The sequence below is a fragment of the Nocardia niigatensis NBRC 100131 genome, assembly GCF_000308655.1.
Taxonomy (GTDB): domain Bacteria; phylum Actinomycetota; class Actinomycetes; order Mycobacteriales; family Mycobacteriaceae; genus Nocardia; species Nocardia niigatensis.
Window position 1 is genome coordinate 1 of sequence record NZ_BAGC01000068.1, and the last position, 51,873, is coordinate 51,873.

Consider the following 51,873-nt stretch of genomic DNA (forward strand, 5'->3'; position numbering starts at 1 on the left):
ATGCCGGGCCAGCCGATCGGCGGGCCGCGCATCGCGCCGCCGCAGCGGGTCGGGGCGGGCGCCCCGCCGCAGGGTCCGCGCGGACCGCAGGGGCCGGGTGCGCAGGGACCCGGTGCACCCCAGGGACCGAACGCACCCCAGGGACCGAATGCGCCGCAGGGCGTGCAGCAGGGCCCGATGCCCGGTGGGCCGGGGCAGGCCGGGCCGCAGGACATCCAGGGGGATGGACCGCGGATCCTGGCGCAGCCCCAGCGGGTTCCGGCCGCCGGCGAGGCGGCCGACGGGACCGCGGCGGCGCCGGGCGGGTCGAAGAAGAAGCTGTGGATCATCGTGGCGGCGGCCGCGATCGCGGTGATCGCGATCGTCGGTGTGGTGGTCGGGGTGACCGCGCACAACAGCGACAACTCGCCGGAAGCCAAGGTGCAGAAGACGATCACCGTCTACACCGACGCGCTGAAGTCCGGGAACCTGGACGCGCTGCGCGCGGTGACCTGCGGTGCGCAGCACGACTTCTACCAGAAGATCTCGGCCGACCAGTTCGCCAGCGTGTACAAGACGTCGCAGGATCAGAAGAGCATCCCGCAGGTGAAGAGCGTCGACGCGATTCAGATCACCGGCGATGCCGCGCTCGCCCAGGCGACCGTGTACACCGCCGCGGACCCGGCGAAGACGTCCGCCCGCACCTTCGATCTGCGCAACGAGGGTGGTTCCTGGAAGGTGTGCGACCCGCAGAACGGCCACTGATCGGCTTCCCGAAACCCCGCCGCAGCCCTTGCGACCGGAGTCACTGAAGCATTCCCGGCTCCGGTCGCGATGAACATCACAAAGACCTGGTCAACAGTCCGACACGTGGGTAGTGTGTGCCGGATTGTTCGGGCCGGCCGTATCGGCATACCGGCACTTCAGCGGTTGTACACCGTCCAGGAACACTGTCCGGCATACGTCCACGACAGTGTCCGCAGAAGTGGTGCGGGCCCACCGGGTTTCGATTTGCAGGGAGCTGAACACCATGCCGGAAACGGCAGAGGCTACTGAAGCCACCGCGGCCGAGCTGGTCGGACGGCACTTCCGTGTCCGTGATCACTACGACGTCGGCCGCGAGAAGATCCGCGAGTTCGCGCGGTCGGTGCGCAACGATCACCCCGGACACCACACCGAGGCCGCCGCCGCGAGGCTCGGCTACGGTGGCCTGCTCGCCTCGCCGACCTTCGCGTCGGTGATCGGCGCGGCCACCACCCGTTCGCTGATCGGGTCCGTGCTCACCGAGTACGACGTCTCGCAGATCCTGCAGACCGATCAGGTCTTCGAGTACTACCGCCCGATCCTGGCCGAGGACCGCCTCGGGGTGGACGTCGTCGTCGAGAACATCCGCAGCTTCGGCGACAACGACTTCATCACCGTCAAGGTCACCCTCACCGATGCCGACGCACTGCCGGTCCTGGTCGCCACCACCACCATCGTGGCCCGCAAGGGCGTCGAGATCGACCCCGCCACGGTCGAGACGGTCTCGGGCGTGGTCATGCACGGCCACGTGGTCGAGCCCGGCGAATTCGATGGCGACCCGACCGGTCTGATTCTGCTGGCCCCCGACGAGGTCGCCGAGCTGGCCGCCCCCGCCCCGCCGCAGCCGGTCCACACCATCCCCACCGCCGCCACCCTGACCGCCGGCGCCGAGCTGCCCGCCGCCAAGGTGCCGGTCACCCGCGGCGACCTGGTCAACTACGCGGGCGTCTCCGGCGACCCGAACCCCATCCACTTCAGCGACACCGCCGCCACCCTGGTCGGCCTGCCCACCGTGGTGGCGCACGGCATGCTCACCATGGGCCTGACCGCCGGCTACCTGGTGGACTGGCTGGGCGACCCGTCGGCGCTGACCAAGTTCAGCGTCCGCTTCTCCGGCTTCGTGCCGGTCGAGCCGACCGCCCCGACCATCGTCGAGTTCACCGGCAAGGTGAAGTCGGTGGACGCCGCCCGGGGCGCGGCCACCGTCGTGCTCGGCGCGACCTCCGAGGGCAAGAAACTGTTCGGCCGGGCGGTCGCCGAGATCCGGCTGTCCCACCTCCCCGGGACCTCAGCGCACAGCTGAGGGCAGCAGACCGCCCCACACGCGTGCCGCGGTCAGGTGCCGAACCGATCTTGGTCGTACCCCTGGAGTTACCCCAACCGCAGCGAAATCAATTGTTGCGGTTGGGGAACGAGCCGGGGGTGCTTTTCGGCTGTCAGTCGGCCGTCAGTTGATCGTGGCGTGCATCAGGTAGACGTTGTAGTCGCTCCAGGTCGACATGGTGAAGTACATGTCGTTGCCGGTCGACCAGGGGTGGATGAAGCCGCCGTAGAGTTCCGGGAACTGGAGGGCGCTCACGGTGACCGTGCTGTCGGACCACGCGCCCTGCGGCGAATCCGACTCCCGCACCACCAGTGCCGCCTTGGCGGTGTCCAGGTAGCTCATCTGCCACACCTTGCGGCTCTCGTCGTAGCGCACCGACAGTTCACCGGCGGGCGCGTCGACAATCGGTGTGGCCGTGACCGATCCGTTCGTCTCGGGGAGCCAGGAGCCGCTGTTCCAGTACTGGTAGGCGGTCGGGTTGAGCACCTGGTCCTTCGGCACCCGGGCCAGCCCCACCCCGCCGAGGCGCGAGTTGGGAATGCCGAACATGTACACCCAGTCGCCCTGCGGCACCATCGACGTCACCTGGAAGTTGGAGAGGCCGAAGATGTTCTGCCACTTGGCGTACGGATCCTTGGTCCAGTGTTCGCCGTGGTCGTCGGAGTAGGCGAGGCCGCCGTAGTTGGTGTACCAGGTGCCGGGCACGCTGTTCCAGGTGCGGATCGACATGTAGCTCAGGTACTGCCGGTCCCCGACGGCGAAACCCGAGGTCGGAATGGTGGTGATCTCGATATTGTCCATCTTGCGACTGCTCAGCAGCTCGGTGGCGTGGCAGCGGTCGTCGGTGACCATGCGATCGAACACGACCCCGTTCTCCAGATCCCGATTCTTGCTGAAGGCCAGCAGGTTCGAGCGCCAGTCCTCGCCCATGCCGCCCGGCGGATGGAAGTCGCGGCCGACGGTGTCGCCGAACGCGATGGCGATCTCGTCGGGTGCGCTCTGCCACATGATGCCCAGGTCGGTGCCCTGCACCTGCCAGCGCTTGTCGGTGCGGTTGACCGAGTCGGCGCCGGTCAGCTTGGACACCTCACGCACGTCGGAGACCTGCGGCGCGGGCCGGACGGGTGCCTGCGCGGCGGCCTCGACCGGCGGGTGCGCCGGGGCGGGGCCGGGCGGCAGCTCCGGCGGATTCGGGTTGGGGAGCGCGAAATTGAACGGCTGCGGCCGCACGATCAGCTTGGGGAGACCGAGCTGCTCCGCGAGTCCCGGTGGCGGAGCCGGAGTGTCGGTGAGGTCCGGGCACGGGTTCACGCACGGATCCGACGGCAACTCCACCGGCACGCGCTTGGTGTTCTCCGGCGGCGGCCCGGGATCGACCGTGATCACCGGATAGGACACCGGCACCTCGACGGTCTTGGGGATCAGCGGCTCGTGTGTGGGCTTGGCGTCGGTACTGCAGGGCCCGATGCCCGGAACGGCAGGTGCCGCACCAGGATCCGGATCCGCCGCGACCGGACCGCCCATGCCGACGAGTACGCCCGCCCCGACGATCGCCGCCCCCGCAGCCGCCACGAGCCGCTTGGCCATGCACTCAACCCTTCCGGTATTCGGGCTCTCCGAACACATTCCGGGCAGAGACCCTACCCCCGGAACCGAGCAAACCGCCGGAGGTTCAGTGCAGGGCCTGGAAGGTGAGCACGGTGGTGCCGATCCGGATGGCGTCCCCGTCGGCCAGCACGGCGGCCGATTCGATGGACTCCTCGTTGATGTAGATGCCGTTGGCGGAGTGCAGATCCTTGATGAGCAGACCGGCCCGGCTCGGGGTGATCTGCGCGTGGTACCGGCTGGCCTTGGGATCGTCGAGCACCAGATCGTTGTCGGTCATGCGGCCGATCTTCACGCCGTTCGGGCCGATCGGCACCACCCGGCCGTCGGCGAGCCGCAGCTGCCCGGCGCGCACCGCGCGCGGCATCTCGGTGACGGTCTCGGTCATGGCCTTGGCCATGCGCTCGACCTCGTGAATCTGCCCGGTGCTCAACGGTTCCTGGCGCAGCACCTTCTGCTCCAGCGCGATGAGCGCGGGACCCGGATCGATGCCGAGTTCGTCGGCGAGCACGGTGCGCACCCGGCGGCAGGCGTCGAGCGCGTCGGCCTGGCGGCCGGACAGGTACAGGGCGGTGATGAGCTGCGCCCACAGCGGTTCCCGCAGCGGATGCGCGCTGGTCATCGACACCAGCTCGCCGACCACGGAAGAGGCTCGGCCCAAAGTGATTTCGGAATCGATGCGGGCGGAGGCGACCAGCAGCCGCTCCTCGTCCATGGCGGTCGCGAAGCTCTCCGCGAAACCCAGGCCGGACAGGTCGTCCAGGGCGCGGCCGCTCCATTCCGCCAGCGCCTGACCGAAGAGCCGGGACGCGGCGGTGGGGTCGCCGATCGAGGCGGCCTCGGAACCCTCGCGGCGCAGCGTCTCGAAGCGCCCGAGATCGCACTCGTCGTCCTCGATTTCCAGCCGGTAGCCGGCGGATTCGGTGCGCAGCAGCGCCACCGGGTCGACCCCGGCGGTGCGCAGGGTCTTGCGAATGTTGGAGACGAACACCTGCAGGCTCGCCTGGTAGGAGTCCGGCGGATCGTCGTTCCAGACGATGTCGGCCAGCGCCTGGGAGGACACCGCGCGCCGCCGGTTCACGGTCAGAGCCGCCAGCAGTGCTCGCGGCTTGGGGCCGCCGACCGGCACGGACCGACCGGCGACCAACAGCTGCACGGGGCCCAGAACCCGCACATCGACAGTCATGCCACCTGCCTCGATAGAGACCGCGGCGCGCCCGCCGCTCGAAAATTGCCCGGGATTCCGCTTGTTTCAGCGGAATCCCGACCGTTGAGCTTACTTGGCGCTGATCGAGCGTCCCGCCGAGTTCAGGTCGTTGCAGGCCTCGACCACGCGGGCGGCCATCGAGGTCTCGGCCTTCTTGAGGTAGCTGCGCGGGTCGTAGACCTTCTTGTTGCCGACCTCACCGTCGATCTTCAGGACGCCGTCGTAGTTGCCGAACATGTGGCCGGCGACCGGGCGGGTGAAGGCGTACTGGGTGTCGGTGTCGACGTTCATCTTCACCACGCCGTAGCGCAGCGAGTCCTCGATCTCCGACTTCAGCGAGCCCGAACCACCGTGGAAGACGAAGTCGAAGGGCTGTGCGTCGGCGGCCAGACCCAGCTTGGCGGCGGCCACCCGCTGGCCCTCGGCCAGCACCTCGGGCTTGAGCACCACGTTGCCCGGCTTGTACACACCGTGCACATTGCCGAAGGTGGCGGCCAGCAGGTACTGGCCGTTCTCGCCGGCGCCCAGCGCGTCGATGGTCTTCTCGAAGTCCTCGGGCGAGGTGTAGAGCTTCTCGTTGATCTCGGCCTCGACGCCGTCCTCTTCGCCGCCGACGACACCGATCTCGACCTCGAGGATGATGTTCGCCGCGTGCGCCTGCTTCAGCAGTTCCTTGGCGATCTCCAGGTTCTCGTCGATCGGGATCGCGGAACCGTCCCACATGTGCGACTGGAACAGCGGGTTCAGGCCGTTCTTCACGCGCTCGGCCGAGATGGCCAGCAGCGGGCGCACGAAGGTGTCCAGTTTGTCCTTCGGGCAGTGGTCGGTGTGCAGCGCGATGGTGACGTCGTACTTGGCCGCGACCACGTTCGCGAACTCGGCCAGCGCGACCGCACCGGTCACCATGTCCTTCACGCCCAGGCCGGAGCCGAATTCGGCGCCGCCGGTGGAGAACTGGATGATGCCGTCGGAACCCGCGTCCGCGAAGCCCTTGATGGCCGCGTTGATGGTCTCCGAGGACGTGCAGTTGATGGCGGGAAACGCGAAGGAGTTCTGCTTGGCCCGAGCAATCATCTCGGCGTAGATCTCCGGAGTCGCGATGGGCACAGTGACCTCCGTGTTGTGTGTGGCGTGTACGACAAATTCTGTCAGCTGACACGATAGGACAGCCCTGTTTCTCCGGGGCAATGGCCTCACATACCCCACAAGTTTGTGAGGTTGCTTCGACGTTCGGTGTGATGTCTGCGGTACCGGTACTGTGGTGGCCGTGACCTTGCTGGCCGTATCCGATGCCGTGACGACCAACGCCGCCTTGCCCGCGATCTTGGACCCCATGCACCTCCTGACGGAGACGTGGCTTTCCCACGCGGTGCTCCCGGCGATCTTGGCCATCGTCTTCATCGAGACCGGCCTGCTCTTCCCGATCCTCCCCGGCGACTCGCTGCTGTTCACCGGCGGTCTGCTGGCCGCCCAGGCGCACCCGCCGGCGGGCATGAACATCTGGTGGCTGGTGCCCGCGACCGCCTTCGTGGCCTGGCTGGGCGACCAGAGCGGCTACTGGATCGGCCGGACCATCGGCCCGGCGCTGTTCAAGAAGGAAGACACCCGCTTCTTCAAGCAGCACTACATCACCGAGACGCACGCCTTCTTCGAGAAGCACGGACCCAAGACCATCGTCCTGGCCCGCTTCGTGCCCATCGTGCGCACCTTCATGCCGGTGCTGGCCGGCGTCTCGAAGATGGACTACCGCAAGTTCGCCCTGGTCGACATCATCGGCGCAGTGGCATGGGGTGGCGGTGTCACCGTGCTCGGATACTTCCTGGGCAATGTCGAATTCATCCGTAAGAACGTCGAGGCGATCTTCCTGCTGATCGTGTTCGTGTCCATCCTGCCGGGCATCATCACAGTCGCGAAGAATCTGCTGCACCGCGGTCAGGCCCCGGCAGAGGCCGAGTACGCCACCTCGACGAACGAGCCGACCCGCTGAGCCCTTCGGTGTCGACCAGCCCGCTAACAACTTTCGCCGCCGGCGGCCCCGTGTTCTCCTCCGCCTCGGGCGGATTCGGTCCGCTCGAAACCGCCGGACCCGTACTCGTCTGGACGATCGTCCTCACCTTCGTCTTCCTGGAGTGCGCGCTCATCATCGGGCTGTTCCTGCCCGGTGACTCCATGCTCATCACCGCGGGCGTGGTGCTGGCCTCGCAGGTCGGCGAGAGTCAGGTGTGGGCGCTGTCGATCGGCACCATGATCGCGGCCATCGCCGGCAACCAGGTCGGGTACGTCTTCGGCCAGCGCGCCGGACATCATCTGGTGGCGCGCAAGAACGGGAAATACGTCAATACCCGCAATCTGGCGCGGGTTTCGGACATGCTGCACAAGCACGGATTCCTGGCGGTGCTGGTGGCCCGCTGGATTCCGTGGGTGCGCACCCTGTGCCCGCTGGTCGCGGGCGCTGCGGGCATGGATCACCGCAAGTACACCATCGCCTCGACCGTCGGCGCGGTCATCTGGGCGCCGGTCATCCTGCTGGCCGGCTACTACGCGGGCAGCTTCCTGGAGAACATGTCCTGGCTCATGCCTGCGGTCATCGGGACCCTGGTGGTCGGGCTGATTCTCGGCACGTTCCTGGGCGTGCGGCAGTACCGGGTCGAGATGGCGCGCCCCGCCGAGGATTTCGACGTCGACCTGGAAGAGGCCGCGACGGTGCCGCTGCCCCGGGTGCCCCGCGCCTGACCGGTCACAACCCGGCGGCCGTCACCGTGTGCGCGGCCTCCATCAGCGTCCAGCCCGAAAGCTGCACCGACAGATCGCGTTCCGGGCTGCGTGAGGCGGTCACCGAACCGCCCTCGAAACCGCCTGCGCCCGCGATGCCCGGCAGTCGTGCGGGCTGCCGCCAATCCGAGCCGAACAGCGGCTCGCCCTCCACATCCAGCCGGTGCTCCCAGGCCGCGGTCGCGGACGACCGCACGATGGCGGCGGTCTTGCGGCGCGCGGCGACCGCGGCGGGTTCGTCGCCGGGCAGCATGAGGGCGGCCAGCGCCAGGTAGCGGATGAGAATGCCGTTGAACAGACCGCCGTCCCCGCCGCTGTCGCCGACCACCACGCCGTCCGCGGTCATGTGCTCCTCGACCGCGTCGATCAGCCGGATGGCGCGCTCGGCGTGCCGCGGTTCGCCGGTGTGCACCGCGAGTTCGGTCTCCAGGCCGAGCGCCACGCCCTGGCAGTAGCTGTAGACCGGCTTCTCGACCTCGCCCGAGGGTAAGTGAATGCCGTCGAAGATGAGGCCGGTCTCCTTGTCGCGCAGGTTGGCGTCGAGGAAGTCGGCCAGTTCCGCGGCCAGGTGGTAGCGGCCCAGCCGCGCCATGGCGATGCCCACCGGACCGTTGGCCGGGGCGTTGAAGAAGTCCGAGCCCTTGCGCCACGGGACCGCTCCGAACTCCGGCTCGAACCCGTTGACCAGCGTCTTCTCCAGGATCAGCAGCGCACCCCGCACCTCGGCGACACTCTGGGCGCGTTGGGCCCGCTCCAAAGAGATTGTCAGCCAGGCCATGTCGTCGTAGTAGTCGTTGGTCCAGCCTCTGATATTGCGCAGGCGCATGGCGTGGGCGATGGACCAGAGGCGACGTTGGCGGGCGGGGGTGGGCGCGCGATTGGCGGCGTCGACCGCGCAGTCGATCAGATGGGCCTGCCACCAGTAGTGCCAGAAGGCGAAGGCCCGCTCACCTTTCGTGGCGGGCCAGCCCACGACACCGAGCTGGGTGCCGGGCATGCCCCACAGCGCCCGCAGGTGACGCGAGAGAATCGCGGATTCCGCCAGGTCGGCGCGCTCCGACCAGAGGGCGGCGGTCGGCTCCATATTGCGTCCGGTCCGCCAAGTCATAGGACTTATCGTGCCAGCCGGGCAGTGCGCTCGTGGCTGATTTGTTACCGAGAGTCGTCCAGCTCACCAGGCGGTGGCGAGGTCGGCGTGCTGACGGATCCAGGCGTGCATGGCGATGCCGGCGGCGACACCGGCATTGATGCTGCGGGTCGAGCCGAACTGCGCGATCGAAACGGTCAGCAGGGCGCCGTTCTTCGCGGCCTCGGTGACGCCGGGGCCCTCCTGCCCGAAGAGCAGCAGGCAATCCCGTGGCAGCGTGGCGGTCTCCAGCGGCACCGCGCCGGGGACATTGTCCACGGCCACCACCGTCAGCCCCTCCGCCGCGGCGAACCGCAGGAGTTCATCGGTATCCGCGTGATGATGAATGTGCTGGTAGCGGTCGGTGACCATGGCGCCGCGGCGATTCCAGCGTTTGCGCCCGACAATGTGCACGGCCGCCGCCGCGAAGGCATTGGCCGTTCGCACCACCGTGCCGATATTGGCGTCGTGGCCGAAATTCTCGATGGCCACATGAAACGGGTGCCGGCGGCTGTCGATGTCGGCGACGATGGCCTCGCGCCGCCAGTACCGATAGGCATCGACCACATTGCGCCGGTCGCCGTGTTCGAGCAGGTCCGGGTCCAGGCGCGGATCGTCGGGCGGCTCGGTGCCGAACTCCTCGCGCCACGGTCCGACCCCGTGCGGATGCTCACCCCATTCGGTCGGTCCGGGGGTCAGCGGTTCGTCGGCGGTCGGGGCGGCACTCACCTGGGCGATGGTAGTTCCCTAGTGCGAGGAGCCGACCGCGCCCACGATGATGGCGAACACGACGAACAGCGCGACCAGGATCATCAGCGCGGTGGAGACGATGCCGCAGATCCAGCCGGCCGTCACCATCCCGCCACCGCCGATCATGCCGCCCGACTCGTTGATCTCCCGGCGGGCCTTGCCGCCCATGATCCACGCCACCGGCCCGAGCAGCTGGCAGAACACCAGGCTCATGATGCCGAGGACCAGCACCACCACGGCCTGCGGATGATCCTGGACCGGTGCGCCGTAGTAGCCGGGCGGGTAGTAGCCGGGGGCCTGCGGCGGATAGCCCGGGTTGTAGCCGGGCTGCTGGTAGTAGCCCGGCTGCTTGTCGTAGCCCTGGGACTGCGGATCCCAGCCCGGCGGGGGCGCGTCGTAGGTCATGGGCTGAATGCTAGGTGGTCGTGCTGGCTACACCGAATACTTTCTGGGCTGCTCCCTCGCCACCGCACCGCGCCGCCCGCGACGATGAATCCATGAGCGATACGGCCGCCCTACCCAGCATCGTGCTCGATCCGCCAGCGCCGCAATCGGATCCGGGCCCCGGTCCCACCCCCGCGTCCGTGCTGCGGGCCTTCCTGGTCACACCGTTCCGGGCGCGCACCTGGAAGGAATTCGCCTACCTGATCATCGTTTCCGGGCTGGGCTGCGCCGCCGCTGTCTATCTGTTCCTGGGTATCGGCGGCAGCCTGTACCTCTCGGTGTTCGTGGTGGGCATCCCGATGCTCGCGGCCATGCTGCTGGGCGGGCGGGTGTGGGGCCGCATTCACCGGGTACTGGGCGCGGTGCTGCTGGACGCGGCTCTGCCCGAGCCGCCGCCGTTCACCTTCCGGCCCGGGCCGATCGGCTGGCTGCGCAGCGCCTTCACCGATCGGACCTCCTATCGGGCCCTGCTGTTCCTGATCCTCGACGGGCTGCTGGGGGTGGTGATCGGCTACGGCGTCCTGACCGCGGTGGCGGTGACGGGTTTCGTTGCGCTGTCGCCGATTCCGTGGGCGCTCATGGACCCGGTCAATGTGGACGAACGCGGTGTGCCGCACCGGTCGATGATCCAGTTCGGCGACTACTACCTCGACACCTGGCCGCGTGTACTGGGTTTCGCGGCGCTCGGCGTGCTCGGCTGCTTCCTGCTGCCGTGGCTGATCCGCGGCGTCTGCTTCCTGCACCGTGCCCTCGCGTTCTGGCTGCTCACCCCGACCGCACGCGACCTCGAGCTGGCCGGGCTGCGCGAGAGCCGCCGGGCCGCGGTCGACGACTCCGCCGCCACCCTGCGCCGGCTCGAACGCGACCTGCACGACGGCACCCAGGCGCGACTGGTCAGCATCGCCATGATGCTGGGCCGCGCCGAGGAGCGGATCGCGGCGGGCGGCGACGCCGCGGACCTGATCGCCCAGGCCCGCACCGGTTCCAAGGAGGCACTGACCGAACTGCGGGAGCTGGTGCGCAGCATCCATCCGCCCGCCCTGGAACTCGGGCTGGAACCGGCGCTGGAGACCCTGGCCGCCCGCTGCGCGCTGCCGGTGGAGTTGCGGGTGCTGCTGCCGCTGCGGCCCAGCCCGGCCATCGAGGCGATCGCCTACTTCTCGGTCGCGGAACTGCTCACCAATGTGGTGAAACACGCTGCCGCGAACCGGATCTGGGTGGCCGTGCGGCCGGCGGGAACCGATTCACTGGCGGTGAGCGTGCGCGACAACGGTCAGGGCGGCGCGCTGCAGCCGGCCCCCGGGCCCGGCGAAGCCGTTGTGGCGGGCGGGCTTTCGGGACTGGCGCAGCGGGCCCGCGCGGTGGACGGCGCCCTCACGGTGGACAGTCCGATCGGCGGCCCGACGGTGGTCACGCTGGTGCTGCCGCTGGCCGGGCCGCAATGATCGAGGGTGTGGACATCGAGGTCATGGCTACCGGGGACCGGTCGCTGCGAGTAGTCATCGCCGAGGACAACGCCATCCTGCGGGACGGGCTCACCGCGCTACTGTCGGAGCGCGGGTTCGAGGTGGCGGCCGCGGTGAGCGACGCGACCGGTCTGCATACGGCGGTGGCCGAGCAACGGCCGGATGTCGCCGTGGTCGACGTGCGCATGCCGCCCAGCTTCACCGACGAGGGCTTGCTGGCCGCGCTCGCCCTGCGCCGCAGCCATCCGGGCATCGGGGTGCTGGTGTTCTCGCAGTGGATCGAAACCCGTTACGCCACGGAGTTACTGGCCGCCGGTGCGGGTGGCGTCGGCTACCTGCTCAAGGACCGGGTGGCCGATGTGGGCGACTTCGCCGAGGCCCTGCGCCGCGTCGCCACCGGCGGCACCGCGCTGGACCCGGAGGTGGTCAGCCAGCTCATGGGCGCTGCCCGGCAACAGGATTCGCTGGCCCGGCTCACCCCGCGCGAGCGGGAGGTGCTGGAATCCATGGCCCAGGGCCTGTCCAACGCGGCCATCGCGAAGGCCCTCTCGGTGACCGAACGCGGGGTCGAGAAGCACATCGGCAATATCTTCACCAAGCTGGAACTTCCGCCCTCGGATCTGCATCATCGGCGGGTCCTCGCCGTTCTGCGCTTGCGGGGTTGAAACATCGCTGCGTGGTTGCCGGGCGTGGAAGACTGGGCCCATGACTCGATCGAGTTCCGCGGAATTGCTGAAATCGGTTGAATACTGGCCGAATCACCTCCTGACCATCGAGGAATGGTCGCTGCTCCCCGAGAACAACCGGCACTGCCGGGAACTGGTGGACGGCGTGCTGGTGGTGGCCCCGCAGCCGCCGCGCCATCAGCTCGCGGTGTGGCGCTTGGCCGCTCAGCTGGAACGGGCGCTGCCGCGGCGGGTGGCCGCCATGGCGCGCATCGAGTTGATCATCGACGACGGTGCGCCGCCGACCGTGCGGGTGCCGGACGTGCTGATCGTGGGCGGTGCGGCCGGGGCCGAGCACGCCACCCGGGTGCGGCCCGGGGATGTGCTGGCGGCCATCGAGATCGTGTCGCCGGGTTCGCGCCGGGTGGACCGGGTCATGAAGTTCGCCGAGTACGCGGCGGCGGGGATCGCGCACTACTGGCTGCTGGAGACCGAGGAGTCGCTGCGGCTGCTGACGCATCGGCTGCGGGACGGTCGATACGTACCGACCGGCGAGCACTCGGGAACGGTGCGTCTGGAGCTCGACGGCCTCGATCTGCCGCTCGATCTGGACGCCCTCACCGCGCTCCGCCCATCCGCCGCGCCCGTCTGACCCGACGGCCCTCTGACCTCGCCTGATCGGCCCACACGGGTCGACTTCGGGACTATCCTGGAGGTCTGAAGGCCGTGGTTGGAGGGTGTATGGACCACGCGCGCATAATCCGGACGGTGCTCGGAGTGACGGCGGCATATCTCGTCGCACTCGGGTTGTGGCTGGGGTGGCTGCTTCCATTGACGCCACCGGGGACGGCGCCTGTCCAAATTGTCACACTGGTCGGTCTCTTTGGAACATTCCTCGGGCTCGGCATGCTGTTCGCCCAGCGCCCCACCCGCTCGGACCGCAAACTGCTCCGGCACGGACTCGAGGGCTGGGCCAACATCGAGGGCGTGCACCCCCTGCAGCGCACCGATCATTACACCGAGATCACCGAACTCGAGCTCGAGCTCGTGGTGCCGGGCTCGGAAACCTACTACGGCAGCATCGTGTTCGACGTCGAACCGGTCGTGAAGCCGAGAATCACGGTGGGCGGGACGATTTCGATCCGCGTCGACCCGCGCAACCGCGACCGCATCATGCTCTGCCTGTGAGCGACAGCGCCCAGCGGCGCTGCGCGGCGAACCATATATCCAGGTCAGCGACCGCCTGACTGTCGGATTCGCCCGATCCGGGCCGTAGCATCCTGACCATGACGATCGCCGATACAAAGGACCACAGAGAAGCGCCGCTGGTGCTCGACACCGAGCCGCCGCGCATGCTGGGGTTCACCGATCAGGCGGCGTTCTGGCTGAACATCGGGGTCAGCCTCATCGGTTTCAGCGGCGCCGCGGTCGTCCTCACCCCGACCGAGGGGGCGCATCTGCCGCTGATCGGCGCACTGCTGGCGACCGTGATCGGCACCGTGATCGGCGCCACCATGGTGGCCGGGCCGGCCGCCATCGGGTCACGCACCGGGGCGCCCGCCATGGCGGTGCTGCGCGGGCTCTTCGGCACCCGGCTGTCGTATCTGCCGACGGTCGCCAATATCGTGCAGTGCGTCGGGTGGGGCGTCTACGAACTCACCGTCATCACACTCGGCGTCTCCGCCCTCACCCACGACCGGGTGCCGCACTGGATCGTCATCGTCGGCGCCGGCGCGCTGTCCACCGTCATGGCCATCTGGCCGCTGTCAGCGGTGCGGGCCCTGCGGAAATACGTGTCCGCGGCCGTCGCCGTCGCCCTGGTCTATTTCACGATTCAGCTACTGCGGCAACCGGTTCCGCTCCCGGCCGACACCAGCCGGAGCGGCTTCTGGCCCGCCGTCGACAGCACCCTCGCGGTGTCCATCTCCTTCGTGCCGCTGGCCGCCGACTACACCCGGCATTCGCGCTCGGCCCGGACCGCGGCGAACGCCACCGTGCTCGGCTACTCCGTCGCCCAGGTCTGGTGCTACCTGCTCGGCATCCTGGCGATCCTGCACGCGGGCAGCGCCGACAACATCTTCGACACCTTCCTCGGCGTCACCGCGGGCTGGCTCTTCTTCGCGGTCCTGGTGCTGCGCGAATCGGATCAGTCCTTCGCCAATATCTACTCGACCGCCATGTCCATCCAGAACCTGCTGCCCCGGGCGGACCGCCGCCTGCTGGCGGGCCTGGTCGGCGCGACCGTGACACTGCTGGCGCTGCCCGTGCGCGATTTCAGCAATTACGCCGACTTCCTGGTGCTGATCGGTTCGGTCTTCGTCCCGCTGTGCGCGGTCCTGGTCGTGGACTACTTCTCCGGCCGCGGCCGCACCGGCTGGAACCTCACCGAGACCGCGCCCGCCCGGCCGCTCATGCTGCTGCCCTGGGCCGTCGGATTCGTCACCTACCAGCTGTTCAACCCGGGTTCGATCAGCTGGTGGACCGGCTGCTGGACCCGGGCGCAGGACGCGCTGCACATCCATCCCGGCTGGTGGTCCTCGGCCTCGCTCTACTCGTTCCTGGCGGCCGCGGCGGTGACCGCGCTCCTGGTCCGGTTCCAGCGGGGATGACCGCCGGCCGCGTCTACGGCATGGGGTTGGACCCGCTGGTCGAACCCGACTGGCCCGCACTGACTTCCACCGAGGTGGACGCGGTGCTGGGTGAGGACGCGGCCATCACCTGGCGCAGCCTCCGGCCGCTCTCGGCCACCGCCCGGGTGCGGCTGCCCGGCGGCGGCGCGGTCATCGTCAAACGCCTCCCGCGCACGCTGCGCGATGCCGCCGCCCTCGGCGAGGAGCATCGCTTCATGGATCATCTACGCGCACACGGCATTCCGGTGCCGGGCGTGCTGAACACCATCGATCTCGGCGACTTCGCCTACGAAGTACAGGAATTCGGGACCGGGAACGACGAGTACGCGGGCGTCTTCTCCTGGACGCCGTACCGCTCCCCCGACGAGGCGGCCGCCGCCGGGCGCATGCTGGCCCGCCTGCACCTCGCGGCCGCCGGATACGCGGCCCCGCCCCGGCCGGCCCGGCCGCTACTGGCCGGCTTCACCGTCTTCGCCTCGGCCGATCCCCTTGCGGCCGTGGCACACCGGGCCCTCGAACGCCCGGTGCTCGGCGCCTTCCTCGCCGACCACGACTGGCGTGGCGACCTGGAGCGCGTCCACCTCCCCGCGTTCGAGCGGCTGCGCCCCCTGCTCGCGGACCTGGAACCGCTGTGGACACACAATGATTGGCACGGCACCAACCTGCTCTGGTGCGACCACGACGTCACCTCCGTCTTCGACTTCGGCCTGTGCGACCGCACCACCGCCGTCCACGATCTCGCCACCGCCCTCGAACGCAGTGCCGTGAACTGGATTTCGATCCGCGGCGGCGGCCCCGCGCAAGTGCGGTTCGATCAGGTACGGGCCCTGCTCGCGGCCTACACGTCGGTGCGGCCGCTGAGCGCCGCCGAGCGCCACGCCCTCCCGGCCCTGCTCCCCCTGGTGCATTGCGAGTACGAGCTGTCCGAGATCGACTACTTCCTCGGCGTCGTCCCCGGCGGCAATACGAAGAACGCCGAAATCGCCTACACCGAGTACTTTCTCGGCCATACCGCGTGGTGGACCCAATCCACCGCGGGCCGCGCACTGCTCGCCGCGATCCCAGGAATTCCGGGCATCGCCACATAGTGGTGGCGAGCACAATTCACCGAATCTCGAATAGCAACTGCGGGACTTGATTCCGCGACCGCGATCCGATAGAACTTGTTTCGTTGCCATCGGCAACGTGAATCGTTCTGCACGCCATCTGAGTTCAGCGTGCCGCGGGGGTCGGGAGTACAGGAAAATCATGCGCAACAGCATTCGTAATTTCGGGCGCAAGGCCATCGTCGCGGCGCTGCCGCTCGCCGTCGCGGCGGCTTTCGCCAGCGCGGGAACGGCTTCCGCCACCGCGCCGGCCGAGGTCGCCCAGTCGGCCCCGGTCGTACAGCTCGCCGCGGCCCCGACGGCCGACGCCATCGCCGAGTCCATCGCCCCTGCGGCGGTCTCCGTCGCCCCGGCGGCCGCGCAGCCGGTCACCGCGGATGTCGAGCAGCCGGCTGCGCCCGAGGTCACGCCGGCCGCGGCCGAGATCTCGCAGCCGCAGGACATCGCCACCGACCCGAACGCCAAGAACCACGACCCGATGGCCAATGCCGCCGTCGTGGGCGCTGGTGTCGGCGCCGTGCTCGGTGCCGCGGTCTGCGCGATCAGCCTGGTCGGCATCATCGTGCTGCCGCTGTGCGCCCTCGGCCCCGCCATCAATGGCGCGCTGATCGGCCTGCTCGTCGGCGCGATCGACCCGGATGCCGTTCCGCAGGTCCTGCCCTGATCTCTCGGGGATAAAAAGAACCCCATCCCGAGTTTCGGGATGGGGTTCTTGTCGTTTCGAATTCGATGACCCACAACGGTTATCGGCGACGGATACGGTGACCTGTACAGATACCGATTCGATTACCTATAAGGGTGCCGATAGGGTCACCGATGCGCGCGCGGATCCGCGAGCAGATATTGAGCCGCGGCGTAAGTGCCGAGAATGACGCCCTCACTGATCCGGCGCGACTTCTCACTCCGCGCGAAAATACGCCGCAGCACGATCAATCCGTCGGACAGCGTGAACAGCAGCGCGCCCGCACCCAGCCGGCTCCGCGGATCGGCGTTCGGAATGTTCACGCCCGCAATATTCTTCGCGTCCAGGGCCAGCTCGGGATCCGAGGCCAGGGTGGCCGCCGTCCCGAGGGTCGCGCCGTACGCGGCCAGCGGAACCGCCACCGCCGGGGACTTGAACCGCAGGAGCGTCGCAGCGCCCAGCCAGGCCGCCACCCGCGGGGCCACGACGTGCGCGCGCGGCCGGCCGCCGCGCCGGAACCACAGCCACGAGTACCCGGTCTGCATGACCGCGAACGACGAAGCGCCCGCGATCAATCGGCGATCGTCGTCCGGATCGATGAGCAGCACATCGCCCACCGTGGCCGCCGCCAGCGAGCCGAGCAGCACCGTGCGATCGGCGCGGTCCAGCTCGGCGCCGTGCACCGCCACATCGGCGGCCAGCAGCGGCATCAGCAAAGGCTTGGCAGCCCACTGCAATTTCTCGCGTCCGGTGACGGCGCCGAACACCGTCACCGCCGCCGCGCCGACGAACGCCGCACGGAACGGGCGGGCCATCAGAAGCTGGGCTCGGCCGGCGCCGGCGGCAGCACCGCCACCTGGCCGGCGTAGGACAGGCCCGCGCCGAAGCCGAGCAGCAGCGCCAGCTGGCCGCCCTTGGCCTTACCGGTCACCAGCATCTCCTCCATGGCCAGCGGGATCGAGGCCGCGGAGGTGTTGCCGGTGTTCTCGATGTCATTGGCCATCGGGATGTCATCGGCGAGCCCGAGGTTCTTCTTCATGAGCTCGTTGATGCGGGCATTGGCCTGGTGCGGGATGAACACCTCGATGTCCTCCTTGTGCACACCGGACTGCTCGATGGCGCTCGACAGCGCGCGCGGCAGGGTGACCGCGGCCCAGCGGAAGACCTTGGGGCCCTCCATGTGCAGCGACATCCGGCCCACCGCCTCGATCTCGGGGTCGGTGCCCTGCAGCCGCTGCGCCTTGTTCATGAACTCCAGGAAGTCCACGTCCTGCGCGATGGCCTCGGCGTTCTCGCCGTCGGAGCCCCACACGGTCGGCGAGATGCCGTTCTCGTCGCTCGGCCCGACCACGACCGCGCCCGCGCCGTCACCGAAGATCATGGCGGTGCCGCGATCCTTCGGATCCAGGCCCACGGTCATCGTCTCCGCGCCGATCACCAGGATGTACTCGGCCGAGCCGGACCGGATCATGTCGGTGGCGACACCCAGGCCGTAACCGAAACCGCCGCAGCCGGAGGTCAGGTCGAAGGCCGGGATGCCGTTCATGCCGAGGTCGGCGGCGACGCTCGGCGCACCGTGCGGGGTCAGCTTGAGCCAGCTGGAGGTGCAGAGGATGAGCGCGCCGATCTTGGACCGGTCGATGCCGGTGTTGTCCAGCGCCCGGTTGCCCGCCGCCACCGCCATGGTGCGCAGCGTCTCGTCACCGGAGATCCAGCGTCGGTTGTGGATGCCGGTGCGCTCGAAGATCCACTCCGGGGTGGAGTCCAGGACCTCGCACACCTCGGCGTTGCTGACCACGCGCTGGGGCCGATAGGCGCCGATGCCGAGCATCGCAACATTTTGATGACCCTTGTTGATTGCAATGCTCACCACTGGTGACTCACACGACCCTTCACAACACCTTTGTCGGACGTAAGACCAGCAACAGGCTAACCCAGAGCAAGGGTTCAGCCCAGAGCAAAGTCTGGTTAACCCGCCGGTAAGGACTTAAGTCCATTACCCCAGCGCAAGGTCCTTCAGGCCCAGGATCGACCGGTACTCCAGACCCTCGGCCGCGATGATGTCGTCGGCCCCGGTCTCACGGTCGACCACGGTGGCCACACCGACCACGATGGCGCCCGCCTCACGCAGTGCGCGCACCGCGGTGAGCGGGGAGTTCCCGGTGGTGGTGGTGTCCTCGACCACCAGCACCCGCTTGCCCACGATGTCCGGGCCCTCGATCTGGCGCTGCATGCCGTGCGTCTTGGCGGCCTTGCGGACCACGAAGGCGTCGATCGGCCGGCCGGGCGCGTGCATGACCGCGGCCGCCACCGGGTCCGCGCCCATGGTGAGCCCGCCCACCGCGTCGAAGTCCCAGTCCGCCACGAGTTCGCGCAGTAGCTTCCCGATCAGCGGGGCCGCCTCGTGGTGCAGGGTGGCGCGGCGCAGGTCCACGTAGTAGTCGGCTTCCTTGCCCGAGGACAGGGTCACCCGGCCGTGCACCACGGCGAGGTCGCGCACCAGGGCCGCGAGTCTGTCCCGGTCGGTCGTCGTTACCTGCATTGCTGTGTCTATGTCCTTCCGCGTGCGTTGAACAGGCCCCGGTTCAGGCGGGTCACCAGGGATCGTGGGATGAACCCGGCGATCGCGACGATCGCTTTGTACTGCATACCGGGCACGCTGATCACCCGGTTCCTCTCCAGATCATGCAGCGAACCCGCCACCACCTCGTCCACGCTCAACCACAACGGTCGCGGTAGCGAGGCGATGTCGATTCCGGCCCGCTCATGGAATTCGGTGCGGACGAATCCCGGGCACAAGGCCTGCACCCGGACTCCGGTTCCGGCCAGCCCGCCGGCCAGCCCCTGCGAAAAGGATACGACGTAGGCCTTGGAGGCCGAATAGGTCGAACCCCGTCCGGGTATCAGGCCCGCGGTACTGGCCACATTGACCACCGTGCCCTTGGCCGCGTGCAGCATGGGCGGCAGGGCCGCCCGGGTCAGCTGCACGACGGCGGTGACGTTCACATCCAGTTGCCGCTGCAGGGCGTCCGGTTCCAGCGTCCAGAACTCGCCCGACATGCCGAATCCGGCATTGTTGACCAGGAAATCGACGCCCTGTGCCAGGCGTTCGGCCACCCGGCCCAGATCCGCGGACCGGCTCAGATCCGCGGGCAGCGTCTCGGCGCGCGCGCCGTAACGCACCCCCACCTCGTGTGCCAGCGCGGCCAGTCGATCCTCATCCCGCGCCACCAGCACCAGGTCGTAGCCGAGCGCGGCGAGCCGGGTGGCGTAAGCCTTGCCGATGCCGGAGGTCGGCCCCGTGATCAAGGCCACCGGGCGGTGCGCGCCGGGCAGGCGCGCGGTGCCCGTCGGACGATCAGGGGGACTCTCGGTCATCGACGACCCATCACTCGCAACACCGGGAAGCGGTCGGCAATGACCGGAAGTGCGCACCCATTCTGATCCCTGACCGAATCACACGCGGCGAATTCGCGCAGACACCACGTGGCTGCGGCGTGCCGCGCGAGGACACGGCCGGGGTGGGTCACCTCGGCGCGGGTCCCTGGAACGGCCGGAAGCCCGGATGGAACGGGCCGCCGGGCGGAGCGCTGCGCCCCTGGTCCTTCCGCCAGCCCTCCTCGGGCTCGCGATCGGACTCGGGCTCGTCGCGCCAATCGTCGGATTCCGTTTCCGCCCAACGGTCTTCGTCACCCGGGTGGCGGGGCCGGTCGTCGTCGAATCGATCCTCGTCCTCGTCCTCGGGGGCGGGCGGCCAGTTGCGGCGCGGGCGGTTGCGCGGATCCGGCACGACTTTCAGTGCGGGACGCCAGTTTTCGGGCTCGCCCTCCGACTCGCTCGCCCCGGCGATATCGCTGACCAGTGGGGACGAGTAGTCGTCGGCATCCTCGCCGCGCGGCCGGGCCGGGCGCTCGTCGCCGCGCGGGCGGGTGGGACGGTCGCCGTCCTCGTCGCCGTAGTCGCCGAATTCGTCGTGGCCGTCGTAGTCGTCGTCCTCGGGAACCGGGTGCGAGCGACCGGGTTCCGGGAGTTCGTCGCGACCGCGCTCGGCATTGATGACCGGCGGCAGCACGTGCAGCAGGCCCGACAGCCGCAGCACGGCGTCGATGGCCATCTCCCAGTCCTTGGCCACCGCGCCCACCGGCAGCATGCCCAGCGTCCAGTTGCCCTCGGACCACAGCTGCTGCACGGTGTCGGGCAGCGATTCGATGAACGCCACCATGCGCTGATCCACCGCGTGCCGGGCGATGTCCGGGTTGGTGGCGAAGACCACTCGGTCACCGATGGCGCCGAGCAGCTCCAGATCGTGATCCTTCGGCGGCGCCGCGGTTTTCAGCCGCAGGTCGATATCGATGTCCGAGCCGATCTGCCGGCGCACCGCGACCAGGGTGGCGGCGTCCTCCAGATCGAAGAGCACGAACTTCTCACCCTTGCGGTTGCCCGACACCACGTCCACCGCGGACAGGTAGCCGAGCTTGGCCAGGGCGCCGCGCCGCCACGTGGAGGCGAGCGCGGGCTCCACCGAAACATAGGTGTAGCCCTGGGATTTCGCCCAGACCTGTCGCACATGCCCGGTGCGCTGCCGCTGCAGCCGATCGAAATAGAGCAGCACGATCGCACCCACGAGCGCGATCGCCGCCAGCCCGAACCATATTGCCGTCATCGCCGCCTACCCTATCCACCTGGACGCACGAATGCCCGCTACGCCCGCAGAGTCGTTTGTCATCGGGTTCCGCTCGGCAGCGAGGTGCTGATGATCAGCTTCGCCTGGATGGATCCGTCGGCGTTCTTGTCGCCCTGGACCATGATGACCTCACCGACCGGCAGATCCGAAACTTTGGTGCTGCCCAGCGAAATCACCTGGGTCTTGCCGTCGGTCTTCACAGTCGCCGTGTCACCGGACAGGGTGGTGATGGTGAGGGTGGAACCGTCGTTGTTCGAGATGGTGCCCATGTTCGCACCGAGCTGGTCGAGATCGCCGAGGCCCGGGATGGTGGGAATGCCGCTGGGCAGGGGCAGGGCCGAGGTGTTGGCGGGCATCGGGAACCCGGAGGTCTTGATGCCGCTGGGCGCGGCGGCGCCGTTGGACGAATCGTTGTTCGACAGCACGGTTCCCGCCACGACGCCGACAACGGCGACTCCGATGACCGCGACGATGGCGAGCGCGATCCACATGAGGGTCCTGCGCGGCGGCGGGGGCGGCGGGTTCTGCGGGAACCCCGCGGGCTGGTACCCACCGGTCGGCATCCCCGGACCGCCCGGATAGCCCGGCCCGCCCCCATCCGGATATCCGGGCGCGCCCCCGGCGGGCGGATAGCCGGGCGCGCCATAGCTACTCGTCGGCGTGTACCCCGGCTGACCCGGATAGACCGCGGTCGGCTCGTAGCCGCCGCCGGTCTCGTAGCCACCCCACTGCGCGTCGGCCGGTGGCAGCACGCGGGTGTCGTCGAGCCCGGGCGATTGCCCGAAATAGTCGGCCGGACCGCCGGGTGTGGCTTCGGTGGGCCCGTACGCCGCGGCCGGATCCGAGGTGTGGCCGGCTGGTGCGGCCTGTTCGGCGAGCCCCTCCCCCGTGCCCGGTTCCGGCCGCCGCGACCACGGATCGCTCGGATCAGTCATGGTCTCCAGGGTAGGCGGAGGACCCGTCCGGAGCCGCGAACTCGACCGGACGGTTCCCGATCCGCGCATCGATCACACCTCGTAACGCGTGCGAATGGGTCGAAACGAGCAGGGCCCCCGCCCGAGCCGAAGCTCGTGCGGGGGCCCGCGATCCGCTGGGTCAGCGGCCGACGACGAGGGTGTCGCCGTCGGGTGCGACGTTGACCTTCACCGTGTCGCCGTCCTGGACCTCCCCGGCCAGCAGCTCCTTGGCGAGCGAGTCGCCGATGGCCTGCTGGACGAGGCGGCGCAGCGGGCGCGCGCCGTACGCCGGGTCGTAGCCGCGCACGGCCAGCCAGAAGCGGGCCGAGTCGGACACGTCCAACTTCAGGCGGCGCTGGGACAGGCGCCTCTGCAGCTGGTTCAGCTGGATGTCGACGATCCGTTCCAGCTGTTCCTCGTCGAGGGCGTGGAACATGACCACGTCGTCGAGCCGGTTCAGGAACTCCGGCTTGAAGGCGCGGCGCACCGCGTTCATGACCGCGTCCTTGTCACCGCCCGCACCCAGATTGGAGGTGAGGATGAGGATGGTGTTGCGGAAGTCGACCGTACGGCCCTGGCCGTCGGTCAGCCGGCCCTCGTCGAGCACCTGCAGCAGGATGTCGAAGACGTCCGGGTGGGCCTTCTCGATCTCGTCGAACAGCACCACCGTGTACGGGCGTCGCCGCACCGCCTCGGTGAGCTGGCCGCCCTGGTCGTAGCCGACGTAGCCGGGGGGCGCACCGACCAGGCGGGCCACCGAGTGCTTCTCGCTGTACTCGCTCATGTCGATGCGGACCATGGCACGCTCGTCGTCGAACAGGAAGTCCGCCAACGCCTTCGCGAGCTCGGTCTTACCGACACCGGTCGGACCGACGAACATGAACGAGCCGGTCGGCCGGTTGGGGTCGGCGACCCCGGCCCGCGCGCGACGCACGGCATCCGACACCGCTTGCACGGCTTCCTTCTGCCCGACGACCCGGTTGCCCAGCTCGTCCTCCATGCGCAGCAGCTTCTGGGTCTCGCCCTCCATCATCTTGCCCACGGGGACACCGGTCCACGACGACACCACCTCGGCGATATCGTCCGGCCCGACCTCCTCCTTGAGCATGACGTCGCCATCGGCGGCGGTCTTCGCCTTGGACTCGGCCTCGGCGAGTTCCTTCTCCAGCTTGGGGATTCGCCCGTACCGGAGCTCGGCGGCCTTGTTGTAGTCGCCGTCGCGCTCGGCCCGCTCGGATTCGCCCTTGAGCGATTCGAGCTCTTCCTTGAGCACGCTCACCGCGTCGATGGCCTGCTTCTCGTTCTGCCAGCGGGTCATCAACTGGTTGAGCTTCTCGCGGTCGTCGGCGAGTTCCTGACGCAGCTTCTCGAGCCGCTGCTTGGACGCCTCGTCGGTCTCCTTGGCGAGGGCCACCTCCTCGATCTCGAGTCGTCGCACGACGCGCTCGATCTCGTCGATTTCCACTGGGCGGGAATCGATTTCCATCCGCAGCCGGGACGCGGACTCGTCGACCAGGTCGATGGCCTTGTCCGGCAGGAACCGGGAGGTGATGTAGCGGTCGGACAGGGTCGCGGCGGCCACCAACGCGGAGTCGGTGATCCGCACGTGGTGGTGGTTCTCGTACCGTTCTTTGAGTCCGCGCAGGATGCCGACGGTGTCCTCCACCGACGGCTCGCCGACCAGCACCTGCTGGAACCGGCGTTCCAGGGCCGGGTCCTTCTCGATGTGCTGGCGGTATTCGTCGAGGGTGGTGGCGCCGACCAGCCGCAGCTCGCCACGGGCCAGCATGGGCTTGATCATGTTGCCCGCGTCCATGGCGGATTCGCCGGTGGCGCCGGCGCCCACGATGGTGTGCAGCTCGTCGATGAACGTGATGATCTGTCCCGCAGAGGATTTGATCTCCTCCAGGACGGCCTTCAACCGCTCCTCGAACTCACCGCGGTACTTCGCGCCCGCGACCATCGCGCCCAGATCGAGCGAGACGAGTTTCTTGCCGCGCAACGATTCCGGGACGTCGCCGGCCACGATGCGCTGGGCGAGGCCCTCCACGATCGCGGTCTTGCCGACGCCGGGCTCGCCGATCAGCACCGGGTTGTTCTTGGTGCGGCGGCTGAGCACCTGGACCACGCGGCGGATCTCGGTGTCGCGCCCGATGACCGGGTCCAGCTTGCCCTCGCGGGCGGCGGCGGTCAGGTCGGTGGAGTACTTCTCCAGCGCCTGGTACGAGCCCTCCGGATCGGCCGAGGTGACGCGAGCATTGCCGCGGACCGCGGTGAAGGCCTCGCGCAGCCCGTCGGCGGTGGCGCCGTACTTCAGCAGCAGTTGCGAGACGTCGGAGTCGCCGGCGGCCAGACCGTAGACGAGATGCTCGGTGGAGACGTATTCGTCGCCCAGCTCGGTGGCGAGCCGCTGCGCGGAGCTGAGCGCCGCGATGGCTTCACGCCCGAGGTTGGGGGTGGTGGTAGCGCCGGTGGCCCGGGGCAGCCGGTCGACGATCTCCTGGGCCTCGCGCCGGACCGTCGCCGGGTCGACGGCGACGGCCTTGAGCAGCGGTGCGGCGATGCCGTCGGTCTGATCCAGCAACGCCACCAGCAAGTGCGCCGGACGGATTTCCGGGTTCCCCGCGACGGCGGCCGCCTGTTGCGCGGCGGTGAGCGCCGCCTGAGTCTTGGTGGTGGGATTGAACGAGTCCACTGTCACCTTCCTACTAGTCGTTGCTGTCTACAACGCGGTAGAAGTTGAGTCTGTTCCGCTCAATTCTGACTAGTTTCCGACGTCGGCGCCAGCGGGCGGGTCGCGCTCTACGCTACGCGTACGATGGCCCCATTCGTTGACGCATCACAGCAGCTCATCCATCCCGGTTTCCGAATGAATGGAGCACCCGTGCGCGCGATCGTCGTCCGTGAATTCGGTGGCAGGCCCGAAATCGCCGAGATGCCCACGCCCGAGGCCGGCCCCGGCCAGGTGCAGATCCAACTGGAGGCCGCGGGGGTGAACCCGATCGACCAGCTCATCATCGACGGCTTCCTGGACGGGCAACTGCCCCACGACTTTCCGATGATTCCCGGGGTGGACGGCGCCGGCACCGTCGCCGCGGTGGGTTCGGGCGTGCACGATTTCGAGATCGGCGACCGCGTCGTGGGCAAGTTCCTGTTTCCGCCGATCGGGCACGGGACCTTCGCCGAATACCTGGTCGCACCGCACGACGGCACCCTGGTCCGGCTGTCGGACGAGATCACCGCGATCCGCGCGGCCGCGCTGCCGACCGCGGGGATCACCGCCCTCGACCTCATGCACGCCGCCGGGGTCACCCGCGGGCAGCAGGTGCTGGTCGTGGGCGCGTCGGGCGGGGTCGGCTCGTATCTGGTGCAGCTGGCCGCGCTGGCCGGGGCGCATGTCATCGCCACCGCCCGCCCCGACGACACCGATCGCATGATCCGGCTGGGCGCGACCGAGGTGGTGAACTACGGCCGGATGACCGTGACCGACTCCCCCACCCACGCCGAGGTCTCGGCGCTGTCGGTCGCGGATTCGGTGCGGATCACCGATCCGGGCGGGATCGATGTGGTGTTCGATCTGGTCAGCCCGCCGTCGGTGTTCGCCGACAACGCGAGCCTGGTGAAGCCGGGCGGCTCGGCCTGGTCGACCATCGGCTCGGCCGCCGACGCCGACCGGGCCGCGCGCGGCATCACCGGCGGCAACCTCGAATCCCGCGGCGGCGCAGCCGAATTGCGCGACCTGCTGCGGCTGGTCGCCGATGGTGATCTGGTGGTCCCGATCCGCAATACGCCGCCGCTGGCGGAGGCCGCCGACGTGATCGGCGCCCCCGGCGCGCGCGGCAAAACCGTACTGGTGATCTGAACCCGGAGTTACGTGAATCGATCTGCCTCGGCTATATCCGTGCGACCTCCGCGTTTTAAGGGATACTTGACGCGGAGGGCCGCCTGGCAGCAGGCGTTCCGGGGTAGCAGCACAGGAAGGAAAGCTCGACGTCGTGGATGCGCGTTCGGCAGCGCTGGTCCGCGCAAACTTTCGGACAGTCGTCGAGGCCCCGCACGGGCCGGAACGGCTGATCAGCGCGTTCTACGGTCATCTTTTCGCAGAGATTCCCGCCCTGCGGGAACTCTTCCCCTCCGCCATGGATATGCAGCCCAAACGGTTGGTCACGGCCATCTCGTTCGTGCTCGACAATCTGGAGGACTGGGATCGCGCGCAACGCTTCCTGGAGCAACTCGCGCGCGACCACCGCAAGTACGGGGTGGAGGCGGCGCACTACGACATCGCCGGGCGCGCCCTGCTCCACGCCTTCCGCAGCTACAACGGCGCCGCCAACTGGAGCCGGCAGCTGGAGGCGGGCTGGCGCGACATCACCATCCTGATCTCGGCGTCGATGGCCATCGGCGCCAATTCGGATAAGTCGCAACCGTATTGGGAGGCGACGGTGGTCGGGCACCGGCGGGTGGTGGACGATCTGGCCATCGTCCGCCTGCAGACCGACACCCCGATCCCCTATCAGGCCGGGCAGTACGTGCCGGTGGCCATTCCGCAGCGGCCCAAGATGTGGCGCTACCTGTCCCCGGCCATCCCCACCAACCCGTACGGCGAGATCGAGTTCCACGTGCGGAAGGTGCGCACCGGCTGGGTGAGCCCGGCCATCGTGAACGAGACCCAGGTGGGCGACCGGTGGATGATCGCGGCGCCGCTGGGCGGGCTGCATGTGGACCTCAGCAGCCGCAAGGACGTGCTCATGATCGGGTCCGGCACCGGCATCGCGCCGCTGCGGGCACAGCTCATCGAGATGGGCCGGCGCGGCATCAATCCGCGCGTGCACCTGTTCCTGGGCGGACGCTACCCGTGTGATCTCTACGACGTGGAGAACATGTGGCAGCTCTCACAATCCAATCCGTGGCTCACGGTCATCCCGGTGTGCGAGAACGAGACCAATCCGTGGTGGCATCCGTATCCGCCGGCGGAGACGCCGTTCGGCATGCACCGGCGGCTGATCGGCAATCTGGGCGCGGTGGTCGCCAGCTTCGGCGCCTGGGCCGACCGCCAGATCCAGATCGCCGGATCGGCCCGGATGATCGCCGACACCCGGCGGGCCCTGCAGGCGGTGGGCACGCCGATGTCGGCGATAAGCTCGGATCCGGTGTAGTGCACGGCCTTTCGACGATCAGGAGTTATCGGTGACGCTCGGCCCGGACGAGACCGGAGAGCTCGCGCTCGGCGCGCAGACGGAGTGGAACGCCACGGTGGTGGGTGCCCACCGGTTGCGCGAGGACACCACGGTGGTGCGGCTGATCGGCGAGTTCGTGCCGTTCGCGGCGGGCCAGTCGGTGGAGGTGCGTACCCCCCAGCACCCGAACATGGTGCGCCGCCTCTATCCCGCGCTGCCGCCCTCGCTGGACGGCAAGCTGGAGTTCCATGTGCGCACGGTGCCGGGCGGCTGGTGCAGCGGCTCCATCGTCGCCGACTCGCATCCGGGCGACGAATGGCGGATCAGCGCGCCGGCGGGCTGGCTGACGGTGGAACCGGAGGCCACCGAGGTGGTCATGATCGCCGACGGCGTCGGGCTCGCGCCGATGCGCGCGCTGCTGCTGGATCTGTCACGCCGGGAGCAGCCGCCCCGCACCCATCTGTTCGTGGGCGGGCGCTACCCGCGCGACCTCTACGCCTCCGACATGCTCTACCTGCTGACCGGTGAATTGCCTTGGCTCACGGTTGTCCCCGTGGTGCAGGACGAATACGACCCGGATCTCGTCGACCCCTGGTACGAGCAGTGCCGCGTCGACATCGGCTTCCGCCCGGAGGAGATGATGCCGGGCACCATCGCCGACATTCCCGAACGCTTCGGCCCGCTCGACCACCATCAGATCCTGGTCTGCGGCGGCGCCGCGATGGTCCGCAACACCATCGACCAGTTGGTCGCCATCGGCGCACCAGCCGAATCCATTCGCTACGAAGGCTTTTGATAAATCACAGCGCGGCGACGGATTTCGCAAGGGTCGGGGTGACTCCTCGGGTACGCCCGGAATCGGCTCGCCACCCAACCGCCGGCACGGGTACGAAACCGGCGACGGCACTCAGCCTTCCGCTGAAGGCGCGGAGAGGCGGAACAGAGAGGCGGGTCAGAAGAGCGGGTCGTGGCGGATGTTCTGGGTGGGCGTTCCCCCGGCCATGAGGCGGAACTTGGTGGTCTGCACCATGGACGGGGCGCCGACGATCTGGACGTCGCGGTCGTCCCAGGAGCCGTGGCTCGCCACGATCTTGCCGATCTGACCGACGACTCGCGGTTCCAGGCCCGGGAATTCGCGCGGGCCGTCGGAATCGTCGAAGTGCCACCACGGGTTCTCGGTGGACTCGGTGACCGGATGCACGGTGAGCCACCTGTTGGCGCAGGCCAATTGGCTGAGCACCTCGAGATCGTAGAGATCACACGGGTAGTGGCCGCCGACGAACAGATCCACCTTGGGGTTGGAGCGCCGCGCGGCCATGGCCATGAGCTGGGCGCGCAGCGGGGCGATGCCGGTGCCGCAGCCGATCATGAGCAGCTTGCGGCGGGTATTGCGGGGCACGCCGAGACCGCCCAGGGGCGAACCGATCAGCCACTGCTCGCCGACCCGGCTGTGCCCGACCATGGCCGGGCTGACCCAGCCGCCGGTGACGCCCCGGATGTGGAATTCCAGCTCGCCGTTGGCATTCGCGGGAATCGCCGGGGACAGGTAGCGCCACATGCGCGGGCGGGAGGGAATCTGCACGCTCATGTACTGGCCGGCCGCGTACTGCATGGGCTGGTCCAGCCGCAGCCGCACCACGGCGAGATTGCGCAGGACCTCGCGATGCTCGATGACCGTGCCGGTCCACACCGGCGGGGTGGTCTCCTGCTCGGCCGCGCCGACCATGGTGTCGGCGATGACGCCGATGCCCTCGTCCCAGGCCCGGTCGACCTCGTCGGTCCACAGTTCGGTGCCGGCGTAGGCCTCCAGCGCGGACTTCAGCGATTTGCACACGGCCACATAGTGTTCGGCGGCCACCCCGTACTTGCGGTGATCGCGGCCGAGCTGGGCCAGGAAGGGCAGCAACCGGTCCGGTTCCTCCAGCCGGTCCACCACGTAGGCGATGGCCTTCACCAGCCGGTCGCGCTGGGCATCCAGGGCGGCGGGGAAGAAGTCGCGAACGTGTGGGTACTCCGTGAAGAGGATGGCGTAGAACGATCGCGCGAGTTTCTCGGGACCACCTTCTTCCGCAGCAACCGCCTTGAACGTTGTTCTTATCAATGCGACGGTGCGCGAATCCATTTGTGTCACAACCCCATTTCGCAATCGAACGCAGGCGTGACCGGCGAGTGAAGTGCTGCGGGACACTCGACAGCAGCCGTTGCCAAGCAAGTGTAAGCGAGGTTAGCCAGCAACGGAACGGGACGTTTCAATAACGCGCCCTTTATTCCCCCGAAACGTGAACGTTGCGGGGTATCTGAGCCGAAAACAGACTGCTAAACCGGAACACGCCGCGAGACACGGGGTTTCAGACAGCGAACCTGGGTGATCCGTTTTGCAAGACTCAGAAAAACAGCGATCCCGCCGCAACTTCGCCGGTCCTTGAATTACCTTGCAGCATACGGACAAACCACACGATTGGCTTCAATTAATAACCCACCGGTCTGTTTGTCATTCACAGACGGTAAGAACTTCGTCAATCCCCCAATCCCCGAGCACAACTCAGCACATTGCCCGCAACAATCATGACCGGGCGTACACCGGCACACGGACGCGCGAAACGAAAGAAGGCGGCGTCCCTCGGGGACGCCGCCTTCTCGATTCTCTTGCCCTACTGCGGCTTACGCCGGTTTCTGGGCTGCCACACCACGAGAGCGGTGCTGCGCTGCGGCGGGGTCAGGTCGGGGCGGTACCCCGACCGGAGCCTTTCCGCCTCGGCGGTCAACTCGCTCACCCGCTGCTGCAGCTCCTCCACCTGGTTGGTGAGTTCGATGATCCGTTTGATGCCGGCCAGATTCACGCCCTCGTCCTGGGACAGGCGCTGCACCTCGCGGAGCAACTCCACATCCCGGTCCGAGTAGCGCCGCCCGCCGCCCGAAGTACGTTGCGGCGAAACCAGACCCAGCCGGTCATAGGTGCGCAGCGTCTGGGCGTGCATGCCCGCCAGCTCCGCGGCCACCGAGATCAGGAAGTACTGGGCCTCGGTCTTCTTCGGATCGGAACTCATCAGGCACCTGCCCATCCCGCACGTGGATCGAATCCGCTGGTCTTCTCCGCCTCCGAGTAGCGCCGCAGCGCCTCGGTGGCATTGTCGTCCAGCTTCTGCGGCACCGCGACCTTCACGGTGACGAGCAGGTCACCGGCGCTGCCGTCGCGCTTGGGCACGCCGCGCCCGCGCACCCGCAGGGTCCGGCCGTCGGCGGTGCCCGGCGGCACCTTGACGCCCACGCGGCCGTCCAGGGTGGGCACGGAAACCGTGGTGCCCAGCACCAGTTCGGCGTACGAGACCGGCAACACCAGGGTCAGGTCGTCGCCATTGCGGCCGAAGACCTTGTCCTGGCTGACGTGCACGGTGACGTACAGGTCGCCCGGAGGCGCGCCGCGCAGGCCCGCCTCGCCCTGACCGGCCAGCCGGATCCGCTGCCCGTCGCGCACGCCCGGGGGAATGCGCACGGTGATGGTGCGGGTCCGGTTCTGGATGCCCGAGCCACGGCAGTCGACGCACGGGTCGTCGATGATCGACCCGGTGCCCCGGCAGTCCTCGCACGGCTCGCTGAAGCCGAACGCGCCCTGGTTCCGGCTGACCACGCCGGTGCCGTTGCAGTGCGGGCAGACTCGCGGGCTGGTGCCCGGCTTGGCGCCACTGCCGTGGCAGGTGGTGCACGCGGCCGGGCTGGTCATGCGCAGCGGGACGGTCACGCCCTGGGCGGCCTCGCGGAAGCCGAGAGTCGTCTCGGTCTCCACGTCCGAACCGCGCCGCGGGCGCGACGACGTCCGGGTGCCGCCCCGATTGAACAGCCCGCCCAGCAGGTCGCCCAGGCCGCCGTCGGCGCCACCGGCTCCGGCGCCGAAGATGTCGCCGAGGTTGAACTCGCCGCCGGAGAACCCGCCGCCGGGCTGGCCGTAGCCGCCCCCGGGCGAGAACCCGCCGCGGCCGAAACCGCCGCCGGCGAACAGCTTCCGGGCTTCGTCGTACTCCTTGCGCTTCTCCGGATCCGACAGCACGGCATTCGCCTCGCTGACGGCCTTGAACCGCTCCTCGGCCTTGCTGTCCCCGGGGTTCTTGTCCGGGTGCAGGTCACGGGCCAGTTTGCGGTAGGCCTTCTTGATCTCGTCCTGGGTAGCGCTGGAGGAAACACCCAGATCCTTGTAGAAGTCCTTTTCGAGCCACTCGCGATTCACCGGGCATCTCCTCCTCTCGGTGTGGTCATCGACGCCGGGGGCGTCCGTGGGTTGTCAATCAGTGCCAGCGGCATCGGTGCCAGCGTTCGTCGTATCCGGCTGTCCTGCAGCCAGATCCGCCACACCGTCGGTGACGCCGACCAGCGCGTGGCGGAGCACGCGATCGCCGAACCGGTAGCCCTTGCGCATCACCATGCCGAGCACCGGGTCGGCGCCACTGCCCTCGTGCTGCACGGCCTCGTGCAGGGTCGGGTCGAAAGGCTCACCCTCCGAACCGAATTCCTCGAGGCCCTGCTTCTGCAGGGCGGTGACCAGCTTGTCCGCGACCGACTTGAGCGGCCCGTTGTCGAGGTCGCCGTGTGCGCGAGCGCGGTCCAGATCGTCCAGCACCGGGAGCAGTTCGCCCACGACCGCGGCCTTGGCGGTATCGATGGCGGCCTTGCGGTCACGCTCGACCCGGCGGCGGTAGTTGGCGTACTCCGCGGTGAGCCGCTGGAGATCGGCGGTGCGCTCGGCCAGTTCGGCCGAGATCACGTCGGCGAGGGCGTCCTCGCTGACCTCGGGAGTCCCCTCGGCCCCGAGGGCCGCGGCGGTATCCACCGCGGCCTCGAAGACCTCACCCGTGGCCGGATCGACCATGTTGTCCGGGTTCTGGTTCGTCACTTCTTCTCCGGCTCCTCGACGACCTCGGCGTCTACGACGGTGTCATCGGACTGCGGGGCGCCGGCGCCGTTGCCCTGAGCGGCCTGGTCCGCGGCCGAAGCCTCGTAGATGGCCTGGCCCAGCGCCTGCGACTCGGTGGCGAGCTTCTCCACCGCGGTCTTGATGGTGGCGATGTCGGTGCCCTTCAGCGCCTCGTTCGCCTCCGCGATGGCCGCCTCGACCTTCTCCTTGACGTCCGCCGGGACCTTGTCCTCGTTGTCCTTGATGAACTTCTCGGTCTGGTGCACCAGCGACTCGGCCTGGTTGCGGGTCTCCGCCTCCTCGCGACGCGCCTTGTCCTCGGCAGCGTGCGCCTCGGCGTCCTTCACCATGCGGTCGATCTCCTCCTTGGACAGGCCGGAGCCGTCCTGGATCTTGATCGTGTTCTCCTTGCCGGTGCCCTTGTCCTTGGCGGTGACGTGGACGATGCCGTTGGCGTCGATGTCGAAGGTGACCTCGATCTGCGGCACGCCGCGCGGGGCCGGCGGGATGCCGGTCAGCTCGAAGGAGCCGAGCAGCTTGTTGTGCGAGGCGATCTCGCGCTCACCCTGGAAGACCTGGATCTGCACGGACGGCTGGTTGTCGTCCGCCGTGGTGAAGGTCTCGGACCGCTTGGTCGGGATCGTGGTGTTGCGCTCGATGAGCTTGGTCATCACGCCGCCCTTGGTCTCGATACCCAGCGACAGCGGGGTGACATCGAGCAGCAGGACGTCCTTGACCTCACCCTTGAGCACACCGGCCTGCAGGGCGGCGCCGACGGCGACGACCTCGTCCGGGTTCACGCCCTTGTTGGGCTCCTTGCCGCCGGTCAGTTCCTTGACCAGGTCGGACACGGCGGGCATACGGGTCGAACCACCAACGAGCACAACGTGATCGATGTCGCCGACCGAGATGCCGGCGTCCTTGATGACCGACTGGAACGGCTTGCGGGTGCGGTCCAGCAGATCCGAGGTGATCTTCTGGAACTCGGCGCGGGTCAGCTGCTCGTCGAGGAACAGCGGGTTCTTGTCCGCGTCGACCGTGATGTAGGGCAGGTTGATCGAGGTCGACTGCGAGGACGACAGCTCGATCTTGGCCTTCTCGGCAGCCTCGCGCAGACGCTGCATGGCCATCTTGTCCTTGGTCAGGTCGATGCCCGAGGTGCCCTTGAACTTGTCGACCAGCCAGCCGACGATGCGCTCGTCCCAGTCGTCGCCACCGAGGTGGTTGTCACCGGAGGTGGCGCGGACCTCGACGACGCCCTCACCGATCTCCAGCAGCGAGACGTCGAAGGTGCCGCCACCGAGGTCGAAGACCAGGATGGTCTGTTCCTTGTCGCCCTTGTCGAGGCCGTAGGCCAGCGCGGCCGCGGTCGGCTCGTTGACGATGCGCAGGACGTTCAGGCCCGCGATCTGACCGGCCTCCTTGGTGGCCTGGCGCTGGGCGTCCTCGAAGTAGGCGGGGACGGTGATGACCGCGTCGGTGATCTCCTCACCGAGGTAGGCCTCGGCGTCGCGCTTCAGCTTCATGAGCGTACGCGCGGAGATCTCCTGCGGGGTGTACTTCTTGCCGTCGATCTCGACCGACCAGTCCTCGCCCATATGGCGCTTGACGGACTTGATGGTGCGGTCGACGTTGGTGACGGCCTGGTTCTTGGCGGGCTGGCCGACGAGCACCTCGCCATTCTTGGCGAAAGCGACGACGGACGGCGTGGTGCGCGATCCTTCCGAGTTGGCCACGACGACCGGTTCGCCGCCTTCGAGAACGGCGATGACAGAGTTCGTGGTCCCGAGGTCGATACCGACCGCACGAGCCATGGTGATTCCTCCTATTTGACGTACCTGAGCGCCCCGGAATCCCTTCCTGACGACTCCGGCGCACTGCATCCCAGTAACACTGAGCGTGGTCGGCTCAATCTTGCACCCGCCGGCGGCGATGCGCAAGCTGAACTTGAGTCCGATTCACTCAACCTTGCTGACCTGTCCCAACGGGGGCCGCACGTCATCTATTCCCCGCGCCACAGAAAATTTCTTCGCGGGCGAGCGCGACCCGATGCCCGTGGCGCGACCCGAGCCCATTGTGTCCACACCGGCCGGTTGGCAACCACCGATGGCTCCGGATCGTGACCGGATCAGCTGGGCGGATAGATCGCAATCGGCTCGCCGGTGGCGGTGACCTGGAAATAGCCGTGCTGGGAACCGTCGTCGACATAGACGGTCACCACCGGATTGCCGTCGGCGCCGCGCGCGATCTCGACATGGCTGATCCGGCCGTTGGGCACGCCCGCCGACTGCGGGGCCCCGGCGAGCAGGGCCGCGATCTTCTTCAGATCCAGCACCGACATGTCGAAGATGTCCACACCCGGCGACCGGGCGATGTCGTCGTACGCGTGGAAGTCGCCGTCGTAGCGGATGTGCGCGTCCCGCGGCGCCGACGGATCCTTGCGCCGCTCGATGATCACGTAGGTGGGATAGAGGAGAACCTGATCGGCTCTGGTGTCGCCGAAGTGATCCTGGTAGGCCGCGACGAAGCTCGCCATCCCCGGCCCGGTGGTCGGGTCGGGGATCGCGGGCGCGGAGGCGGTCGTGCGGGAGACGCATCCAGCGAAGGCTCCCAGCAGCGCCGCGGCGACGACGATCGCGGCGGCGACGCGCATGCGCGTGGACGGGCCGCGCCGATTCGCCCGCACCACAGGCGAATTCACCAGATTGGCCGGGATCTGCAGATCGTCCAGGACCGCGTCCAGTTCTCCGAAGGTCTTGGCCGCCATGGCCTTTGCCGTGCGGTCGGCGTGTTCGGAGGCGGTGAGCTCACCGCCGTCACGGGCGGTGTCGAGCAGGGTGCAGGCATCCACGCGATCGGTGTCACGGGCCCGCAATCCCTGGAAGCGTGCATCAGCCATGGTCTCGCCTATCCCCCGAACGCCACGGTCCGCACGATCCGGCCGTCGAGGGTCGCCTCGAGGTAGCCGTTCTCATTGGCCTTGTTGCCCACATAGATCCGGACGAGCGGCCCGGTGCCCGACCCCTCGATATCGAGGTAGGTCACCGCGCCCTGATCCACCTTGGTGAGGGCCGGAGCCTGGGCCGTCAGGGCCGCGATGGCCTGCGCGTTCAGCGCGGCCAGATCCGCCGTCGGTGTCTGCGGCGGCCGGGTCTGCGGTTGGTCGCCCGCGTCGAAACCGCCGCGATAGGTGTAGCGGACCTTGCGGTTGGCCTGGGTGCCGCGGGTGACCACCGCGTAGTCGGGGTACAGGTCGACCTCGTCGACGATGGTGTCGCCGAACTTGGCCCGGTAGGCGTCCCGGAAGTAGCCGATGCCTTCGGCCGCGGTGAGTTTCGGCCGGGGCAGCACCAGCGGCTCGATGATCCCGAGGTCCACCGACGGCGGCCCGGCGGGATGGGAGGGCGGACGGTCCACCGCCACGAAGGTGCCCACCGCCACCGCGATGCTCAGGGCCGCGATGCCCGCGGCGAACCAGTTCTCGCGCCGCGGCTTCGGCGGGGCCGGATCGGGCGGGGCGTCGCCGGAGCGCTGCAGATCGTCGGTGAGCTGGGCGAGTTCGCCCAGAGTCCGTGCCTCACCGGCGAGTTCGGTGAGGGTGCGATGGTCGGCGCTGCTCAGCTGCCCGTCCGCGAGGGCGGCGTCGAGCAGGACGCAGGCGGCCTGCCGGTCGCCGTCGCGGGCCCGGGTGCGCGGCGGATAGCCGCCGGCGGACGGCCGCCGCGAGCGCCGGCCGGCGGCGGTGAGATCGGCGGTCTTGGTGCTGCGCTGGAGATCGCCGATGAGGCCCTGTAACTGGCCGAGGGTCTGGGCGTTCTGCGCCTGCTCGGAGCGCTGGTGATACTCGTCGACCCCGAGTTCGCCCTCCGCGAAGGCGGCGTCGAGCAGCGTCCGCGCGTTGACGCGGTCGATGTCCCGCGCCCGCATGCGCCCGGCGGGCGAATCCCCGGCCGATCCGGACGATTTCGAGCTCACGCGGGGATCGTAGACGGATCCGGGCCGTACCGCGCAGTTTCCGACGGCCGCTGAACGGGGCGGGACACGCCCGGCATGCGCGCCGACGTCCGAAATGCCGGGCTCGTGCGCGGTCGGCCACGAAGATTTGGAGCGTCGATTTCCGCTGGTGAGGAGGTTCGATGCAGGCAAGATTCGGCATTTCGATCCCGCCCGTCGCGGCCGCGCTGCCGGACGTCATCGACATGGCCGTGGCCGCCGACGCCGACGGGCTGGATCTGGTGGCCATCCAGGACCATCCCTACAACGCGCAATTCGGCGACACCTTCGCGGTCATCGGGGCCTGCCTGGCGGCCACCGGCCGGGTCAGCCTCTACCCGGGCGTGGCCAACCTGCCGCTGCGCACGCCCGCCATGATCGCCAAACAGGCCGCCACCTTCGACCTGCTCAGCGGCGGCCGCTTCGAATTGGGTTTGGGCGCGGGCGCTTTCGAGAGCGGCGTGGTGGCCATGGGCGGGCCCGCCCGCAAGGGCCGGTCGGCGCTCATGGCCCTGGCCGAGGGCATCGCCATCATCCGGGCGGAATGGCGGCCCGGGCAGCTGGTGTCGGTGGTGGGCACCGAGTACACGGTGCAGGGCATCGAGGGCGGACCCGCGCCCGCGCACGATATCGGGATCTGGCTGGGGGCGATGGGACCGCACGCACTGGGCCTGATCGGCTCGGCGGCCGACGGATGGGTTGCGCCGCTGCCGAATTGGCTGCCGTGGGAGCAGTGGGCCGGCGCCAATGCCCGCATCGACGCGGTGGCCCGCTCGATGGGGCGGGATCCGCGCACCATCACCCGGCTGGCGGCGCTGCCGGGCGTGGTGAGCGACCGTCCCCTGCACCCGGAACCGCGCGGCTCCGACCCGATTCACGGCTCACCCGAGGAGTGGGCGGACATCATCGTCCGCCTGGCACGTGAGGACGGGTTCGACACCTTCATCTACTGGCCGCCCGGTTTCGACGTCGACCAGGTGCAGCGTTTCGCGCGCCAGGTGGTGCCGCTCGCGCGAAAGCTGCTGGGCGACGGCTGAACCCGCGATCGGAGCGCCGTTCCCGGACTCCCCCGAGGTCAGGAAGCGGCTTTTGCGGCCTCGCGCGCCTCGATCTCGGCGGGTAGTTCACCGGGCTGACCGACACCGGTGGTGACCAGGTCGCGCAGGCTCTCGGTGATGTAGAAGGTCCAGGCGGGCGAGCAGGCGTCGTAGCACTCGTAGTCGGGCACGAGGCCGACGTGGGTGAAGCGGAGTTCGGTGCCGCCGTCGGTTTCGGTGATGTCGAAATGGATTTCGGTATTCACCCATTCGGTCTTGTCCTGGACGAAGGACAGCCAGTTGTCCTTGACCAGCCAGACCACGCGGCGGTTCGGCACCACCTCGGTCAGCTCGATATCGCTGCGGTGGACGCCGGGAACCTCGAAGACGAAATTGTCGCCCTGACGCTCGGTGTCGCCGGTAATGCCCTTCCCCCACCAGCCGCGGGCATCGAGGACGGCGGCGAAGACCTCGGCGGGGGTGCGGTCGACGGTGACGCTGGTAGTGAAGTTCTGATCAGTCATGGCAGGTCCCTTTGTCGGAATTGCAGGGGTGGGGTGGACTGTCTCGCGAGAACTTACTTGCATCACGATAGTGCCGTTGCTTGCATCACACAAGCGCATGAGCCAACCTGGATACATGTTGGGACGCATGTACGACGGGGAGGTGTGCTCGGCCGCGCGCACGCTGGAGATCGTGGGCGAACGCTGGAGTCTGCTCATCGTGCGCAACGCCATGTTCGCCGGCATGACCCGGTTCACCGAGTTCCAGCGCTCACTCGGCATCGCGCCGAACATTCTCACCAAACGGCTCACCGAATTCGTCGAGGCCGGAATCTTCGAGCAACGCCCGGGCGCGGGCAGCGGCCACCCCGAATATCTGCTCACCGCAAAGGGACTCGATCTGAAACCGGTCATCCTCGCGCTCACCGACTGGGGCGACCGCTGGGCGGCGCCGGACGGCCCCCCGGTCACCTACCGGCACACCGGATGCGACGGGAAAGTGGCTGTGCGCCTGGAGTGTTCGGACTGCGACGCGACCCCCGACCTGGCGGAGGTGACGGCCGAGCTCGCGCCGTGGGCCTACGAGCTCAAGTACGGGACGCCGTCAGTCCAATAGCGGGAACCGGCCCGACCGCAGCAGCCCGGCGATGGCCTCCATCTTGGCCTGCGGCGCGGCGTAATCCGGGTGCGCCCCGAGGACGGCCGCCGCGTCGTGCAGGCGCACCATCTGCCGCTCCGCCTCCTCCACACCGCGCCCGCCCGGCGTGATCGGATGGGCGGCGAAGGCGGGGCGGCGCGGATCCACCCGGCCCAGCTCGACGGCCTTCTCCACCCGCCGCGAGCAGCGGCAGAAAGCCTGAGGGTCGGCCAGCCCGCAGGTGGACCGCAGAAAGTTCCCGAGCCGCTTCTTGGCCCGCTCCACCCGCTTCCGATACGCGGCGGGGCTCGCGCCGACGATCCAGGCGGCCTCCTCCGAACTCACCTCGAAGACGTCGGAGAGCACGTAGGCGACGCGTTCGTCGCGACTCAGGCACTGCAGCATGGCCTGGCTGCAGCTGAGCCGCACCTCGCGGGTGAGCAGCGTGGACTCCGGCCCGCGGTAATCCGCCTCGGCCAGACCGTCTTTCAAGCCCTCACTGAACTGATCGAGGCTGAGCTGCTGGGCCTCCTGCGGCGTCTGCCGCTCGAGATTCAGCAGATAGTTGACGCCGATGCGATATGCCCAGGTGGTGAGCCGGGCCTCGCCGCGCCAGGTGGCGAGATGGCCGACGACCCGCAGCAGGATCTCCTGGGTGGCGTCCTCGGCATCGGCGGGCCGCCACACCATGCGCAGCGCCAGCCGGTAGATCGGATCCTGCAGCAGCCGAACGACATCCGAGACGGCGGCGCGATCGCCGCCGAGGGCCCGCGCTACCAGCGCGCGCTCGTCGATGTCCGATCCGGTATCGATATCCCCCGCTGATCCGGTGTCCATGCCGCCAGCATAGGGATCGCGGGACGCGAGGACCCGCGTCCCGCGATCAGCCCTGCCACGGCGGAACCAGGCTAACCGGTCGAACCGGACGGCTGCGTGAACCGTGGCTCAGGCGACGGCCGGCGCGGTGAGGAGCGAGTGGCGCCGAATCCACTGCGCGACCGCCTGCCCGATGGCATCGGGCTGGTCCTCGGGGCAGTGATGCCCGGCCGGTCCGATATTCGCGAGCTCGGCGGCGGCGAAGGTCGCCATCGCCCAGTCCATCACCGCGGGCGCGCCGAGGCCGACACCGTCCTCGACGTGCATGATCAGCTTCGGCACCTCCGGACTCTCGGCCATCCAGCGGTCATAGTTCTCGATACGGGCGACCACGTCGGCGGGCTCGCCGTCCAGCGGGAATTCGCGCGGCCACACCAGCATCGGCTTGCGGGACTCCGGGGTCGGGTAGGGCGCGCGGTAGGCGTCCAGGGCCTCGGGGCTCAGATTCCGGGTCGCGGCGGGCAGGTTGAATTCGATGAACATATTGTTCTGCAGCACCATCTCCTCGCCCTCGGGCGAACGGAAGCGGCGGAACAGTTCCGCGCCCTGCGGCGGCATCTCCGACCACCGCAGCGGCCGCAGGAAGGTCTCCACCACGGCGATCCCGCGCACCCGCCCGGGATGGCGTGCGGCCCAGTCCATTCCGAGCGCACCGCCCCAGTCATGGCCGACGATCACGACCCGGTCCAGGCCGAGGGCCTCGAACCAGGCGTCCAGGTAGCGGGCGTGGTCGGCGAAGCGATAGTCGCCCTCCGGCTTGCCGGAGGCGCCCATGCCGATGAGATCCGGTGCGAGCGTGCGGGTCTCACCGCTGACGTGCGGGATCACATTGCGCCACAGGTAGGAGGAGGTGGGGTTGCCGTGCAGGAACACGACGGGCACCGCACCGCTGCCGGTGTCGGTGTAGTTGATGAACGAGTCCAGAACGTCGATGGTGGCCATCGTCGGTGTCCTTCCGGGTGAGTTGCCTACACCTGGTTGGACACGCGCCGCGGGCCGCTGTGACCGGACAGTTCAGTGATCTGGAACACACTCCGGGCCGCCCCGGCCGACAGTCAGGCCCGGATGGATCCCCGGTGTCAGCCCATTGCCGGTCGCGGCCTGCTGCAGCAGCGCGATCAGGGTCGCGCGGTCCGCGGGCGCGAGGGCGGCCAGCATCTCGGCGTCCAGCCCGCGCGCGATCTCGGCCGTGCGCGCGAGCAATTCGCGCCCGGCGGGCAGCAGGTGCACGGCGTGGGCGCGCCGGTCGGCCGGATGCCGGCGGCGTTCCACCAGACCGCGCTTCTCCAGGTCGTCGACGAGTCCGACCATCACATTGCGGTGGATGCCGAGCGCCTCGCAGAGCTGCTGCTGCGACTGGCCGTCGTTGGCCTCGAGAATCCGCAGGGTGCCGTGATGCGCGGGCTTGACCCCGAGCGGGGCGAGCAGCTCGGTGAAGCGGTAGGCGGAATGGGACCCCAACTGGCCCAACAGGAATGCGGGGCTCTCGTACAGCACCGGGTACCGGGGATCGACATCGCTCACCTGCCCAAATTACCATAACGCACCAAACATGATTGCCCTATTGATTGATAATCACTTCAGGTGCATAGTTTGGAGAGTCGATCCCATACCCCGCAATCCCGAAGAGAGCTCGCCGTGGATACCGACAACTCACCCACCCTCGATCCACGCCGCTGGATCGCCTTCGCCGTCGTGCTGGCCGCCGGATTCATGGACCTGCTCGACGTCACCATCGTCAATGTGGCCGTGCCGAGCATCCAGAAGGACCTGGACGCGGCCTACTCGCAGATCGAATGGATCATCGCCGCCTACGTGCTGTCCTTCGCGGCCGTGCTGATCACCGGCGGCCGGCTCGGCGACATCTACGGCCGCAAACGCCTGTTCCTGCTCGGCATGGCCGGATTCACCGCGGCCTCGCTGGCCTGCGGCCTGGCCGCCTCACCCGCGCTGCTCATCGGCTCCCGGTTCGTCCAGGGCGCCATGGCCGGACTCATGGTGCCGCAGATCCTCGCCATCATCCGCGTCGCCTTCCCCAAGGACGAGCGCGCCAAAGCCGTCGCCGTCTACAGCGGCGTCGGCGGCTCCGCGTCCACGGTCGGGCTCTCACTGGGCGGGCTGCTGGTCCAGTGGAATCTGTTCGATCTGAGCTGGCGGCCCATCTTCCTGGTGAACGTGCCGGTCGGGGTGATCGCGCTGGTCGCCGCGACCATGGTGATGCGGGATTCGCGATCCCCGCACGCACCGCGCCTGGACATCGTCGGCATGGTGCTCGCCATCTCCGCGGTGCTGCTGCTGGTCTACCCGCTCACCGAGGGCCGCCGATTGGATTGGCCCGCCTGGACTTTCGTCATGATCGGCGCGGCGGCGGTCACCTTCGCGGCCTTCGTCGGATACGAGCGCCGGCGCGCCCGGACCGCCGGATCGCCGCTCATCGACCTGGCCCTGTTCCGGTCGCGGCCGTTCACCGTGGGCCTGGCCAGCTGGCTGCTGTTCTGGATCGGGTTCGGCGGCTTCTTCCTGATCTGGACGCTGTTCATGCAGGCCGGCCTCGGCTGGTCGCCCATGCGGGCCGGGCTCACCTCGGTGTTCTTCGCGGTCGGCGCGGGCATCGGGGCCGGGGTCTCGGTGAGCGTGCTCGCCCCGCGCTTCGGCAAATGGGTGCTGCTGGCCGGCGGACTGGTCACCGCGGGCGGGTTCGCGCTGTACGGCGCGATGGCCACGCACTACGGAGCCGGCTTCGCCTCGTGGGAGATGGTGCTCCCGCTGCTCGTCACCGGTGTCGGCTTCGGAATCGTGGTCGCCCCGACCCTCGACATGGTGCTCGGACAGGTTCGCGACCGCGAGGCCGGTGCGGCGTCCGGGCTGCTGAACACCGGCCAGCAGCTGGGGATGGCGCTGGGCGTGGCCCTGGTCGGCATCCTGTTCTTCGCGCAGCTGGATCACGATTCGGCGCGCGGCGTGGATTCGGTTGCGGCGCAGACCCGCACCGAACTGGCGACGGCCGGGGTCCCGGGACCCGCGCAGGACCAGATCCTGGCCGGCTTCCGGGCCTGCGTGCGGGATCGGTCCGCGGAGGTCGATCCGTCGGTGGTGCCCGCCAGCTGCCAGGCGGGCACGGCCGATCCGGCCATCGGGCAGACCCTGGCGCGGGCCGGGGCGGAGGCCAACGCGGTCAACTTCGCGCACACCTTCGAGTACACGCTGTGGTGGGGCATCGGGCTGATGGCGCTGGTCTGCGCCGGATTCCTGGCGCTGCCCCGCGATACCCGGCTCGAGCAGCACGAGCTGGTGGACGAAGCGGAACTCGTCGTCGTCTGAACCGCGGATCCCCACTCGCGGGATCCGGACGAAACGACCGCGGGTCCGGTGAAATCTCCGGACCCGCGGCCCGTCGCGGTGAAGAATCCAGACATCACCGTCTTTCGACAGGAGTCAGGCATGCGCGCGACCGTGGTCAGCAAGGGCGAATTCCGGGTCGAGGACCTGCCCACCCCGGAACCAGGACCCGGACAGGTACTGCTGTCCGTCACCCGGTGCGGCATCTGCGGCTCCGACCTGCACGCCCGCCTGCACTGCGACGAACTCGCCGACCTGGCCGCCGCCACCGGCTACGACCACTTCATGCGCTCCGACCAGCGGGTCGTCATGGGACACGAATTCACCGGCGAGATCGCCGAATACGGCCCCGGCACCCGCCGCCGCTGGAAACCCGGCACCCCCGTGGTGGCGCTGCCCATCCTGCGCACCGGCCGGCAGCCCGAACTCACCGGACTGTCCGCCAACGCGCCCGGCGGCTACGCCGAACAGGTGCTGGTGCAGGAACCCATGACCTTCCCGGTCCCCAACGGCCTGTCCCCCGACCACGCCGCCCTGACCGAACCGATGGCGGTCGGCTGGCACGCGGTCCGCCGGAGCCGGATCACCAAGGGGCAGAACGCCTTCGTCATCGGCTGCGGTCCCATCGGCTTGGCCGTCATCTCCATGCTGAAGGCGGCAGGCGTGCGCACCGTGGTCGCCAGCGACTTCTCACCGCGCCGCCGCGAACTGGCGAGCCGGTGCGGGGCCGACGTGGTGGTCGATCCCACTGTCGAATCACCGTGGGAGGCAACGCCGAAGAAGCCGCGCATCACCGGGGCCTCCGACATCCTCAATCTGGGCTTCGACGCCATGGAGAAGCTGCGGCGGATTCCCGGCATCCCGTGGTGGTACCTGTTCCGCGCCGCGCACACCCTGGACCGCGGCCCGTCGGGGCCCGTCGTCTTCGAATGCGTCGGCGTGCCCGGCATCATCGACCAGATCCTCACCGGCGCACCACCATTGACCCGTGTGGTGGTCGTCGGCGTGTGCATGCAGCAGGACGCCTTCCATCCCGCCACCGCCATCAACAAGGAGATCGAGCTGCGGTTCGTGCTCGGGTACGACCCGGGCGAATTCCGCGACACCCTGCACATGATCGCCGAGGGCAAGGTGGATCCCAGCCCGTTGATCACCGGGACTGTCGGCCTCGACGGCATCGACGCGGCCTTCACCACGCTGGCCTCACCCGACCAGCACGCCAAGATCCTCATCGACCCGCGCAGCGACGCCCGGACGCCAGGCTAGCGGCCAGGCCGTCGCAGCGCCGGGAAAGGCGTGGTCGGCGGCTCGTGGAGGACGTCCAGGAGACCTTCCGCGCTGCGGGCCGCGGTCAGGCAGGCGTTCGCGGTGAACTGATCGGCCAGCGGATGCCGGGCCCGGGAACGCCACTTCTGGACGGCGGCCAGGGCCGCGTCCCGCTGGGTGGCGAGATCGGTGTGGGCGGGCAGACCGAGGCGCAGAGTGGGGGCCACGCCGGTGCCGCCGACGAGACGGTTCAGTTCGGCCAGATCGTCCGGGGGCAGCGGCAATTCATCGGAACGTAGGTGCGCCAGCAGGCGAAGTTCGGCGAAGCCGTGCACATCGGCGAGCAGGGTACGGACCCGCGGCAGCAGGGCGTCGGCCGCCGAACCGGGGTTGGCGACCAGGATGCGGGCCAGGGCCGTGAGGGCCGAGTGGGCCTTCAACTCATCGGCGCGCTGGGCGAATTGAACATCGAGTACGGTGCGGAGTTCGTCCAGGCCACTGCGGTCCGACAATTCGGCGGCCAAGGCCTGCGAGCCGCGGACGCCGAGCCGGATCAGGGTGACGGCCAAGCGGATACCGAACAAACCGAACCGGGCCGTCAGATGGGCGCGCAGCTCGGCCGGGACCGGCAACGGCAGATCCGGATGGGCGAAGCGGTCGGCCGACAGCAGGGCCGCGGTCAGCTCGTCCACCGGGACGCCGGCCAGTGCCTCGAAGGCGTCGTACTCCCGCTGGCGCAGCGTGGCGGCGGCGAAAGCGAGCAGGCCCGCCACCGGAATCACGGACTGGCACAGGCCGGTTCGCTCCAGCTCGGTCGCGAAACGGGCGGCCACATCACGGGCCGAGTGCAGGGCGTCGATGCGCCCGGCGCCGATCTCATCGGCCCGCGACACCACGCCGACCACGCCCAGCGGGCCCGAGAAAGACTGTGGCGCAACGGCACCCGTGCTCGGGCCCGCGCCGATCCGCTCCAGGAAGTCCACATCGGCGGCGTCGAGACGGCGCAGCAGATAGAGCACCGCATCGGCGGGCGGCAGCGCCGGGCCCGGGCCGCCGGGTGTGAGCAGCCGCGACGTGCGCGCCGACACCTCTCGCGAGAGCGACGAGATGCCGGGCGTATCGATGATGGTGGTCTGTGCCAGCTCGGCCGACGGCCACTCCACCGCCAGATGGTCCACCTCCCGCGGGGTGGGGGCATTCCAGCGCAGCGCCGACAGATCGAAGGTGAGCCCGTGCGCGCCCGGCAGCCCCTCGGCCCCACGGCCGCGCCGCACCACCACGTCGGCACGCGCCCCGTCCGGAGCGAACGCGGTCACCCGCGGCGCGGTCCCGTTGCGGTACCAGGTGACCAGCCGCGTGCACTCGGTCGCGTCGGTGGGCGCGATATCCTGCCCGACCAGCGCGTTCAACAGCGTCGACTTGCCGGCCTTGAGCTGGCCCGCCAATGCCACCCGCAATGGCTCGTCCAGGCGCCGCGCGCACTCGTCCAGCTGACCGCGCACCCGCGGCCGCTCGCCCAGCGCCCGTCGCGCCGCCGCCACCAGCCCACGCGTCTCCGGCACCAGCCCATACCCGACACCGCTCGCGTCGTCCCTCATAGGCCCCCGATTCCGAAGCACACCGCACCTCCACGCATCGCAAGGCATTCGCCCCGCCACGCCGAATCGTTATCAGAACCGCCCAGCTCTCACAGCCGATTCCCAGTTCCGAGAGACAGCTCACCGCACGCCGATCGGGCCGCCTCGCCCCTGATCTTGCCCGGTCCGAATCGAATACCCCGACTCCGCCCCGGTGTGCCGTGTCCCGCCCCCGGGCCGCCCCGGTCCGGGACCCTTCGAATCGGCCGCTGCGACCCCACAACCGCAGTTCAGGTTTCCTGCGCCGTAGGAGTCGGTCCGCGGTTCGCCTGCGACTGGCCAGCCCCCTGTTGCGACCACTACGAGCCGAAGCGCCCGCCCCGGCAGCGACGTCCGACCTCACCACCGCAACGGTCGCGGCCTTCGATGGGTCGGACCACCCGCTCGATACGCCGGGGGCGGGCCCGACCTCACCACCACAACAGGTCGGCCTTCAATGAGCCGAACCACCCGCTCAATACGCCACGAACGGGCCCGACCTCACCACCACAACAGGTCGGCCTTCAATGAGCCGAACCACCCGCTCAATACGACACGGGCGGGAGCTGAGGCTGCGTGGTGGGCGGGAGTTGCGGCTGGGCGGCCGGGGTTTCCGGTCCGAGGAGGGCGCCGGCGTGGCGGCGGAGTTCGGCCACCACACGCAGGCGGCGTTCGAGTTCGGTGGCGCGCTCGGCACGGCGGGCGGCCTCCAGGTTGGCGGCCTCCTGAGCCGCGCGCAGCGATTCGTCGATGGACCGGAGGGTGCGGTCGGCGATGGCCGTGAAGTGGTCGCGCAGCAGGCGGTGGATGCGGTGCAGGCGGTCCTTGGTCTCCTTGCCGGTGTGGAAGGCGATGTCGTCGAGGTAGCGGCGCACCGCCATCTTCGCGTCGGCGCGGCGCTTGGCCAGGCGCGCCTTCTTGTCATCGCTGAAAGCCTTGCCGCCCAGCAGCACCCCCGCACCCAGCGAGAGCGGATTGATCAGGGCCAGCCCGGCCATGGTCCCCACCATGCCCGCCATCACCACACCGCCATACGAGCCGCGCACCCCCACCAGCAGCTTGTGCCCCAGGCCCAGATCCGGTTCCAGATCGGAGAGGGTGCAGGACTGGCTGCGGGTGTCGTCGTCGAGGGTGTCGCGCACCTCGGGCAGATCCACCGCGCCCAGATCGTCGAAATGGGTGGCGACCCGCTCGGCCAGCTTCACCGCGCGCGTGCCGGTCCACACCAGGTTGTCGCCGACCGCGGAACCCACGGTGGCCGTGAGCCATTCCTCCATACTGTCCCAGTGCCGGCCGGGATCGTGCTGGTCGATCCAGTCCTCGGCGGTGCGGGCGATATCGCGCAGGCGGTTGCGCAGATCGTGGTCGATGTCCCCCGCCAGATCGGTGATGCCGTCGCCCAGCGTCTGCTGCCAGGCCGCGGTGTGCCGATGCAGCTTCTCCGCCTCGGCCTTGGCGGCGTGCAGCTCCCGGATGGCCGCCGCGCCCCGCTCCGGATCGCGCAGCGCGACCAGCTCACTGCCCAGAGCCAGCGCCAGATGCTCGGCGGCAGAGGAGATATCGAGCGCGACCGCACGCTGCACGGCCGCCTGATCCCGGGCCACCACCTGCTCGCGCAGGAACTGGAACACCAGTCCGAACCCGGACTCGCGGCCCAGGCCCTCGTCCTGCAGGCGCATGGCGTGCGCGCGCAGCACCGCCGATACCGGCAGCATCGGTATCTCGATACCGTTGGCGCGCAAGTGCTTCCGGTTCGCCTCGAACACCTGCCGCCAATGCGGATACAGGTCGATCTTGGTGACCAGCACCGCGGCCGCCGGGCACAGCTCCCGCACCTGCCGCAGGAAATCCACCTCGGTCTCGGTGAGCTCGGTGGAGGCGTCGGACAGCACCAGCACCGCGTCCGCGGCCGGGGCCTGCGCGAGAACGCTTGCCGCACCGGTGGTTCCGTGCGCACCCAGTCCGGGCGTATCCACCACCACGATGCCGTCCGCCAGCAGCCGGCTCGGGGCCTCGAGCTCGAGCCGCAGCACGGCCCGGCCCTGCGGACTGCGCGCGGTGAGGGCGGGGACCGCATCGAACGGCACCGGCTCCCGGGTGTTCGCACCGCCGTCGGCGCCCGCCGCGACCACGGTCGCCCGCGGCTGCTCGCCGTACGACAGGACCGTGGTCACCGCCGTGGTCGCATCATCGGCGACCGGGCACACATCCATATTGATCAGCGCGTTGACGAACCGGCTCTTGCCCTGATTGCCCAGCCCGGCCACCACGATCCGGCGACGGGGATCGCGCACCTTGCCCGCGACCGTCTCCAGCCGCGCGACCAGATCCCCGCGGTCCGCCGCCTTCGCCACCGCGATGGTCTCCGACACCATCGTCAACAGCGGATTCGCCGCCACCATGCCCGTCACAGCCTGCTCCCGAACCTATTCCAGCGGTGTGTGTTCCGACAGGTCGCCGCCCACCGCGGCGAACCGCGATGAGCGACTCCCCAGCCTACGAGTGCAGCATGTCGCCGACGATGTCCCCGCCCGAGTGCGTCCCGAGATCCACCCCGGTGTGCGAATCCCCGAACAGCGACGCATCCGCTCCGGGCGCGTGCACCCCGCCGCCGAACGCCTGCGAAACATCCACCCCCGCCCACGGATTCGACCCGGCGCCGTGCAACCCGGCATCCACCGCGGACCCACCGTGCACCCCGGCATCCAGCCCGCTCCCCACCTGCACGCCACCACCGGCATGTGTCCCCACCCCGGCATCCAGCCCGGTGCCTACCCCGGCCACCGCGTTCCCCACCCCGGTCAGTCCGGTGTCCACACCCGCACCGACCTGAGTCCCCGCACCGAGCGCCGAATGCACCCCCGCATCCAGCCCGGTACCGACCTGCGTGCCGACACCCGTCCCCGCATTCGCCGCCCCACCGAGCCCGGTCTCCAGACCGGCCCCGACCTGAGTCCCGGCCCCCACCGCCGAGTTGATTCCCGCATCGAGCCCGCTACCTACCCGGGCACCCAGGTCCGCTCCGGTGTGCGCTCCGGCGTCGAGCCCTGCGCCCAGCTGGTTGGTCACGCCACCCACGCCGGAAATGCCTGTCTCCAAACCACTTCCGACCTGCGCGCCCAAACCGGTGCCCACATTGGCAGCGCCGGACAGCCCGGTCTCCAAGCCACCGCTGACCTGCGTGCCCAGGCCCGCACCGACATTCGCGGCGCCGTCGAGACCGGTCTGCAGACCCGCACCTGCCTGGGTACCGGCGCCGCGCAGGGTGTTGATTCCGGCGTCGAGGCCCGTGCCGACCTGGGCGCCGGTGTTCAGACCGCCCGAGAGTCCGCTGTTCAGGTCGCCGCCGAGCTGGCTGCCGACACCGACCACGGTGTCCGCGGCCCCGGAGAGCCCGGTCTCCAGGCCGCTTCCGAGCTGCGCGCCGGCGTTCGCCGCGCCGTTGAGTCCGGTCTGCACGCCCAGACCCGCGTCGAGTGCGCTGTCGACGCCGGTGGAAAGGCCCGCGCCGAGACCGGTTCCGAGGTCACCGGCCGTGTTCACCGCGCCATTGAGACCCGTCTGCACCCCGGCGCCCGCGCCGAGAGCGGAGTCGAGAGCCCCGGTCAGGCCGGTCTGCACACCCACGCCCACACCGGCGGCGGAGTTCAGCGCGCCGGTCAGGCCGGCACCGACACCCGCGGCCGAGTCCAGCGCGCCGGTCAGGCCCGTCTGGAGGCCCGCGCCCACGCCGGTGGCGGCGTTGACGGCGGCGGAAAGGTTCGCGCCGAGGCCGGTTTCGATGTCGCCGGCGGTGGAGAGGGCGCCGCTCAGGCCGGTGGTGAGATCCACGCCGGTCTGGGCGACGGTGTCGAGAGCGCCCTGGACGCCGGTCTGGAGACCGACGCCGGCGTCGAGGCCGCCGGTGAGGGCAGAGGTCAGGTCGGCGGCGGCCTGCGCGCCGAGAACTCCGCCGAGGCCGGTCTCCAGGCCGGTGGCGGCGTCACCGGCGACGCCGAGCGCGCCGCCGAGTCCGGCGGACAGGCCCGCACCGAGGTCGGTGGCCGCGCCGACGACCGCGCCGATGCCATCGGACAGTCCCAGCTCGAGCCCCGCGCCGGTGTCGCCGGTCAGGAGCGCCTGGGTGGCGGCGGCGGTGCCGAGGTTCACACTCGCGGTGTCGCCGATGCTCGCCGACCCGCCCACGCCGCCGTTGACCCCGGCGCCGAGTCCGGTGTCGGCTCCCAGCCCGGCGGAGCCGCCCAGCCCGGTGTCGGCGCCCAGGCCGGCCGCCCCGCCCGCGGCGATGATGTCGGACAGCTGCGAACCTCCCGCAACCAGCGCGGACTCGGCCACCATGGGCGCCACGGCGGCGATGTCCTCGGGGGTCACGTTGTCGAGTCCGGCGGCGGCCAGCGCCCCGCCCGGATTGCTGCAATAGCTGACCGCGGCTTCGTGGTCGCGCAGCAGGTTGAGGATGAACTCGAGAATTGCGTTGGGGCTCATATCGAATCGTCTCCCTGGGTGGGCGGGCCCCGCTGACCCGCGCTGCTCGAATTTCCTTTCACGTTAGGAAGGCAGTTTGTTACGCGTAACGGGGTGAACTCCCCCACCTTCCGCCATCACCACCTACGGGGGCCGGCGAACATTAGGGGAATTTCCCCAAACCTGCGGGGGAATCGGTAACGGGATCCCCCCAGCTACCGACAAGGCGGGTGGGCCACCCGGCCTAACCCGAGGTTTTCGTACATATCGGACCGAAGAGCTTTCGGCACGCGATCCACCGATCACGTGTTGGGTAATGACAGGGGACTTCGAATGAGTCAGGGGCTGGCGCTCGGCATCACCGTCGGGTCGTCGAATACGGTTGCCGTGACGACTTCGGGGGGACAGCACACAGTACATACGCGGCCCAGCATGCAGGGCGCGCAGCCGGAGGTTCCGGACAGTTTTCTGTCCCGGGTGGGGGATCCGGTGGACATTCGCACCCGGGACGGATCGGCCGTCCGGGCCGCGGACCTGGTGGCAGCGGCCATCGGGCGCGCGGTGGACGACAACGGCCCGGCCGGGGCCACGATCGCCTGCTACCCGGCCTGGTGGTCGCAGCACACCGTCGAGGTGCAGCGGTCCGCGCTGGACGCGGCGGGCCTGGACGCGGTGGCCCTGGTCCCGGAGCCGACGGCGGCCATGCGCTGGCTGCAGGAGGTGCACGAGTCCAGCCATGACGGCGCGATGGTGGTGTACGACCTGGGCGCGACCGGTCTGACGGTTTCGGTGGCGCGCACGGGGGCCATGTCGGGTCTGCTCGGCGAACCGGTCCGGACCACCGAGGTGGCGGGTTCGGAATTCGATTTGCTGACGATGCGTTTCGTGCTCGCCCATGCGGTCGGCGATAAGGATTTCGATCCTTTCGATCCATTGGTGGAACAAGAATTGGCGGCGCTCCGAGTTCGCTGCAAAATTGCGAAAGAAACTCTTTCCACAAATACCGCCACCATGGTTCCGGTGCGTTTGCCCGCCATGGGCGAGATGGACGTGCGACTTGTTCGCGACGATATCGAGGAACTGCTGCGGGGTCCGCTCCTCGGCTCGACCGATCTGGTCCGCGAGGCGCTGCGCCGGGCCGGGCTCACCGCCGCCGATCTGGACGGTTTCCTGGTCACCGGCGGCGGCGCCGGCATCCCCCTGGTAACCGAACTGCTGTCCACCGAATTCGGCATCCCGGTCGCGGCCGCCGCCGACCCGGCCCACCTCAGCGCGCAGGGCGCCGCCCTGCTGGCCGCCGACCTGCTCGCCGACACCACCGAGACCGAGGCGCATCCCGCGATCGCGGTGGCCGGCCTGGGCCTGGCCGAGGCCGACAGCGGCACGGCACTCGCCCCGGGACGCGGCTCGACGGGCTTCTCCCCGCCGACCCGGGGCAGCGCGCCGGGCGAGCCCACCGGTACCGAATCACCGGGCGCGACCGGCGATTTCGCCCGGACCGCCGGCGACATCACCGAGCCACACGCGGAATCCCCTGCGGCCCGGCCCATTCCGCTCTTGCCCGATCTTCCCGTCGAGGAACCCGCGAGCGGCTTCCGGCACTGGAAGCGCCTCGCGGTGATCGGCGCGGCCGCGGTCGCGGTGGCGGCCGTCGCGACCGGGACCCTGGCCATGGGCACCGGGGGACAGTCCACCCCCGCGAATCCCGCGGGCACGCAATCCCCCACGACCTCCGCCGTGGCGCTCGAGTCGCCCGCGCCGGCCGGTGAGGCCACCACCTCCGGCGCCCCGGCTCCGGCGGCCGGCAGCCCGGCCGCGGGCACCAAGCCCGGGACGCAGCCGGGCGCGGCCAAGCCCGG

Annotated in this window: 46 protein-coding genes; 19 read left to right on the forward strand and 27 right to left on the reverse strand. The window is 69.3% G+C overall.

Features of this window, described 5'->3' with window-relative positions; translation table 11 throughout:
* Together ON33_RS38680 and ON33_RS29035 are read left to right on the forward strand one after the other, a co-directional pair.
* Nucleotides 1-744, forward strand: a 744-nt coding sequence (locus ON33_RS38680) for an Rv0361 family membrane protein (protein ID WP_051153000.1), incomplete at its 5' end; no start/stop codon positions are given.
* A gap of 265 nt (nt 745-1,009) precedes the next feature.
* Complete coding sequence (locus ON33_RS29035) at nt 1,010-2,086, forward strand: fused (3R)-hydroxyacyl-ACP dehydratase subunits HadA/HadB (RefSeq protein ID WP_040862311.1); 1,077 nt, start codon at nt 1,010-1,012, stop codon at nt 2,084-2,086.
* A gap of 144 nt (nt 2,087-2,230) precedes the next feature.
* On the opposite strand, the gene ON33_RS29040 is transcribed toward ON33_RS29035, so the two are convergent.
* The 3 genes from ON33_RS29040 to fbaA all read right to left on the reverse strand — a co-directional run bounded on the left by ON33_RS29040 (nt 2,231) and on the right by fbaA (nt 6,026).
* Nucleotides 2,231-3,694 (reverse strand): glycoside hydrolase family 183 protein, encoded by a 1,464-nt coding sequence (locus ON33_RS29040; RefSeq protein ID WP_040862312.1) that lies wholly within the window; start codon nt 3,692-3,694, stop codon nt 2,231-2,233.
* Nucleotides 3,695-3,779: 85 nt separating this feature from the next.
* Nucleotides 3,780-4,898, reverse strand: a complete 1,119-nt coding sequence (locus ON33_RS29045) for a BTAD domain-containing putative transcriptional regulator (protein ID WP_040862313.1) — start codon at nt 4,896-4,898, stop codon at nt 3,780-3,782.
* 90 nt (nt 4,899-4,988) lie between these two features.
* Nucleotides 4,989-6,026, reverse strand: coding sequence for a class II fructose-bisphosphate aldolase (gene fbaA, locus ON33_RS29050; RefSeq protein WP_040862314.1), 1,038 nt, complete (start codon nt 6,024-6,026; stop codon nt 4,989-4,991).
* 226 nt (nt 6,027-6,252) lie between these two features.
* Here fbaA and ON33_RS29055 point away from each other — a divergent pair, with 226 nt between their 5' ends.
* Together ON33_RS29055 and ON33_RS29060 are read left to right on the forward strand one after the other, a co-directional pair.
* Nucleotides 6,253-6,906, forward strand: coding sequence for a DedA family protein (locus tag ON33_RS29055; RefSeq protein ID WP_051153028.1), 654 nt, complete (start codon nt 6,253-6,255; stop codon nt 6,904-6,906).
* A gap of 50 nt (nt 6,907-6,956) precedes the next feature.
* Nucleotides 6,957-7,652 (forward strand): DedA family protein, encoded by a 696-nt coding sequence (locus ON33_RS29060; protein ID WP_040862315.1) that lies wholly within the window; start codon nt 6,957-6,959, stop codon nt 7,650-7,652.
* Nucleotides 7,653-7,656: 4 nt separating this feature from the next.
* Here ON33_RS29060 and ON33_RS29065 read toward each other — a convergent pair whose 3' ends face one another.
* The 3 genes from ON33_RS29065 to ON33_RS41755 form a co-directional block, all read right to left on the reverse strand.
* Entirely contained in the window at nt 7,657-8,799 is a 1,143-nt protein-coding gene (locus ON33_RS29065) for a glycoside hydrolase family 76 protein (RefSeq protein WP_245550823.1), read from the reverse strand.
* Nucleotides 8,800-8,862: 63 nt separating this feature from the next.
* On the reverse strand, nt 8,863-9,546 hold the full coding sequence (locus tag ON33_RS29070; protein WP_051153001.1) for a TrmH family RNA methyltransferase: 684 nt from the start codon (nt 9,544-9,546) through the stop codon (nt 8,863-8,865).
* Nucleotides 9,547-9,564: 18 nt separating this feature from the next.
* The gene (locus ON33_RS41755) at nt 9,565-9,972 is read right to left on the reverse strand and encodes a DUF4190 domain-containing protein (protein WP_157184778.1); all 408 of its coding nucleotides are present in this window, start codon (nt 9,970-9,972) and stop codon (nt 9,565-9,567) included.
* A gap of 92 nt (nt 9,973-10,064) precedes the next feature.
* Between ON33_RS41755 and ON33_RS29080 the strand changes: the two genes are divergently transcribed.
* The 7 genes from ON33_RS29080 to ON33_RS38685 all read left to right on the forward strand — a co-directional run bounded on the left by ON33_RS29080 (nt 10,065) and on the right by ON33_RS38685 (nt 16,542).
* Complete coding sequence (locus tag ON33_RS29080; protein ID WP_040862317.1) at nt 10,065-11,456, forward strand: sensor histidine kinase; 1,392 nt, start codon at nt 10,065-10,067, stop codon at nt 11,454-11,456.
* 23 nt (nt 11,457-11,479) lie between these two features.
* The gene (locus ON33_RS29085; protein WP_083869377.1) at nt 11,480-12,142 is read left to right on the forward strand and encodes a LuxR C-terminal-related transcriptional regulator; all 663 of its coding nucleotides are present in this window, start codon (nt 11,480-11,482) and stop codon (nt 12,140-12,142) included.
* 40 nt (nt 12,143-12,182) lie between these two features.
* Nucleotides 12,183-12,794 (forward strand): Uma2 family endonuclease, encoded by a 612-nt coding sequence (locus ON33_RS29090; protein ID WP_051153004.1) that lies wholly within the window; start codon nt 12,183-12,185, stop codon nt 12,792-12,794.
* 116 nt (nt 12,795-12,910) lie between these two features.
* Nucleotides 12,911-13,330: a hypothetical protein gene (locus ON33_RS29095; protein ID WP_505792487.1), complete on the forward strand. Its 420-nt coding sequence runs from the start codon at nt 12,911-12,913 to the stop codon at nt 13,328-13,330.
* A gap of 98 nt (nt 13,331-13,428) precedes the next feature.
* Nucleotides 13,429-14,751, forward strand: coding sequence for a purine-cytosine permease family protein (locus ON33_RS29100; RefSeq protein WP_040862319.1), 1,323 nt, complete (start codon nt 13,429-13,431; stop codon nt 14,749-14,751).
* Nucleotides 14,748-15,860, forward strand: a complete 1,113-nt coding sequence (locus ON33_RS29105; protein WP_040862320.1) for a phosphotransferase enzyme family protein — start codon at nt 14,748-14,750, stop codon at nt 15,858-15,860. Before ON33_RS29100 ends, ON33_RS29105 begins: the two co-directional genes overlap by 4 nt.
* A gap of 160 nt (nt 15,861-16,020) precedes the next feature.
* Nucleotides 16,021-16,542 carry a hypothetical protein gene (locus ON33_RS38685; RefSeq protein WP_051153006.1) on the forward strand — a complete coding sequence of 174 codons (522 nt, stop codon included), beginning with the start codon at nt 16,021-16,023 and terminating at the stop codon, nt 16,540-16,542.
* A gap of 146 nt (nt 16,543-16,688) precedes the next feature.
* Here the strand turns inward: ON33_RS38685 and ON33_RS29115 are convergent, their stop codons facing one another.
* From ON33_RS29115 to clpB, 7 genes are all read right to left on the reverse strand, one after another.
* Nucleotides 16,689-17,375 carry a lysoplasmalogenase gene (locus tag ON33_RS29115; RefSeq protein ID WP_040862321.1) on the reverse strand — a complete coding sequence of 229 codons (687 nt, stop codon included), beginning with the start codon at nt 17,373-17,375 and terminating at the stop codon, nt 16,689-16,691.
* Nucleotides 17,375-18,433, reverse strand: coding sequence for a beta-ketoacyl-ACP synthase 3 (locus ON33_RS29120; RefSeq protein ID WP_040862322.1), 1,059 nt, complete (start codon nt 18,431-18,433; stop codon nt 17,375-17,377). Before ON33_RS29120 ends, ON33_RS29115 begins: the two co-directional genes overlap by 1 nt.
* Before the next feature lie 123 nt (nt 18,434-18,556).
* Nucleotides 18,557-19,102: an orotate phosphoribosyltransferase gene (gene pyrE, locus ON33_RS29125; protein WP_040862323.1), complete on the reverse strand. Its 546-nt coding sequence runs from the start codon at nt 19,100-19,102 to the stop codon at nt 18,557-18,559.
* Nucleotides 19,103-19,110: 8 nt separating this feature from the next.
* The gene (locus ON33_RS29130) at nt 19,111-19,938 is read right to left on the reverse strand and encodes an SDR family NAD(P)-dependent oxidoreductase (protein WP_040862324.1); all 828 of its coding nucleotides are present in this window, start codon (nt 19,936-19,938) and stop codon (nt 19,111-19,113) included.
* A 148-nt stretch (nt 19,939-20,086) separates the two neighbouring features.
* The gene (locus ON33_RS29135; protein WP_245550825.1) at nt 20,087-21,223 is read right to left on the reverse strand and encodes a TtfA family protein; all 1,137 of its coding nucleotides are present in this window, start codon (nt 21,221-21,223) and stop codon (nt 20,087-20,089) included.
* Between the two features lie 59 nt (nt 21,224-21,282).
* Nucleotides 21,283-22,179, reverse strand: a complete 897-nt coding sequence (locus tag ON33_RS29140) for a DUF5666 domain-containing protein (RefSeq protein ID WP_040862325.1) — start codon at nt 22,177-22,179, stop codon at nt 21,283-21,285.
* Nucleotides 22,180-22,339: 160 nt separating this feature from the next.
* Nucleotides 22,340-24,895, reverse strand: a complete 2,556-nt coding sequence (gene clpB / locus ON33_RS29145; RefSeq protein WP_040862326.1) for an ATP-dependent chaperone ClpB — start codon at nt 24,893-24,895, stop codon at nt 22,340-22,342.
* 189 nt (nt 24,896-25,084) lie between these two features.
* Here clpB and ON33_RS29150 point away from each other — a divergent pair, with 189 nt between their 5' ends.
* From ON33_RS29150 to ON33_RS29160, 3 genes are all read left to right on the forward strand, one after another.
* Nucleotides 25,085-26,062 carry an NADP-dependent oxidoreductase gene (locus ON33_RS29150; protein ID WP_051153008.1) on the forward strand — a complete coding sequence of 326 codons (978 nt, stop codon included), beginning with the start codon at nt 25,085-25,087 and terminating at the stop codon, nt 26,060-26,062.
* 133 nt (nt 26,063-26,195) lie between these two features.
* The gene (locus tag ON33_RS29155) at nt 26,196-27,356 is read left to right on the forward strand and encodes an FAD-binding oxidoreductase (RefSeq protein WP_040862328.1); all 1,161 of its coding nucleotides are present in this window, start codon (nt 26,196-26,198) and stop codon (nt 27,354-27,356) included.
* Nucleotides 27,357-27,387: 31 nt separating this feature from the next.
* On the forward strand, nt 27,388-28,173 hold the full coding sequence (locus ON33_RS29160; RefSeq protein WP_051153010.1) for an FAD-binding oxidoreductase: 786 nt from the start codon (nt 27,388-27,390) through the stop codon (nt 28,171-28,173).
* 156 nt (nt 28,174-28,329) lie between these two features.
* Here the strand turns inward: ON33_RS29160 and ON33_RS29165 are convergent, their stop codons facing one another.
* From ON33_RS29165 to ON33_RS29195, 7 genes are all read right to left on the reverse strand, one after another.
* Entirely contained in the window at nt 28,330-29,499 is a 1,170-nt protein-coding gene (locus ON33_RS29165; RefSeq protein ID WP_040862329.1) for a globin domain-containing protein, read from the reverse strand.
* A 529-nt stretch (nt 29,500-30,028) separates the two neighbouring features.
* On the reverse strand, nt 30,029-30,424 hold the full coding sequence (locus ON33_RS29170) for a heat shock protein transcriptional repressor HspR (RefSeq protein ID WP_040862330.1): 396 nt from the start codon (nt 30,422-30,424) through the stop codon (nt 30,029-30,031).
* On the reverse strand, nt 30,424-31,599 hold the full coding sequence (dnaJ, locus tag ON33_RS29175) for a molecular chaperone DnaJ (protein WP_040862331.1): 1,176 nt from the start codon (nt 31,597-31,599) through the stop codon (nt 30,424-30,426). The genes ON33_RS29170 and dnaJ overlap by 1 nt, the downstream gene beginning before the upstream one ends.
* 54 nt (nt 31,600-31,653) lie before the next feature.
* Nucleotides 31,654-32,238 (reverse strand): nucleotide exchange factor GrpE, encoded by a 585-nt coding sequence (gene grpE / locus ON33_RS29180; RefSeq protein ID WP_083869378.1) that lies wholly within the window; start codon nt 32,236-32,238, stop codon nt 31,654-31,656.
* Nucleotides 32,239-32,258: 20 nt separating this feature from the next.
* Nucleotides 32,259-34,097, reverse strand: a complete 1,839-nt coding sequence (gene dnaK, locus ON33_RS29185) for a molecular chaperone DnaK (RefSeq protein WP_040862332.1) — start codon at nt 34,095-34,097, stop codon at nt 32,259-32,261.
* A gap of 314 nt (nt 34,098-34,411) precedes the next feature.
* Nucleotides 34,412-35,182 carry a DUF1707 SHOCT-like domain-containing protein gene (locus tag ON33_RS29190; RefSeq protein WP_040862333.1) on the reverse strand — a complete coding sequence of 257 codons (771 nt, stop codon included), beginning with the start codon at nt 35,180-35,182 and terminating at the stop codon, nt 34,412-34,414.
* A gap of 8 nt (nt 35,183-35,190) precedes the next feature.
* Complete coding sequence (locus tag ON33_RS29195) at nt 35,191-36,258, reverse strand: DUF1707 SHOCT-like domain-containing protein (protein WP_157184779.1); 1,068 nt, start codon at nt 36,256-36,258, stop codon at nt 35,191-35,193.
* Nucleotides 36,259-36,419: 161 nt separating this feature from the next.
* Between ON33_RS29195 and ON33_RS29200 the strand changes: the two genes are divergently transcribed.
* Nucleotides 36,420-37,313, forward strand: a complete 894-nt coding sequence (locus ON33_RS29200) for an LLM class flavin-dependent oxidoreductase (protein WP_040862334.1) — start codon at nt 36,420-36,422, stop codon at nt 37,311-37,313.
* Nucleotides 37,314-37,351: 38 nt separating this feature from the next.
* On the opposite strand, the gene ON33_RS29205 is transcribed toward ON33_RS29200, so the two are convergent.
* Nucleotides 37,352-37,837: an SRPBCC family protein gene (locus ON33_RS29205; protein WP_040862335.1), complete on the reverse strand. Its 486-nt coding sequence runs from the start codon at nt 37,835-37,837 to the stop codon at nt 37,352-37,354.
* 115 nt (nt 37,838-37,952) lie between these two features.
* Here ON33_RS29205 and ON33_RS29210 point away from each other — a divergent pair, with 115 nt between their 5' ends.
* A complete protein-coding gene (locus tag ON33_RS29210; protein WP_051153017.1) occupies nt 37,953-38,432 on the forward strand; it encodes a winged helix-turn-helix transcriptional regulator in 480 nt (159 codons plus the stop codon).
* Here ON33_RS29210 and ON33_RS29215 read toward each other — a convergent pair.
* The 3 genes from ON33_RS29215 to ON33_RS29225 all read right to left on the reverse strand — a co-directional run bounded on the left by ON33_RS29215 (nt 38,421) and on the right by ON33_RS29225 (nt 40,853).
* Nucleotides 38,421-39,290 carry an RNA polymerase sigma factor gene (locus tag ON33_RS29215; RefSeq protein ID WP_051153019.1) on the reverse strand — a complete coding sequence of 290 codons (870 nt, stop codon included), beginning with the start codon at nt 39,288-39,290 and terminating at the stop codon, nt 38,421-38,423. The two genes, ON33_RS29210 and ON33_RS29215, sit on opposite strands and share 12 nt — an antisense overlap.
* A gap of 108 nt (nt 39,291-39,398) precedes the next feature.
* Nucleotides 39,399-40,271, reverse strand: a complete 873-nt coding sequence (locus ON33_RS29220; protein WP_040862336.1) for a haloalkane dehalogenase — start codon at nt 40,269-40,271, stop codon at nt 39,399-39,401.
* A 72-nt stretch (nt 40,272-40,343) separates the two neighbouring features.
* Nucleotides 40,344-40,853 carry a MarR family winged helix-turn-helix transcriptional regulator gene (locus ON33_RS29225; RefSeq protein ID WP_051153021.1) on the reverse strand — a complete coding sequence of 170 codons (510 nt, stop codon included), beginning with the start codon at nt 40,851-40,853 and terminating at the stop codon, nt 40,344-40,346.
* Between the two features lie 114 nt (nt 40,854-40,967).
* Between ON33_RS29225 and ON33_RS29230 the strand changes: the two genes are divergently transcribed.
* Nucleotides 40,968-42,650 (forward strand): MFS transporter, encoded by a 1,683-nt coding sequence (locus ON33_RS29230; RefSeq protein ID WP_040862337.1) that lies wholly within the window; start codon nt 40,968-40,970, stop codon nt 42,648-42,650.
* A gap of 120 nt (nt 42,651-42,770) precedes the next feature.
* Nucleotides 42,771-43,934, forward strand: coding sequence for a zinc-binding dehydrogenase (locus ON33_RS29235; RefSeq protein WP_040862338.1), 1,164 nt, complete (start codon nt 42,771-42,773; stop codon nt 43,932-43,934).
* Here ON33_RS29235 and ON33_RS29240 read toward each other — a convergent pair.
* The 3 genes from ON33_RS29240 to ON33_RS29250 form a co-directional block, all read right to left on the reverse strand.
* Nucleotides 43,931-45,532, reverse strand: coding sequence for a dynamin family protein (locus ON33_RS29240; protein WP_051153023.1), 1,602 nt, complete (start codon nt 45,530-45,532; stop codon nt 43,931-43,933). The two genes, ON33_RS29235 and ON33_RS29240, sit on opposite strands and share 4 nt — an antisense overlap.
* Before the next feature lie 563 nt (nt 45,533-46,095).
* A complete protein-coding gene (locus tag ON33_RS29245) occupies nt 46,096-47,952 on the reverse strand; it encodes a dynamin family protein (RefSeq protein WP_051153025.1) in 1,857 nt (618 codons plus the stop codon).
* Nucleotides 47,953-48,046: 94 nt separating this feature from the next.
* Nucleotides 48,047-50,035, reverse strand: a complete 1,989-nt coding sequence (locus ON33_RS29250) for an IniB N-terminal domain-containing protein (protein ID WP_040862339.1) — start codon at nt 50,033-50,035, stop codon at nt 48,047-48,049.
* A gap of 312 nt (nt 50,036-50,347) precedes the next feature.
* Here ON33_RS29250 and ON33_RS38690 point away from each other — a divergent pair.
* Nucleotides 50,348-51,873 (forward strand): Hsp70 family protein (locus tag ON33_RS38690; protein ID WP_157184780.1); only part of this gene is annotated, 1,526 nt, incomplete at its 3' end.

What these genes read in the sequence shown, in the direction of transcription:
- ON33_RS29165 (WP_040862329.1), bottom strand. Translation starts at nt 29,499, where the DNA reads ATGGATTCGCGCACCGTCGCATTGATAAGAACAACGTTCAAGGCGGTT.
- ON33_RS29055 (WP_051153028.1), top strand. Translation starts at nt 6,253, where the DNA reads ATGCACCTCCTGACGGAGACGTGGCTTTCCCACGCGGTGCTCCCGGCG.
- ON33_RS29130 (WP_040862324.1), bottom strand. Translation starts at nt 19,938, where the DNA reads ATGACCGAGAGTCCCCCTGATCGTCCGACGGGCACCGCGCGCCTGCCC.
- ON33_RS29045 (WP_040862313.1), bottom strand. Translation starts at nt 4,898, where the DNA reads ATGACTGTCGATGTGCGGGTTCTGGGCCCCGTGCAGCTGTTGGTCGCC.
- ON33_RS29240 (WP_051153023.1), bottom strand. Translation starts at nt 45,532, where the DNA reads ATGAGGGACGACGCGAGCGGTGTCGGGTATGGGCTGGTGCCGGAGACG.
- ON33_RS29190 (WP_040862333.1), bottom strand. Translation starts at nt 35,182, where the DNA reads ATGGCTGATGCACGCTTCCAGGGATTGCGGGCCCGTGACACCGATCGC.
- ON33_RS29200 (WP_040862334.1), top strand. Translation starts at nt 36,420, where the DNA reads ATGCAGGCAAGATTCGGCATTTCGATCCCGCCCGTCGCGGCCGCGCTG.
- pyrE (WP_040862323.1), bottom strand. Translation starts at nt 19,102, where the DNA reads ATGCAGGTAACGACGACCGACCGGGACAGACTCGCGGCCCTGGTGCGC.
- ON33_RS29235 (WP_040862338.1), top strand. Translation starts at nt 42,771, where the DNA reads ATGCGCGCGACCGTGGTCAGCAAGGGCGAATTCCGGGTCGAGGACCTG.
- ON33_RS29210 (WP_051153017.1), top strand. Translation starts at nt 37,953, where the DNA reads ATGTTGGGACGCATGTACGACGGGGAGGTGTGCTCGGCCGCGCGCACG.
- grpE (WP_083869378.1), bottom strand. Translation starts at nt 32,238, where the DNA reads ATGGTCGATCCGGCCACGGGTGAGGTCTTCGAGGCCGCGGTGGATACC.
- ON33_RS29245 (WP_051153025.1), bottom strand. Translation starts at nt 47,952, where the DNA reads ATGGTGGCGGCGAATCCGCTGTTGACGATGGTGTCGGAGACCATCGCG.
- ON33_RS29065 (WP_245550823.1), bottom strand. Translation starts at nt 8,799, where the DNA reads ATGACTTGGCGGACCGGACGCAATATGGAGCCGACCGCCGCCCTCTGG.
- ON33_RS29085 (WP_083869377.1), top strand. Translation starts at nt 11,480, where the DNA reads ATGGCTACCGGGGACCGGTCGCTGCGAGTAGTCATCGCCGAGGACAAC.
- ON33_RS29205 (WP_040862335.1), bottom strand. Translation starts at nt 37,837, where the DNA reads ATGACTGATCAGAACTTCACTACCAGCGTCACCGTCGACCGCACCCCC.
- ON33_RS29115 (WP_040862321.1), bottom strand. Translation starts at nt 17,375, where the DNA reads ATGGCCCGCCCGTTCCGTGCGGCGTTCGTCGGCGCGGCGGCGGTGACG.
- ON33_RS29140 (WP_040862325.1), bottom strand. Translation starts at nt 22,179, where the DNA reads ATGACTGATCCGAGCGATCCGTGGTCGCGGCGGCCGGAACCGGGCACG.
- dnaK (WP_040862332.1), bottom strand. Translation starts at nt 34,097, where the DNA reads ATGGCTCGTGCGGTCGGTATCGACCTCGGGACCACGAACTCTGTCATC.
- ON33_RS29220 (WP_040862336.1), bottom strand. Translation starts at nt 40,271, where the DNA reads ATGGCCACCATCGACGTTCTGGACTCGTTCATCAACTACACCGACACC.
- ON33_RS29250 (WP_040862339.1), bottom strand. Translation starts at nt 50,035, where the DNA reads ATGAGCCCCAACGCAATTCTCGAGTTCATCCTCAACCTGCTGCGCGAC.
- ON33_RS38685 (WP_051153006.1), top strand. Translation starts at nt 16,021, where the DNA reads ATGCGCAACAGCATTCGTAATTTCGGGCGCAAGGCCATCGTCGCGGCG.
- ON33_RS29080 (WP_040862317.1), top strand. Translation starts at nt 10,065, where the DNA reads ATGAGCGATACGGCCGCCCTACCCAGCATCGTGCTCGATCCGCCAGCG.
- ON33_RS29170 (WP_040862330.1), bottom strand. Translation starts at nt 30,424, where the DNA reads ATGAGTTCCGATCCGAAGAAGACCGAGGCCCAGTACTTCCTGATCTCG.
- ON33_RS29040 (WP_040862312.1), bottom strand. Translation starts at nt 3,694, where the DNA reads ATGGCCAAGCGGCTCGTGGCGGCTGCGGGGGCGGCGATCGTCGGGGCG.
- ON33_RS29035 (WP_040862311.1), top strand. Translation starts at nt 1,010, where the DNA reads ATGCCGGAAACGGCAGAGGCTACTGAAGCCACCGCGGCCGAGCTGGTC.
- ON33_RS29105 (WP_040862320.1), top strand. Translation starts at nt 14,748, where the DNA reads ATGACCGCCGGCCGCGTCTACGGCATGGGGTTGGACCCGCTGGTCGAA.
- ON33_RS29215 (WP_051153019.1), bottom strand. Translation starts at nt 39,290, where the DNA reads ATGGACACCGGATCAGCGGGGGATATCGATACCGGATCGGACATCGAC.
- ON33_RS29100 (WP_040862319.1), top strand. Translation starts at nt 13,429, where the DNA reads ATGACGATCGCCGATACAAAGGACCACAGAGAAGCGCCGCTGGTGCTC.
- ON33_RS41755 (WP_157184778.1), bottom strand. Translation starts at nt 9,972, where the DNA reads ATGACCTACGACGCGCCCCCGCCGGGCTGGGATCCGCAGTCCCAGGGC.
- ON33_RS29135 (WP_245550825.1), bottom strand. Translation starts at nt 21,223, where the DNA reads ATGACGGCAATATGGTTCGGGCTGGCGGCGATCGCGCTCGTGGGTGCG.
- ON33_RS29090 (WP_051153004.1), top strand. Translation starts at nt 12,183, where the DNA reads ATGACTCGATCGAGTTCCGCGGAATTGCTGAAATCGGTTGAATACTGG.